This window comes from Bradyrhizobium sp. CIAT3101 (genome assembly GCF_029714945.1).
GTDB lineage: Bacteria > Pseudomonadota > Alphaproteobacteria > Rhizobiales > Xanthobacteraceae > Bradyrhizobium.
In genome coordinates this window covers 7,551,455-7,608,013 of record NZ_CP121634.1, presented here as the reverse complement: position 1 = coordinate 7,608,013, position 56,559 = coordinate 7,551,455, and the positions used below count along the sequence as shown (strand labels likewise).

General features: G+C 64.3%; 53 protein-coding genes, 1 tRNA gene and 1 pseudogene (2 of these 55 only partly in view). 34 read left to right on the top strand and 21 right to left on the bottom strand.

Going from position 1 to position 56,559, the window contains the following annotated elements:
• A protein-coding gene (locus QA645_RS35495; RefSeq protein WP_283045860.1) for a CoA transferase crosses the window boundary here: on the top strand, positions 1-351 show its 3' portion. Its footprint begins 840 nt before the window's first position; the window shows 351 of its 1,191 coding nt (coding positions 841-1,191); the start codon falls outside the window, past its left edge; its stop codon occupies positions 349-351.
• Positions 352-375: 24 nt separating this feature from the next.
• On the opposite strand, the gene pstS is transcribed toward QA645_RS35495, so the two are convergent.
• Both pstS and QA645_RS35485 read right to left on the bottom strand, forming a co-directional pair.
• Positions 376-1,428: a phosphate ABC transporter substrate-binding protein PstS gene (gene pstS / locus QA645_RS35490; RefSeq protein WP_283045859.1), complete on the bottom strand. Its 1,053-nt coding sequence runs from the start codon at positions 1,426-1,428 to the stop codon at positions 376-378.
• Between the two features lie 112 nt (positions 1,429-1,540).
• A complete protein-coding gene (locus QA645_RS35485) occupies positions 1,541-1,720 on the bottom strand; it encodes a hypothetical protein (RefSeq protein ID WP_254192164.1) in 180 nt (59 codons plus the stop codon).
• 322 nt (positions 1,721-2,042) lie between these two features.
• Between QA645_RS35485 and QA645_RS35480 the strand changes: the two genes are divergently transcribed.
• Positions 2,043-3,614: a L,D-transpeptidase gene (locus tag QA645_RS35480; protein WP_283045857.1), complete on the top strand. Its 1,572-nt coding sequence runs from the start codon at positions 2,043-2,045 to the stop codon at positions 3,612-3,614.
• A 31-nt stretch (positions 3,615-3,645) separates the two neighbouring features.
• On the opposite strand, the gene QA645_RS35475 is transcribed toward QA645_RS35480, so the two are convergent.
• The 5 genes from QA645_RS35475 to QA645_RS35455 form a co-directional block, all read right to left on the bottom strand.
• A complete protein-coding gene (locus QA645_RS35475; protein WP_283045855.1) occupies positions 3,646-4,458 on the bottom strand; it encodes a class I SAM-dependent methyltransferase in 813 nt (270 codons plus the stop codon).
• Positions 4,459-4,547: 89 nt separating this feature from the next.
• Positions 4,548-5,087, bottom strand: a complete 540-nt coding sequence (locus tag QA645_RS35470) for a VOC family protein (protein ID WP_283045853.1) — start codon at positions 5,085-5,087, stop codon at positions 4,548-4,550.
• 25 nt (positions 5,088-5,112) lie between these two features.
• Entirely contained in the window at positions 5,113-6,081 is a 969-nt protein-coding gene (locus tag QA645_RS35465; RefSeq protein ID WP_283045851.1) for a tripartite tricarboxylate transporter substrate binding protein, read from the bottom strand.
• 12 nt (positions 6,082-6,093) lie between these two features.
• On the bottom strand, positions 6,094-6,987 hold the full coding sequence (locus QA645_RS35460; protein ID WP_283045850.1) for an MBL fold metallo-hydrolase: 894 nt from the start codon (positions 6,985-6,987) through the stop codon (positions 6,094-6,096).
• Between the two features lie 3 nt (positions 6,988-6,990).
• Positions 6,991-8,196, bottom strand: a complete 1,206-nt coding sequence (locus QA645_RS35455) for an ABC transporter substrate-binding protein (protein WP_283045849.1) — start codon at positions 8,194-8,196, stop codon at positions 6,991-6,993.
• Between the two features lie 167 nt (positions 8,197-8,363).
• Here QA645_RS35455 and QA645_RS35450 point away from each other — a divergent pair, with 167 nt between their 5' ends.
• The 17 genes from QA645_RS35450 (at position 8,364) to QA645_RS35370 (ending at position 25,699) form a co-directional block, all read left to right on the top strand.
• Positions 8,364-9,065, top strand: coding sequence for a TetR/AcrR family transcriptional regulator (locus QA645_RS35450; protein ID WP_283045847.1), 702 nt, complete (start codon positions 8,364-8,366; stop codon positions 9,063-9,065).
• Positions 9,043-9,594 (top strand): carboxymuconolactone decarboxylase family protein, encoded by a 552-nt coding sequence (locus QA645_RS35445; RefSeq protein ID WP_283045846.1) that lies wholly within the window; start codon positions 9,043-9,045, stop codon positions 9,592-9,594. Before QA645_RS35450 ends, QA645_RS35445 begins: the two co-directional genes overlap by 23 nt.
• Positions 9,595-9,603: 9 nt before the next feature.
• Positions 9,604-10,449: an SDR family oxidoreductase gene (locus QA645_RS35440; RefSeq protein ID WP_283045845.1), complete on the top strand. Its 846-nt coding sequence runs from the start codon at positions 9,604-9,606 to the stop codon at positions 10,447-10,449.
• Positions 10,450-10,813: 364 nt separating this feature from the next.
• Entirely contained in the window at positions 10,814-11,764 is a 951-nt protein-coding gene (locus QA645_RS35435) for a PAS domain-containing protein (RefSeq protein WP_283045844.1), read from the top strand.
• Positions 11,765-12,034: 270 nt separating this feature from the next.
• Positions 12,035-13,702 carry a PAS domain-containing methyl-accepting chemotaxis protein gene (locus QA645_RS35430; RefSeq protein ID WP_283045843.1) on the top strand — a complete coding sequence of 556 codons (1,668 nt, stop codon included), beginning with the start codon at positions 12,035-12,037 and terminating at the stop codon, positions 13,700-13,702.
• A gap of 70 nt (positions 13,703-13,772) precedes the next feature.
• Positions 13,773-15,848 carry an EAL domain-containing protein gene (locus tag QA645_RS35425; RefSeq protein ID WP_283045842.1) on the top strand — a complete coding sequence of 692 codons (2,076 nt, stop codon included), beginning with the start codon at positions 13,773-13,775 and terminating at the stop codon, positions 15,846-15,848.
• Between the two features lie 161 nt (positions 15,849-16,009).
• On the top strand, positions 16,010-16,849 hold the full coding sequence (locus tag QA645_RS35420; protein ID WP_283045841.1) for a shikimate dehydrogenase: 840 nt from the start codon (positions 16,010-16,012) through the stop codon (positions 16,847-16,849).
• Between the two features lie 22 nt (positions 16,850-16,871).
• Positions 16,872-17,705: an amidohydrolase family protein gene (locus tag QA645_RS35415; protein WP_283045840.1), complete on the top strand. Its 834-nt coding sequence runs from the start codon at positions 16,872-16,874 to the stop codon at positions 17,703-17,705.
• A gap of 25 nt (positions 17,706-17,730) precedes the next feature.
• Positions 17,731-18,885, top strand: coding sequence for an ABC transporter substrate-binding protein (locus QA645_RS35410; protein ID WP_283045839.1), 1,155 nt, complete (start codon positions 17,731-17,733; stop codon positions 18,883-18,885).
• Positions 18,886-19,219: 334 nt separating this feature from the next.
• The gene (locus tag QA645_RS35405; RefSeq protein WP_283045838.1) at positions 19,220-19,630 is read left to right on the top strand and encodes a hypothetical protein; all 411 of its coding nucleotides are present in this window, start codon (positions 19,220-19,222) and stop codon (positions 19,628-19,630) included.
• A 194-nt stretch (positions 19,631-19,824) separates the two neighbouring features.
• Positions 19,825-20,346 carry a hypothetical protein gene (locus tag QA645_RS35400; protein WP_283045837.1) on the top strand — a complete coding sequence of 174 codons (522 nt, stop codon included), beginning with the start codon at positions 19,825-19,827 and terminating at the stop codon, positions 20,344-20,346.
• 46 nt (positions 20,347-20,392) lie between these two features.
• A complete protein-coding gene (locus QA645_RS35395) occupies positions 20,393-20,977 on the top strand; it encodes a HutD family protein (protein WP_283045835.1) in 585 nt (194 codons plus the stop codon).
• A gap of 116 nt (positions 20,978-21,093) precedes the next feature.
• Positions 21,094-22,284 (top strand): adenylate/guanylate cyclase domain-containing protein, encoded by a 1,191-nt coding sequence (locus QA645_RS35390; RefSeq protein WP_283045834.1) that lies wholly within the window; start codon positions 21,094-21,096, stop codon positions 22,282-22,284.
• A 184-nt stretch (positions 22,285-22,468) separates the two neighbouring features.
• Positions 22,469-23,584: a DUF2336 domain-containing protein gene (locus tag QA645_RS35385; protein ID WP_254129088.1), complete on the top strand. Its 1,116-nt coding sequence runs from the start codon at positions 22,469-22,471 to the stop codon at positions 23,582-23,584.
• 128 nt (positions 23,585-23,712) lie between these two features.
• The gene (locus QA645_RS35380) at positions 23,713-24,510 is read left to right on the top strand and encodes an adenylate/guanylate cyclase domain-containing protein (protein ID WP_283045833.1); all 798 of its coding nucleotides are present in this window, start codon (positions 23,713-23,715) and stop codon (positions 24,508-24,510) included.
• Between the two features lie 95 nt (positions 24,511-24,605).
• The gene (locus tag QA645_RS35375) at positions 24,606-24,923 is read left to right on the top strand and encodes a malonyl-CoA decarboxylase family protein (RefSeq protein ID WP_283045832.1); all 318 of its coding nucleotides are present in this window, start codon (positions 24,606-24,608) and stop codon (positions 24,921-24,923) included.
• Positions 24,920-25,699 carry an alpha/beta hydrolase gene (locus QA645_RS35370; RefSeq protein WP_283045831.1) on the top strand — a complete coding sequence of 260 codons (780 nt, stop codon included), beginning with the start codon at positions 24,920-24,922 and terminating at the stop codon, positions 25,697-25,699. The genes QA645_RS35375 and QA645_RS35370 overlap by 4 nt, the downstream gene beginning before the upstream one ends.
• A 3-nt stretch (positions 25,700-25,702) precedes the next feature.
• On the opposite strand, the gene QA645_RS35365 is transcribed toward QA645_RS35370, so the two are convergent.
• Positions 25,703-28,681, bottom strand: coding sequence for a tetratricopeptide repeat protein (locus QA645_RS35365; protein WP_283045830.1), 2,979 nt, complete (start codon positions 28,679-28,681; stop codon positions 25,703-25,705).
• 320 nt (positions 28,682-29,001) lie between these two features.
• On the opposite strand from QA645_RS35365, the gene QA645_RS35360 reads away from it, so the two are divergent.
• The 5 genes and pseudogenes from QA645_RS35360 (at position 29,002) to QA645_RS35340 (ending at position 34,262) form a co-directional block, all read left to right on the top strand.
• The gene (locus tag QA645_RS35360) at positions 29,002-30,294 is read left to right on the top strand and encodes an ABC transporter substrate-binding protein (RefSeq protein WP_283045829.1); all 1,293 of its coding nucleotides are present in this window, start codon (positions 29,002-29,004) and stop codon (positions 30,292-30,294) included.
• A gap of 95 nt (positions 30,295-30,389) precedes the next feature.
• A pseudogene (locus QA645_RS35355) lies at positions 30,390-31,244 on the top strand (sugar ABC transporter permease); the annotation flags it as partial.
• Between the two features lie 91 nt (positions 31,245-31,335).
• On the top strand, positions 31,336-32,109 hold the full coding sequence (locus QA645_RS35350; protein WP_283053479.1) for a carbohydrate ABC transporter permease: 774 nt from the start codon (positions 31,336-31,338) through the stop codon (positions 32,107-32,109).
• Between the two features lie 49 nt (positions 32,110-32,158).
• Positions 32,159-33,166, top strand: coding sequence for a Gfo/Idh/MocA family oxidoreductase (locus QA645_RS35345; protein WP_283045827.1), 1,008 nt, complete (start codon positions 32,159-32,161; stop codon positions 33,164-33,166).
• Between the two features lie 4 nt (positions 33,167-33,170).
• On the top strand, positions 33,171-34,262 hold the full coding sequence (locus QA645_RS35340) for a Gfo/Idh/MocA family oxidoreductase (RefSeq protein WP_283045826.1): 1,092 nt from the start codon (positions 33,171-33,173) through the stop codon (positions 34,260-34,262).
• 15 nt (positions 34,263-34,277) lie between these two features.
• Here QA645_RS35340 and QA645_RS35335 read toward each other — a convergent pair whose 3' ends face one another.
• Together QA645_RS35335 and QA645_RS35330 are read right to left on the bottom strand one after the other, a co-directional pair.
• Positions 34,278-35,306, bottom strand: a complete 1,029-nt coding sequence (locus tag QA645_RS35335; protein ID WP_283045825.1) for a glycosyltransferase family A protein — start codon at positions 35,304-35,306, stop codon at positions 34,278-34,280.
• A gap of 30 nt (positions 35,307-35,336) precedes the next feature.
• A complete protein-coding gene (locus tag QA645_RS35330; protein WP_283053669.1) occupies positions 35,337-35,552 on the bottom strand; it encodes a hypothetical protein in 216 nt (71 codons plus the stop codon).
• Positions 35,553-35,641: 89 nt separating this feature from the next.
• Between QA645_RS35330 and QA645_RS35325 the strand changes: the two genes are divergently transcribed.
• Complete coding sequence (locus QA645_RS35325) at positions 35,642-36,208, top strand: DUF1697 domain-containing protein (protein ID WP_283053478.1); 567 nt, start codon at positions 35,642-35,644, stop codon at positions 36,206-36,208.
• Between the two features lie 73 nt (positions 36,209-36,281).
• Here the strand turns inward: QA645_RS35325 and QA645_RS35320 are convergent, their stop codons facing one another.
• The 3 genes from QA645_RS35320 to QA645_RS35310 all read right to left on the bottom strand — a co-directional run bounded on the left by QA645_RS35320 (position 36,282) and on the right by QA645_RS35310 (position 39,408).
• Complete coding sequence (locus QA645_RS35320; RefSeq protein ID WP_283045824.1) at positions 36,282-36,476, bottom strand: hypothetical protein; 195 nt, start codon at positions 36,474-36,476, stop codon at positions 36,282-36,284.
• Between the two features lie 158 nt (positions 36,477-36,634).
• Positions 36,635-38,305, bottom strand: coding sequence for a Na/Pi symporter (locus QA645_RS35315; RefSeq protein WP_283045823.1), 1,671 nt, complete (start codon positions 38,303-38,305; stop codon positions 36,635-36,637).
• Positions 38,306-38,520: 215 nt separating this feature from the next.
• Positions 38,521-39,408: a LysR substrate-binding domain-containing protein gene (locus tag QA645_RS35310; protein ID WP_349253150.1), complete on the bottom strand. Its 888-nt coding sequence runs from the start codon at positions 39,406-39,408 to the stop codon at positions 38,521-38,523.
• A gap of 260 nt (positions 39,409-39,668) precedes the next feature.
• Between QA645_RS35310 and QA645_RS35305 the strand changes: the two genes are divergently transcribed.
• Entirely contained in the window at positions 39,669-40,343 is a 675-nt protein-coding gene (locus tag QA645_RS35305; protein ID WP_283045821.1) for an alpha/beta hydrolase, read from the top strand.
• A gap of 538 nt (positions 40,344-40,881) precedes the next feature.
• Here the strand turns inward: QA645_RS35305 and QA645_RS35300 are convergent.
• On the bottom strand, positions 40,882-42,318 hold the full coding sequence (locus QA645_RS35300) for a hypothetical protein (protein WP_283045820.1): 1,437 nt from the start codon (positions 42,316-42,318) through the stop codon (positions 40,882-40,884).
• A 600-nt stretch (positions 42,319-42,918) separates the two neighbouring features.
• Between QA645_RS35300 and QA645_RS35295 the strand changes: the two genes are divergently transcribed.
• Complete coding sequence (locus QA645_RS35295) at positions 42,919-43,731, top strand: hypothetical protein (protein WP_283045818.1); 813 nt, start codon at positions 42,919-42,921, stop codon at positions 43,729-43,731.
• 39 nt (positions 43,732-43,770) lie between these two features.
• On the opposite strand, the gene QA645_RS35290 is transcribed toward QA645_RS35295, so the two are convergent.
• Together QA645_RS35290 and QA645_RS35285 are read right to left on the bottom strand one after the other, a co-directional pair.
• Positions 43,771-43,846, bottom strand: a tRNA-Ile gene (locus QA645_RS35290).
• 330 nt (positions 43,847-44,176) lie between these two features.
• Positions 44,177-45,151, bottom strand: a complete 975-nt coding sequence (locus QA645_RS35285) for a tripartite tricarboxylate transporter substrate binding protein (protein WP_283045816.1) — start codon at positions 45,149-45,151, stop codon at positions 44,177-44,179.
• 107 nt (positions 45,152-45,258) lie between these two features.
• On the opposite strand from QA645_RS35285, the gene QA645_RS35280 reads away from it, so the two are divergent.
• A complete protein-coding gene (locus QA645_RS35280) occupies positions 45,259-46,224 on the top strand; it encodes a TAXI family TRAP transporter solute-binding subunit (protein ID WP_283045815.1) in 966 nt (321 codons plus the stop codon).
• Between the two features lie 26 nt (positions 46,225-46,250).
• On the opposite strand, the gene QA645_RS35275 is transcribed toward QA645_RS35280, so the two are convergent.
• A complete protein-coding gene (locus tag QA645_RS35275) occupies positions 46,251-47,465 on the bottom strand; it encodes an ABC transporter substrate-binding protein (protein ID WP_254129116.1) in 1,215 nt (404 codons plus the stop codon).
• A gap of 103 nt (positions 47,466-47,568) precedes the next feature.
• Positions 47,569-48,462, bottom strand: coding sequence for a helix-turn-helix transcriptional regulator (locus QA645_RS35270; RefSeq protein ID WP_283045813.1), 894 nt, complete (start codon positions 48,460-48,462; stop codon positions 47,569-47,571).
• Positions 48,463-48,863: 401 nt separating this feature from the next.
• Between QA645_RS35270 and QA645_RS35265 the strand changes: the two genes are divergently transcribed.
• Genes QA645_RS35265 through QA645_RS35250 form a run of 4 tightly spaced genes read left to right on the top strand, consistent with a single transcriptional unit; the run spans position 48,864 to position 54,002 of the window.
• Positions 48,864-49,697: a substrate-binding domain-containing protein gene (locus QA645_RS35265; protein ID WP_283045812.1), complete on the top strand. Its 834-nt coding sequence runs from the start codon at positions 48,864-48,866 to the stop codon at positions 49,695-49,697.
• Positions 49,698-49,752: 55 nt separating this feature from the next.
• Positions 49,753-50,859 carry a molybdopterin-binding protein gene (locus QA645_RS35260; RefSeq protein ID WP_283045811.1) on the top strand — a complete coding sequence of 369 codons (1,107 nt, stop codon included), beginning with the start codon at positions 49,753-49,755 and terminating at the stop codon, positions 50,857-50,859.
• Between the two features lie 13 nt (positions 50,860-50,872).
• Positions 50,873-52,822, top strand: coding sequence for a molybdopterin biosynthesis protein (locus tag QA645_RS35255; protein ID WP_283045810.1), 1,950 nt, complete (start codon positions 50,873-50,875; stop codon positions 52,820-52,822).
• A 52-nt stretch (positions 52,823-52,874) separates the two neighbouring features.
• Complete coding sequence (locus QA645_RS35250) at positions 52,875-54,002, top strand: FAD-dependent monooxygenase (RefSeq protein WP_283045809.1); 1,128 nt, start codon at positions 52,875-52,877, stop codon at positions 54,000-54,002.
• Here QA645_RS35250 and QA645_RS35245 read toward each other — a convergent pair.
• A complete protein-coding gene (locus tag QA645_RS35245; RefSeq protein WP_283045808.1) occupies positions 53,969-54,214 on the bottom strand; it encodes a hypothetical protein in 246 nt (81 codons plus the stop codon). The two genes, QA645_RS35250 and QA645_RS35245, sit on opposite strands and share 34 nt — an antisense overlap.
• A 111-nt stretch (positions 54,215-54,325) precedes the next feature.
• Here QA645_RS35245 and QA645_RS35240 point away from each other — a divergent pair, with 111 nt between their 5' ends.
• Entirely contained in the window at positions 54,326-54,625 is a 300-nt protein-coding gene (locus QA645_RS35240; RefSeq protein WP_283045807.1) for a hypothetical protein, read from the top strand.
• 6 nt (positions 54,626-54,631) lie between these two features.
• Here the strand turns inward: QA645_RS35240 and mobA are convergent, their stop codons facing one another.
• The gene (gene mobA, locus QA645_RS35235; protein ID WP_283045806.1) at positions 54,632-55,288 is read right to left on the bottom strand and encodes a molybdenum cofactor guanylyltransferase MobA; all 657 of its coding nucleotides are present in this window, start codon (positions 55,286-55,288) and stop codon (positions 54,632-54,634) included.
• Entirely contained in the window at positions 55,269-56,159 is an 891-nt protein-coding gene (gene fdhD / locus QA645_RS35230; protein ID WP_283045805.1) for a formate dehydrogenase accessory sulfurtransferase FdhD, read from the bottom strand. Before fdhD ends, mobA begins: the two co-directional genes overlap by 20 nt.
• Before the next feature lie 105 nt (positions 56,160-56,264).
• On the opposite strand from fdhD, the gene mobB reads away from it, so the two are divergent.
• Positions 56,265-56,559: the 5' portion of a molybdopterin-guanine dinucleotide biosynthesis protein B gene (mobB, locus tag QA645_RS35225; protein ID WP_283045804.1), read on the top strand. 233 nt of this gene lie beyond the right edge of the window; only the first 295 of its 528 coding nucleotides appear in the window; the start codon lies at positions 56,265-56,267; its stop codon lies off the right edge, out of view.

Here is a 56,559-nt window from a genome sequence, read left to right as displayed (position 1 = left end):
ATCGACAAGATCTACGACCGCATGAGCGAGATCGGGCCGACCCGCACCACGGCGGAGTGGGAGGAGCTATTGCTGCAGCTGGACGTGCCGCACACCGCCTTTGCCAAATTGACCGAGATCGGCGATCAGCAGCATCTCGCGGCCGTCGGACTGTTTGCGGATATCGATCATCCGACCGAGGGGAAGATTCGCCAGGCACGTCCGGCGACAAAATTTTCGGAGAGCCCGGCCGGCATCCACCGCATGGCACCGCGCCTGGGCGAGCATTCGCGCGAGGTGCTGCGCGAGGCCGGCCTGAGCGACGCCGAGATCGAAGCGCTCGTCGCAAACAAGGCCGTTGGCGCGCCATAAAACCGGCGCGCCATTCGGGGAATGTTACCGCTTGCTGCCGGCCGACGCAGTCACAGTCGCCGGTCCAAAGCTCTGCTGCCAGTACATTTCGACCTGCTCGACCAGGGCCTGCGGCAACGAAACGTAGTTGAGCGTTTCGGCCTGCGTCTTCCCGTTCTCCAATGACCAGCGCACGAAGTCGATGGCGGCAGCCGATCGTTCCGGCGACTTCGGCTGCTTCGGCATCACCACGAACGTCGTGGCCGTGATCGGATAGGCATCCTCGCCCGGCGCGTTGGTGAGAACGATATGGAAATCCCTGTCCGCCGTCCAGTCCGCGCTCGACGCCGCCGCCTGGAACGACGCGGCGTCAGGGACGACGAAATTGCCGGCGCTGTTCTGCACCACGCCGAATGAGATCTTGTCGAGCCGTTGCAGCGCGTAGGCATATTCGAGGTAGCCGATCGCGCCGGGTACGAGGCCGACGAGCGAGGCGACACCGTCATTGCCGCGTCCGCCGAGACCGACAGGCCACTCGACCGCAGTGCCTTCGCCGACGGCGGCCTTCCATTGCGGACTGACCTTGGAGAGATAGTTCGACCAGTTGAAGGTCGTGCCGGAGCCGTCGATGCGATGCACGACGGTGATCGGCGCGTTCGGCAACCTCACGTCGGGGTTGATGGTGCGAATGGCCGGATCGTTCCACGTCCTGATCTTGCCGAGATAGATGCTCGCGAGCACCTCGCCCGAAAAATGCATCTGGCCGGGCTTCACGCCGTCGATGTTGACGACCGGAACGACGCCGCCGATCACAATCGGAAACTGGATCATGCCGAGCTTCTCGAGCTCTTTGGGATCAAGCGGCATGTCGGTGGCGCCGAAATCGACGGTGGCTTTCTTGATCAAGCCGATGCCGATGCTCGACCCCACTGCCTGATACGTCACGGTGTTGCCGGTCTTCGCCTTGTAGGCGTCGATCCATTTCGCCATCACGGGCGAAACGAAGGTTGAGCCGGCGCCCGTGGTCTCGGCAGCGAAGCTCTGCGTCGAGATGACCAGCGCGGTGAGGACGATGGGGAGACTGAGATGTTTCATCATGGGCTCGAAGCTAGCAGCGCGCTCCACGAGCCTCTGTGGTTTACGTCACAAAAATGTAATGGAAATCAGAACCATCTGGTTCGGTTGCAATGTGATGTGAAGCCGGTGCGACTCACGATCCGAGATTGCGGGCAACTGTGATCAGGACGGCTGCAAGTACGGCCAGCGACATCGAGACCGCCAGGCTTTTAACCAGGCTCGTGGTCGTGCCTCTGGAAAAGACGATGAAGCCGGTCGCGAGCAGCGCCAGCCCGGCCACGGCCGCGGCAATCTGCGAGAGAGTTGAGGACACCCGTTCATCCTCCGATGCGCTGTTTGGCGAATTTACCGCCGATGTTCCCGCGGCCTGACGCAATTCTCTGTGATTCCAGTCACATCCCGTCCTGCCGCTGCCGAGGGCTGACATTCTGCCGCAGCGCGCCGGCCAGCTCCAGGCCAGCCCCGGCTCCCAACCGCCCTTCCGCCCGCACGGACCGTCGTATATGAGAGTTTCGTCGCCGGAACGGACCGAATATCGCCGGAAACGGAACAGATGGTGGCTGCGATTTCTTAATCCAAAGATCGCAATCTGATCGGTGATCGACGCAAGTGCGGACACGCAACCGGGGAATGGCATGAAAGACCTGATGACGACGGCGCAATCCAGGAAAGCGATGCGGCGTTGGGGGGCTCCCGGAATCGTGATGTTCGCGGCGGCGGTCGCGCTGGCTGCCCCGAGCCAGGCCGTTGCTGCCAAGCAGCCGCGCCAGATCGCCGAGGCGGTGGCGCAGCGCGAGGCCGGCGAGCCGATCATGGCGATCGTGTCGATCAAGAGCCAGCAGGTCACGTTCTACGATGCCGAGGGCTGGATCCTCCGCGCGCCGGTCTCGACCGGCACGACCGGACGCGAAACGCCCGCCGGCGTCTTCGCCGTCGTCGAGAAGGACAAGGACCACCACTCCTCGATGTATGACGACGCCTGGATGCCGAACATGCAGCGCATCACCTGGAACGGCATCGCGCTGCATGGCGGGCCGCTGCCCGGCTATGCCGCCTCGCACGGCTGCGTGCGCATGCCCTTCAACTTCGCCGAGGGCCTGTTCGAGAAGACCAATATCGGCATGCGGGTGATCATCTCGCCGATGGATGCGGCTCCGGTCGATTTCTCGCATCCCTCGCTGTTCGTGCCGAGCAAGGAAGCCATTGCGGCGGCGCCCGCGCGTGCCGACAAGCTCTCCGCGCAGGCGGAGGAAGTCATCCAGGCCGCCGACGAGGCGAAGAAGGCCGCGACGGCAGCAGCGAAGGACGCGCAATCGCTTCCGGCGTCGCTGCGCAAGCTCGAGCAGCAGAAGGCCCGCGCCGATGCCGAGAACGCCTATGCCGACAAGCTCGTCGCGAACGCCAAGACCGACCAGGCCAAGGCGAAGGCCGACGAGCTGAAGCAGAAGGCCGCGGCAAAGGCGACGGATGCCGCGACCCAGCTGGACGCCGCCAAGGCTGCGGCGCAGCCGAAGCGCGATGCGGTTGCCGCGACAAAGGACGCCGCCAAGGCGGCCGCGGCCAAGAAGGCCGAAGCCGTGAAGGCCGCGACCGATGCCAAGCTCGCGATGGAGCCGGTCTCGGTCTACATCAGCCGCTCGACACAGAAGCTCTATGTCCGGCGTAACACCCACAAGCCGGCGCCTGATGGCGGCGGCGAGGTGTTCGACACCAGCATCGAGGTTCCCGTCACCATCCGCAATCCCGACCAGCCGCTCGGCACGCACATCTTCACCGCTATGGCGAAGAACGACGCCGGCCTGCGCTGGAGCGTCGTCACCATCGACGAAGGCGACAGCGCGAAGGACGCGCTCGACCGCATCACGATCCCGCAGGAGGTGTGGGATCGCATCGGGCCGACCGCATTGCCGCGCTCGTCGATCATCATCTCGGACGAGCCGCTGAGCGCCGAGACCAACTACCGCACCGAGTTCGTCGCGGTGTTAAGCAACCATCCACAAGGCGGCTTCATCACCCGCAAGCCGACCGCGCCGCCGGTGGAAATGGCGAGCGACGATGGCTGGGGCAATGGCGGCGCATTTGGCGGCAATGGCTTCTTCTTCTTCGGGCAGCGCGATCCGAATCCGCAGCCCGTCAATCCGCGCCGCCGCGCCGGCCAGTACCAGTACTATCAACCGGCGCAGCCGATGCAGCGGAGCCTTTGGTAGGCGCGGGGCCGGAGCGTAGCGGCTCCTGCCGCTACGGCCTTGCCGTGATCACCAGAGCCTGAATCTTCGCCTCGACCGGCCCGGATCCATGACGCTTCCGGATCGCCTCGGCAACGGCATCGGTCGCGGCCTCGAGCTTGCTCGCATCCCTGGCCTCGATCTCGCCGCGCAGCGGCGTGCCCTGGCAATACGCGATCGCCACGTATTCCGCGGAGGGCGCGCGGCTCATCGCCGTCCGCGTTTCGATCGATATGTCCTTGAAGCCCGCGCGTTCGAGATCGGCCTTGATGACGGCCTTGTCGTGATAGCCGTGCGGCGTCCGCGCCATGAACAGCGGCGGATTGTCAGGAAACATCTTGCCGAGCGTGATCGTCGCGTCGTCGGCGAACACATTGTCTTCGATACGATCCCAGACACTGAACAAATACGTGCCGTTCGGCTTCAACACCCGCTTCGTTTCCGCATATCCCTTGCTGCGATCCGGGAAGAACATGGCGCCGAACTGGCAGCAGACGACGTCGAACGCAGCGTTGTCGAAGGGCAGCGTCAGCGCATCGGCCTGACGCCAGGTCATGCGCGGGTCATCGCCCTGACGCTGCTTCGCGACCGCGAGCATGGGCTCGTTGAGGTCGGTCGCGACATAGCGGACACCGGCGGGCAGCAGCGCCGCCACGGCCCGCGTCACGGCGCCGGTGCCGGCGGCGATCTCGAGCAGGTCCGAGGGCGACAGCGCAGCGACGCGCTTGGCAAGGTCGTCGGCATAGATCGAGAAGATCAGCGGGACCAGATATTCGTCGTAGAGTTTTGGAACCGAGCCGGCGAAAACCTTGTCAGTGCTGGACATGCTTGCCTCGCTGAAGGTTGGCTATCACGGGCAAGATAGCATGGTTCGACCGCCCGGGAACGCGGGCGAGCCTCCGAGGCGAAGAGGTTCTACGACTTCGCCCCGCCAACCTCGCGGATCGGCCGCGTGCCGTCCCAGTTCATCGCGGCTTGCCGAACCTTCTCAAAGAAAGGTCCCTTCGTGCCGCTGATGTCGGAGATCTCGATGATCGTTCCCGGATGGGCTTGCGTATCGAAATAGGCGAAGCGTCCTCTGTCGCCGCCGATCTGGCCTTCATGGCCGATCCTGTAGCCAAGCCCCACCGCCTTGTCGTAGAGCGCCTGGTAGTCGTGGCTCCAGTAGGACATGTGCTGCAGGCCTTCATGGCCGGCATCCAGGAACTCCTTGTAGAGTGAGGGCGCATCGTTGCGTTGCTGGATCAGCTCGATCTGGAGATCGCCGGAGTTCGCCAGCGCGATGCTCATCTCGACGGATGAATCCTGGCCACGATGGCGGAACCAGTCGGTCTTGACGCGGTCCATGTAGTACCAAGGACCGACGCCCATCACCTCGATCCAGTGCGTCATCGCGGCCTGGATGTCCCGCACCACATATCCGTTCTGGCGCACTGCGCCGAAGATGCGGCTCATGCCCGCGCTCCCTCAATCACCCTGCTCACTTGACCTCAATGCCCGCGTCCTTGGCAACCTGCTTCCAGGCCGCGATATCGCGCGCATTGATGTCGCGCTGCTCGTCGCCGGGGACGAATTGCGGCGTGATGCCGAGGCCCAGCAGCTTCTCCTTCACCGCGGCATCGCCGAGCGCGTCCTTCAGCGCCGCCGACAGCTTTTGCGTGATCGGCGGCGCGAGGCCCGCCGGCGCATACATCGCCCAGGACAGGCTGCGGTCGAACGGCACGCCCTGTTCTCCGTAGGTCGCAACGTCAGGCAGGCTCGGTGAGCGCTCGCCGCAGGCGGCCAGTGCCTTGATCGAGCCGTCCTTCACCAGCGGCGTCGCGGTCGCCATGTCGAGCGTCGCGAGCGAGATGTGGCCGCCCAGCAGGTCGCCGGCGAGCTTGGCGATGCCGTTGAACGGCACGTGCTCCATCTTGATGCCGGTCTGCTGCATCAAAATTTCCGCGCAGAATTGCCCGGTCGAGCCGATGCCCCAGCTTCCGTACTGGATCGGCTCGCCCTTCTTGGCGAGCGCAACCAGCTCCTTGATGTTATTGGCGGCAAAATCCCTGGTCGCCACCAGCATGATCGCGGAGACGCCGATACGGCCGATGGTGGTAAAATCCTTGATCGAATCGTAGGGCAGCTTTGGATAGATCGCGGGCGCCAGCACATGCGTGGTCATGCCGCCGACGGTGACGGTGTAGCCGTCATTGGGCGAAGTCGCGACCATCTGCGTGCCGAGCGTACCGGCCGCACCGGTGTGGTTCTCGATATAGATGCTCTGTCCGAGCGTCTTGCCCATCTTGTCGGCGAGCAGCCGGCCGATCACGTCGCCGCCGCCGCCAGCCGCGTAAGGCAGCAGCATGCGGATCTTGTGCGTCGGATAGGCGGCAGGATCCTCGGCCCGCGTCGGCAGCGTAGCCGACAGCAATGCGAGAAACGAGAGCGTGACGGTGCGCAGCATCATGACGGCATTCCCCTATTCCCAAAAACGAAATCTGTAGGCGTCTCCGTGTCGGGTCACGCGTCCCGCAGTCGGCGACGGAAAATGGCCGGTGAGCAGATAGCTCGGCGTATCCGCGAGCTCTTCCAGCAGCGCCATCCGGGTCGCGACGGCGGCCGCCGGATCGACATCGGCGGCATTCGAGAGCCACGGCGCCGCGCACTGGATCGGATGATGGATTACGTCGCCCGACATGACCGCGTGATCGTGGCCGCCGTTGAGATGGATCGGCATGTTGCCGGCGGTGTGGCCCGGCGCCGGCGCGAAGCGCAAGGCAGCGTCGCGATCGCCAAACAGGTGATGATCGGTCTCGACGAATTCGGCAAGGCCGGCCGCAACCACCGGCAGCACGGAGTCCTCGAACGAGCCGTGGTTCACCGGGCTCTTCGGCCCCGCCTTGTGTACGGTCTCAAAATGCCGGTACTCCTCGCGCCCCATCAGATAGCGCGCATTGGGGAAGGTCGGCACCCAGCTTCCGTCGATGAGGCGCGTATTCCAGCCGACGTGATCGACATGCAGGTGCGTGCACATCACGAAGTCGACCTGTTCGGGCGCAACGCCCAACGCCTGCAGGTTTTCCAGATACGGCTGGTTGAGGTCGTTCCACACCGGCACGCGCGGCCGCTTCTTGTGATTGCCGCAGCAGGTGTCGACGATCGCGGTCCAGCGCGGCGTGCGAACCAGGTAGGAGTGATGGCTGAGGATAAAGCGGCCGGTCTCGGGCTCGATATAGCGATGATCGAGCCAGTCGCGGTTCGCCGCAATCACCTCGTCGGTGACATTGGCGAACAGCCACTTTCTGTCGAAGGCAAGCGAAGGGATCTCGCTGACGAGGTCAACCCGCATACTGCCGATCGTCACCTGCCGCATGCTTTAGTTCTTCAGGAGGTCGCCGAACGGCACCCAGCGCGTACCGTCGAAGCGGATGAGCTGGAGGCTCGTCATCGGCGTGTAGTGGTCGGGCGCGTTGTTCACGGCGGTGCCGTTGATCAACATCGGCAGATGCACGTCCTTCAGGCTTGTCGCCTGCTTCATCACATTGGCGCGGGTGGGGTCGTTGCCGGCCGCCTTCAGCACCGTCACCAGCGTCTGTGCGATGGTGTAGCCATAGACGTTGAGCCAGTCGTTCTTGTTGGCGTCAGGCAGATACTTGTCCATGAAGGCGGCCCATTCCTTGTAGCCGGCATCATCCTTGTTGGCCGGATCGGTCGCGTCCTTCAGATACTGACTGGAGATGACGCCGGTGGAATTGTCCTTGCCGGCCGGCTCCAGCACGCCGCTGATCGAGGCCGAGACGTTGGAGACGATGGTCGTGGGCTTCCAGCCGATCTCGCCGATCTTTCGGATTGCCTGCGCCGCGAATTTCGGCGTGGCCGCGACCAGTACGACGTCAGCGCCGGCAGTCTTCAATTGCAGGATCTGGGTATCGACCGTCGGTGCCGAAGTCTCATAGGCCGCGCGCGCGACGATCGCCTCGCCGCCGCCGAGCCCTTCCTCGAGCGCCTTCAGATAGTCCTTGCCGAGATCGTCGTTCTGGTAGAGCACGCCGATCTTCGCATTGGCGTGGCTCGCCTTGATGTATTTGGCGTAGGCGATCGCCTCGTCGCGATAAGTCGGCTGCCAGCCGACGGTCCACGGGAAGTTCTTGGGATCGTCCCACTTCGCCGCGCCCGAGCCGAGGAAGAGCTGCGGCACCTTGCGGTCGTTGAGATATTTGTGCACGGCGCTGTTGGTCGGCGTGCCGACGCCGCCGAAGATCAGCAGCACTTCGTCGCTCTCGACCAGCTTCCGCGTCTGCTCCACCGTCTTCGGCGGGCTGTAGGCATCATCGGCGATGATCATCTGGATGCGCCGTCCGTTGATGCCGCCATCGTCGTTGACCTTGCGGAAATACGCTTCCGCCGACTTCGCGATTTGCGCGAAGGCGGAGACCGGGCCGCTCAGCGGCGCCGTGGTGCCGATCTTGATCGTCTTGTCGTCGGCGCCGGGATCGTATTTTGCGGTTTGGGCAGAGGCGGTGCTGGCTGCGAGCAGCAGAACGCAGGCCGCGGCAAGGCGAAGGCGGGCAAAGCGCGCCATGAGGTCGTCTCCCCAAATTTGCTCTCCGCTTCTCTAGGGAGCGGAGTTGAAACGCGAGAACAGTGGCCACGCGAGGCTTGCGGGCCGCGACCGTCGCCGCCAGACTGGCAAAACGAACGATCGTTCGTACGCTTGACTAGCGAACGATCGTTCGTTAGTCAAGCCGCATGGCTCTCACCACCTCCAGCGCGGCGGAAGCGGCTGCGCCCACGACCCGCGAGCGCATTCTCACCGAGGCGCTCAACCTGTTCGCGCAGAGCGGCTATGGCGGCGCCTCGATGCGCGAGCTGGCACGCCGCGTCGGCATCCGCGAGAGCAGCCTGTACAATCATTTCGCCGGCAAGGCCGCGATCCTGGAAGCGATCGTCAGTGAGCACGGCCCGGCAAGCTCCGCGAGCCGGCTGGAGGAGCCGCGCTACAAGCAGCTCGCGCGCCAGCCCGCCGCGTTCTGCCGGCAGTTCGCACTGGACCTCGTCGAGCAATGGTCCGACCCGCGCGAGCACCAGTTCCAGAAGGTCATCACGGCCGAGCGTAATCGCGTGCCCGGCATCCGCGCCAAGTTCGCCGATCATTTCTATGCGCGCGAGCAGAGCATGATGACGGACTATTTTCGCGGCTTTGCGCTCGCCGGCCTGGTCAAGACGCCGGATCCGCGCGAGACCGCCCGGTTGTTCGCCGCCGGCCTCATCTATATCCGCCTCGAACATTACGTGATGGGCGCGGCGCCGTCGCCGCGGCCGAAGGTGATCGAGGCGATCGAGCGCTATCTCGCCTTCTTCCTGTCGCTGATCGCGGCGGATGGCGGGACCGACGACAACAAGAAACGAAAAACCAAGGGAGAAACGCGTGGCAAGGCTGCCCCTGATTGATCCGGACACGACGAGCGGCGACATCCGCGCTTCGTTCGACCGCATGCCGGTCAAGCTCAACATCTTTCGCATGATGGCCCATGCCGAGGCCAACATGATCCCGGCGATGCGGCTCGGCAATTCGATCCTGCACAAGCAGAAGCTCTCGGCGGTCAACCGCGAGCTCTTGATCCTCCAGGCCGCGCAGCTCGAGGGCGGCGCCTATGAATGGCGCCAGCACGTGCCGATCGCGCTCGGGGTCGGCTGCACGCAAGGCCAGGTCGATGCGGTGGAGCGTTGCGACTATGACTCGGTCGCACTGAGCGAAGCGGAGCGCGCATTGCTGAAGTTCGGCCGCGAGGTGGTCGAGAACGTCCGTGTTCCCGAGGCGATCTTCGCTGCCGCGCGAAAACATTTCAGCGACCAGGAAATCGTCGAGTCCATCGTCGCGCTTGGCTTTTACATGATGATGGCGCGCGTCACCGAAGCCACCGAAACCGATCTCGATCCCGCGGCCGGCATGAAGGTCTATGACGGCGGCAAGAAGTAGGCGGCTGAGATGGCAGAGACCGATAGCAAGCCGGAGCGTTACGTCCGTCCGCCGAGCGCCGAGTCGTTGGGCGAAGCGCCGGGCAGGGGACGCCTGAAGGGCCGTCGCATCCTGATCGTCGGCGGCGGTCAGCGGGTGTTCGATGCGGCGACAGATCCGATCGGTAACGGCCGCGCCATGAGCATCTTGTGCGCCCGTGAAGGGGCGAAAGTCGCAGTCGCCGATCTCAACCACACCTCCGCGCAGCAGACGGTCAAGCACATCACTGATGAAGGCGGCGAGGGCTTTGCCATTGCGGCGGACGTCACGTCAGAGGCGGACGTCCAGCGCATGATCGAGGAAGCGCATCGCGCCATGGGCGGCCTCGACGGCATGGTGCTGAACATCGGCACCTTCGGCAAGACCGGCCTCGACAATGTCAGCCCCGAGGAATGGAACAGGATCTACGACGTCAACGTCCGCGGTCCGATGCTGTGCTGCCGCGCGGCGATGCCGAGCTTCGAGGAGGGCGGCGCCATCGTCTTCATCTCCTCCATCGCGGCGCTGAAAGCGGGATCACAGATGGCGGTGTATGACTCGTCGAAAGCCGCGCTCGGCGGCCTGATGCGCAACATCGCCCATCTCGGCGCGCGCCGCGGCATCCGCGCCAACCTCGTTTATCCCGGCCTCGTCGACACCCCCAATGGCCGCGAAGTCGGCGCCGGCCGCCCCAACCGCGGCAAGGGCCACGTTCCCTTCGGCCGGCAAGCGACCGCCTGGGAGATCGCCTACGCGGTGCTGTTCTTCCTGTCGGACGAGAGCGTGTATGTCACCGCGCAAACGCTGGCGGTGGATAGCGGGCTGAGCGGGATGTGAGCCGAAGGACCATTGCGAGCGGCTCTGCACCCGCCACTGCCGCGGGGGCATGCAATGGTTCGAGCGGCAGCCCGGCGCTGCGCAGCCTCATCCATTGGTCATGTCCTGACCGGCGAGACCGCACGGCTCGCTTGCGCGGATAAATCTGGCCGGAATTAGCAAGATATTGGCGCGAGATCACAAGAAAGAGCGAGCGCCGCGTCAGTAAAGCGGGAGTTGCCTGAGCCGGATCGGCTCGGGCAGCCAGCCGCCGACTTATGCCTGACCGCAAGGCAAGAGCAAGACGTCTATGATCAATGATGAGATGGCCTCCGCGCAGCCAGGCGTGATCCCGTCGAATTACTTCCGCTTCCTGGAGCGACAGTTGAAGATCGGCGTCTGTCGGGTGGACCTGCAATCCGGGCAGATGACCTGGACCGAGGGCATGTACGATCTGTTCGATCAGGACCGTACCGTGTCACCGTCCCGTGCCGCCCTGCTGGAGCGAATGCACCCGACCGATCGCGGCAACCGCGCGCCGGTCAATGCGGCCCTCAAGAATCGAATTTCATTCGAGGATAGTTTTCGGGTCATCCTGAGGGATCGGAGGATCCGATGGGTCCGTGCTTACGGTGAGTTTCTGTTCAGCGAGCGTGGCAGTCCTGACGGCCTCATTGTGCTGATGGCCGACGTGACCGTGCAGCGCGCCCAACAAAATCTTCTGCATATCCGGACACAGCATCTTCACGCCGTGGCGCGGCTCGCGAGGGCCACGGTGACGACCGCGGCGGCGGACGGCAGGGTCACGGACGTCGTGCACCTGCAGCCCTTTGCGGGTGACGCGAAGCCACTCGGCACCAACTGGATGGATTGGATCCATCCGGACGATCGCGCCACCATCATGCAAGCTCATCAGAAAGCCCTCGGCGGTCGCGAGGAGGTCGAGGTCGAGGCGCGCGTCCGCCTCGCCGATGGTTCGAGCGGCTGGCGACGGCTCCGCGCCGCTCCGATTCGCAGCGCGAGCGGCCGCTTCCTGGAATGGCTCGGATTGAGCTTCGATATCGACGGTGAGAGAACCGGCCGGACCCTGCTCGATCCGGGGCGGCCGGTCACCGGTGCCCAGCTTCGGGCCGCGCGCGGCCTTCTCAAGATATCGGTCCAGAAGCTCAGCGAACTCGCGGATATCTCGATCGCGGTCATTCGCAGGCTCGAAGAGCTCGACGGGGTCTCGCGCGACGGCGCCGAGAGTGCGCGGAGGCTCCGTGACGCGCTGGAGCGACGAGGGGCCGTCTTCATCTTTCCGAGCGACATGAAGCCCACGGCAACGCTGCGTTAAGGCCGCGTGCCACGCATGGCCCCCTCGACACGACAAGTGATGACAGCGAATTTCGCGAGAGTCTGCCGTGGCCCGTGTCCTCCATCGCGCAAATTTTGCGGCAACCTCCTGCTTCGGGCCGAAAGCGGCACAATTTCTGTCGTTTTGGGACGATGGGAGACTTCGTGTTTAGCGAAATGGCTTTACGCTTTGAAGATTTGAATCAGTTCTAATTGATTTCCACAACGGCATGCGGGGGCGACAAGCCCTGGCTTATTCGAGGGTGGAAACATGTTCGGACTGCGCAAGTCTAGGCTCGAAAACTCCCTCGCTGAAACGGAGGCGATCGCCCGCTCGCAGGCTGTGATCGAATTCCGGCTCGACGGCACCATCGTCAAGGCCAACCAGAACTTCCTCGATGCCCTCGGCTATGGCGCGCTCTCCGAGATCGAGGGAAAACATCACCGGATCTTCATGCAGCAGTCGGATGCCGAGCGGGCCGACTACAAGGACTTCTGGGCCCGGCTGAATCGCGGCGAGTATCAGACCGGCGAATTCAAGCGGATACGCAAGGATGGTCGGTCGGTCTGGATCCAGGCCTCTTACAATCCTGTTCTGGACGATCGCGGCAAGGCCACCCGGGTCATCAAGTTCGCGACCGACATTACCGCCAGGAAAATGAAGGCGCTGGAGGACGCAGGCAAGCTGGCGGCCATTGATCGCGTCCAGGCCGTCATCGAGTTCGAGCTGGATGGCACCATCATCACCGCTAACGGCACCTTTCTGGACACGATGGGTTACACACTGCCCGAGGTCACGGGCAGGCATCACAGCATGTTCGTCGAGCCTGCGGTGCGGGAGAGTGCCGGCTATGCGGACGCTTGGGCCAAGCTCAGGCGCGGCGAATTCGTCTCCGGCGAATACAAGCGGCTCGGCAAGAACGGTCGCGAGGTCTGGATCCTGGCCTCCTACAATCCCATCCTTGACGAGGCCGGACGTCCCTTCAAGGTCGTCAAATTCGCCTCCGACGTGACCGAGAAGAAGCTGCTGGCGGCGGACAGCCGGGGCCAGATCGACGCGATCATGAAGTCGCAAGCCGTGATCGAATTCGAGATGGACGGCACGATCAGATGGGCGAACGACGCCTTCCTGAAGGCGATGGGCTATTCGCTCGCGGACGTGGTCGGCAAGCATCACCGGATCTTCGTTGAATCGGCAGAGCACGCAGCGCGGGCCTACACCGAGTTCTGGGACAACCTTCGCCGGGGGACCTACCAGGCGGGCGAGTTCAAGCGACTTGCGAAAGGTGGCCGCGAGATCTGGATCGAAGCTTCCTACAACCCCATCCTCGATCTGAATGGAAAGCCCTTCAAGGTGGTGAAGTACGCCACCGACGTCACCGCGAAAGCCGTGGCGCGCATGAAGGCAGAGGAAGCCAGGGAGCTCATTGAATCGGTGGCGGCCGGAAGCGAGGAGATGAGCGCATCCATCCGGGAGATATCCGAGACGATGGTCAAGTCGCGCGAGGTCGTCCTGGCGGCGGTCGGGCACGTCGGGACAGCCGACGCGCAGGCCGATCGGCTCACGACGGCAGCCGATCAGATGGGAGGCATCATCGAGATGATCAACAGCATTACCGGTCAGATCAACCTGCTTGCGCTGAATGCGACGATCGAGTCGGCGAGGGCCGGCGAGGCCGGGCGTGGCTTTGCCGTCGTCGCCTCCGAGGTGAAGAGCCTCGCCAACCAGGCCAAGCACGCGACCGACCGGATTACGGGCGAGATCGATGCGCTGAAGAGCGTATCTCGCGACGTGGTCGGGGCGCTCGACGCGATTCGCGGCGCGATCGGTCACGTCAATGAATACGTGACCAGCACGGCGGCGGCGGTGGACGAACAGAGCACCGTGACGAGCGATATGTCGACCAACATGCAGCGCGCTGCGGCCGCACTGGCGTGATGCGCACCCCTCGCAAATCGTCGTGCCACGGATTGACCGTCCTCGTGCATGGCGCCGTGCGGAGCCACTTATGAGTTCGATGCGATGGCGTATCTACTATCGTCTGTTGAGGCTCGTGTCGCCCTTCGTGGCCGTGGTCGTGCTGCAGGCGTTCGTCGCCGGCGTGAGTCTCGACGTGCTGTCCGCCGTGCGGGCTTACGTTGCGGGCGAGGCGACCTGGTCGCGTGCGCAGAAGAACGCCGTCTATTTCCTGCATCTTTACTTGTATACGGGCCAACAATCGCTTCTTGACCAGTACAGGGCCGCCCTCGCAGTGCCGCTCGGAGACCGGACCGCGCGGCTGGCGATGGAGCAGGATCAACCGGATCTAGAGGTTGCAAATGCGGGTTTCCTGCAGGGAGGAAACCACGTCGACGATATTCCTCAGATGATCTGGTTGTTCCGCCGCTTCAGCGGCGTGAGCTACCTGAAGGCGGCCATCGCCGAATGGGCTGCGACGGATTCCATGCTGCTTGAGCTGGCGATCTTCGGAGATGCGATCAAGTCGGAGGCCGTCGGAACGCATCCGGGCGACACATTGCGGCTGCAATCGCTGTCATCCCGGCTTTATGAATTGAACGATGCCCTGTCGGCGCGGGCAAACGCATTCTCACGGGTTCTCGGCGAGGGAGCCCGGGCCATCAAGACGACGTTGATCTACGTCAATCTCCTCACCGTCACGGTGCTGACCGGGCTCATTGTCTGGCATACGCGCCGGCTTGTCCTGCAACGGGCGACGTTCGAAACAGCGCTGATCGAGGAAAAGAAGCGTCTTGCCTGGCAGGCGTCGCATGACTCGCTGACCGGCCTGGCTAATCGCCGGGAGTTCGAGCGGCGCCTGAGGTCGGCGCTCGATCAATTCAAGGCGGGTGACGTACCTCACGCCGTGATCCTCCTCGACCTCGATCAATTCAAGATCGTCAACGATACGTGTGGGCATCTCGCAGGCGACCAGCTGCTCTGCAGTCTGGCCGGATTGCTGATGCGACATGTGTCCTCGCGCGACGTGATTGCAAGGCTCGGCGGCGACGAGTTCGGTCTTCTTCTTCATCACTGCCAGGCCCAACAGGCCCTCGATATGGCCGAGCGGTTGAGGTCGGCGATCGAGGAGGGCGGCTTTCGCTGGGGCGAAGTTTCGTTTGGCGTCACCGGAAGCATCGGCGTTGCATGGATCGATCACGCCGACGCCTCGATCGAGGACGGATTGCGACGCGCCGATGTCGCCTGCTATGGCGCCAAGGACAAGGGGCGCAACCGGGTCCAGGCCTACAGCAGCGAGGACGCTGGCCTGCAACGGCGGATCGACGAGATGAGGTGGGTGCATCGCATCCAGGAGGCGCTCGATGTGCAGCGCTTCTGTCTTTACGCGCAGGATATCGTGCCGCTGGAGGCGGCTCGCGCCGCCGCCGGGGCGCACTTCGAGGTCCTGTTGCGGCTGTGCGATACCGAAAACCGGGTCGTGCCTCCCTCGGAATTCATACCTTCCGCGGAGCGTTACGGCCTGATGCCACTGGTGGATCGCTGGGTCGTCCGCAATTCGCTCAAGCTGCTCGGCAACCACCTCGCCGGTGGCGGAGCCCGTATCGCAAATTGCAGCATCAATCTCTCCGGTCAGACGCTCGGCGACGAAAGCTTCGTTGATTTCGTGCGCGACCAGATTCGCGCGTGCCGTATTCCGGGCAACATCGTTTGCTTCGAGATCACCGAGACGAACGCCATCGCCAACCTCGATAGTGCGAGACGTTTTATCCTGGCGCTGAAATCCCTCGGTTGTCGTTTTGCGCTGGATGACTTTGGCAGCGGAATGTCCTCGTTCTCTTATCTGAAGTCTCTCCCGGTCGATTACCTCAAGATCGACGGGGGCTTCGTGAAGGACATGCTCGAGAGCGACACGGATCGTGTCATCGTTGAAATGGTCAACCGTCTCGGCAAGACCATGGGCATCCGGACGATCGCCGAGTTCGTCGGCAGCGAGGCGTTGCTGGAGGCCGTGCGTCAGGTCGGCGTGGACTACGCGCAGGGATTTGCGGTGGGAAAGCCACGGCCGCTGTCCGAAACCCTCCGCTCGCGCGGCATGGTGCCTGCTGTGTCCGCCGTCCCGGCATAGGCTTCTAGGCAGGGGCGGGGCGGCCATCCGTCGTGTATCGGGCTCCGCTGTTTCCCAGATTCACATTGCACCCGCTGGCCATTCCCTCTAATTGTCTTGGACAAATGACCAAATAAAATGGTCGCGCGCCGAAGGGCGCTGTTCGGGACGGGAATCGCGGCATGTCGCAGGATGGTTTTGGGCTGGCGGGGGTCATGGGTATGCCGGTCGCGCATTCGCGCTCGCCGGTCATTCACAATTACTGGCTGAAGGCACACGGCATCCGCGGCTCCTACGTCCCGCTCGCGGTGAAGCCGGAGCGGCTCGAGGACGCGCTGGACGGGCTGATCGCGCTCGGGTTCCGCGGTTGCAACGTCACTATGCCGCACAAGCAGACGGCGATGGCGATGCTCGACCGCGTCAACGAGACCGCCAAGCGTATCGGCGCCGTCAATACCATCGTCGTCGAAGCCGACGGCACGCTGTCCGGCTTCAACAATGACGGCAACGGTTTTATCCAGAGCCTGCGCGACGCCAAGGCGGACTGGCGCGGCGATGCCGGGCCGATCCTGCTGCTGGGGGCGGGCGGCGCCTCGCGCGCGGTGGTCGTGGCGCTGCTGGAAAACGGCGCGCGAGAGATTCGCATCGCCAATCGCACGGCGGAGAAGGCGCAGGCGATCGCGACCGAATTCGGCTCCGCCGTCAGCACCGTTCCGTGGGACGATCGTGCCACGGCACTTGGTGATGTTGCGCTGCTCGTCAATTGCACCGATCGCGGCATGGTCGGCAAAAGTGCGCTGGAGATCGACCTGTCGCGCCTGAAGCCCACGACACTCGCTGCCGATCTGATTTACACGCCGCTCGAGACGCCATTCCTGGCTGATGCACGCGCCCGCGGCTGCGTCACCGTGAACGGGCTCGGCCTGTTGCTCAACCAGGCGCGGCTTGCCTTCAAGGCCTGGTTCGGTGTCATGCCCGATGTGACAGCCGAGCTGATCAAGGCCATCGAGGCCACGTTCTGAACCGCGCGGGGAACTTTGCGCCATGACCTTGCCGGCGGGCCCCAAGATCGACTGCCACATTCACGCGCTCGATCCCGCGCGTTTTCCCTACGGCGCCGATACGCCGTACCGGCCGAGCGGGCAGGAAATCGCGCCGGCGGCGCAGCTCATCCGCGTGTTCGACGCCTTTGATGTTCACCACGCGCTCGTCGTCGCCACCAACACCGGCTATGGCAGCGACAGCCGCATCCTGCTCGACACGCTGAGGCAGGGCGGCGGCCGCTTCAGGGGCGTCGCCGTCGTCGAGAACGACGTCGACATCCGCGAGCTCGAGCGATTGAAAGCGGCCGGCGTGATCGGAATCGCCTTCAACGTGCCGTTCCATGGCGCCGACTATTATCGCAGCACCGCGCCGCTGCTGGAGAAGGTCGCAAGCCTCGGCCTGTTCCTCCAGATCCAGGTCGAGAACGATCAGCTGCTCGACCTGTTGCCGCTGATCGACAAATCGAGCGTCAAGCTGGTGTTCGATCATTGCGGCCGGCCATCGGTCGCGCAAGGCGTGAGCGGCAAGGCCTTCCAGGCGCTGCTCGCGATCGGCCGCGAGCGCGACGCGCATGTCAAGCTGTCCGGCTATTACAAATTCTCAGGACTGCCGTACCCGTATGAGGACACCTGGCCCTTCATCGCCGCGCTGGTCGAGGCCTTCACACTCGATCGCTGCGTCTGGGGATCCGACTATCCGTTCCTGCGCGCGCCCGAACGGCTCGACTACGGGCCGCTGCTCGCGGTGCTGACAAAACTGTTTCCGGATCCGGGCGACCGGCATCGTCTGCTGTGGCGAACGCCGGCGAAACTGCTTGGCTTCGACGGATCATAAAAAACAAAGCAAAGGGGAGGACATCATGAGGCATCTTGCAGGAGCGCTCGTCATTGCCTTGGCGGCGTCGCTGTCGACGGGCGGGGCCCGCGCGCAAAACACCGTCTACATCCCCGATGTCATTGAGCTCTCCGGCCCAGGCGCCGTCTCGGGCACCAACTGGCGCGACGGCGTCGCGCTCGCGGTCGACGAGATCAACGCCGCCGGCGGCATTCTGGGCAAGAAAATCCAGACCGAGCATCTCGACACCCAGAGCAATCCCGGCATCTCGCGCGCGCAGGTGCAGAAGGTGTTGGACAAGGATCCCTATGTGGTGCTCGGGCCGATCTATTCCGGCTCGGTCAAGGTCAACATGGCGCTGACCCAACAGGCGGAGATCCCGCAGATCGTCGGCGCCGAGGCCGCCGACATCACGACGCAAGGTAATCCCTGGGTGTTCCGCACCGCTTTCGGCCAGCAATTCTCGATGCCGAAGATCGCCAACTATCTGCACGACAAGCTGAAGGTGAAGAGCGTTGCGGTGGTCTGGGTCAACAATGATTTCGGCAAGGGCGGCCACGACAATTTCATCAAGGAGATGAAGACGCGCAACATCGAGGTTGCCGCCGATATCTCCACCGAGCAGGGTCAGGTCGATTTCGGCTCGGACGTCATCAAGCTCAAGAGCGCCAAGGCCGACGCCGTGTTCGTCTACACCAACGAGGAGGAGAGCGCCCGCTTCCTGATCGAGGCCAAGCGACAGGGGCTGTCGACGCCGCTGTTCGGGGAGACCACGCTGCTCAGCCAGAAGGTGGTCGAGCTCGCCGGCCCCGCAGCCAACGGTGTGCGCGGCCATGTCGGTCTTTCAGCCGATGCACCGGTGCCGGCGATCGAGGCATTCACCAAAAAGTTCAGCGACCGCTTCAAGTACCGGCCGGATCATAACGGCATCAAGGGCTACACCGCGGTCTATCTCGTCAAATACGTCACCGAGAAGATCGGCAGGTTCGACAGCAAGGCGTTAGGCGCGGCGATGAAGGGCCTGACGCTGACGCCCGACAAGGCGCCGGGCATGCTGATGGAGGCAAGCTGGGACCAGAACGGCGACATCGACCGCGCCAGCTTCCTGGCCGAGATCGTCGACGGCAAGCAGAAGATCGTCGAGACGCTGCCGAAGCTGAACGGCGGCAAGAGCGAGTAAGTTACGCGATATCTCTCCACCGTCGTCCTGGCGAAAGCCAGGACCCATAACCACCGCTCGATACTGTCAGAAGAGGGTGTGGCCACAGCTCGCTCCGACAACGGGAGTCGGGATGATGGGTCCTGGCTTTCGCCGGGACGACACCGAGGGCTGAGCACCGCAAGCCCCGCACCATCGTGCAGTGGGATCAAACTGTCGGGCAGTTGTTGCCACGTCGCGCGACGTTGAGCGGACATCGGCGTGCTCCTCGCGAGAAAGCCGATGGACATCAGCGGCGCCTTCGCAGGCACAATGTTTCTGAATGTTTCCACGCAATGATCGAAGGAGTGACGACATGACCGACGTCAGCTACACCGTCTCGCCGTATTCGACCGCAGGCTCCGGCAAATCATGCGGCGGCAAACACAAGCACGCGCACGAGGCGGGCTCGGCGACGACAGGAACCTCTGGCAATCCGTTCGAGCTGTTGCTCGATAGCCAGGCCAATAGCGACGGCACCACTACGGATGCGTTGGCGTCCACGAGCGACAGCAGCCAGACCGGGACGGGCTCCGATCTCGGCAGTGCCTATCAGTCGCTGCTTGCCACGCTCCAGGCCAACGGCGGAATGAACGACACGAGCGCCGCGCAGTTCAACGACGGCGGCCCTGCTTATTTCAACGGCGTCTCCGCCAACCAGAACCAGTTCGCCGATTCGCCGGTCAACGATCTGATCAGCAAGCTCGGCCTCGACGCCAAGGCGTGACAAGCGCGGACGGCACTGCTGGCTTCGTCCTGCCGGTCAGGCCTGCAGGCAACAGGACGAAGCTGCCGGGCAATTTTTGCAGCGTGGCGCAACGCTGAGAGTCTATCGCGCGAGAAAGCCGATGAAAATCAACAGCGCCTCGCTGGCATAAATGTTGCTGAATATTTCCGCGCAATGCAGATGGGAATGAATCCGTGACCAGTGTCAGCTACACCGTCCCGCCGAACTGGACCGCCGGCTCCGACAAGTCGGGCGCGAGCAAGAACAAGAATCCGAATGATCCGAACATGCTGACGACGGGGGCCTATGGCAGCGCGTTCGAGCTGATGCTCGACAGCCACGCCAACACCGACGGCACCACAACGGAAACGCTGACCTACAAGAGCTACAACGGCAAGACCAACGGCTCGTTCTCCGCGACCGCGGAGACAGGGACGGGCGCCGATCTCGGCAGTGCCTATCAGTCGCTGCTCGCCACGCTGCAGGCCAATGGCGAGATGGACGACAAGACCGCCGCGCAGCTCGACGACGCCATGGGCAAGCTCGACACCAAATCATCCGGTGGCAGCACGGACGCAACGGTCTCCGGCGGCGGCCTGCTGGTGCAGGCGGGCGGCCCCGTCGCCTTCAACGGCATCTCGGCCTATCAGAGTCAGTTCGTGGATTCGCTCGTCAACGAGCTCAGCACCAGGCTGAACCTCGACGCCAAGGCGTGAGGCGATTAATGATGTGCGGGTGAGCAACGACCGGACGCCCGCACAGATGAAAACCACGCTGCTGAAATCCGAGGACTACACCCGCTCGCCCTGGAAGAACGGCGGCGGCATCTTTACCGATATCGCGGACGCGCATCGCCCCGATGCGGCGGTGAAGGACTGGGCCAGCCTGCTGTGGCGCTTCGCCTCCACGCCGATCGTGGCGCCCGGGCCGTTCTCCCACATGCCCGGCATCGATCGCTTGCAGATGGTGGTCGGCGGGCGCGGGCTGGTGCTGAAAGCACCCGGGCAGGAGTTCGACGAGCGCGAACCGCTCACGACCGTGCGTTTCACCGGCGAAATGGAGATCGTCACGGAGCTCGAGGCCGGCCCGGTCGAGGTCGTCAATCTGATGGCGCGGCGCGGTGCGGCGGAGATCGCGCTTGTGGCGCTTGATGCGCCCGGCGATCGGTCGTTGCCCCCGGGAACGCATTTGCTCTACGCGGCGCGCGGCGATTGCAGTATCCGCCTCGAGGGCCAGGATTTTGCGATTCCGCACGAAAACACGCTGAAGGTCGAACTGACTGCGGCCGCGACGCTGGCGCTCGTTTCCGGGCTGGTCGTGCTGGGGTCGATCAAAATCGCCGCCTGAACGGGCGTTCCTGCCGGCCGGAACGATGCGCACAATCCGTGCAACTGGCTAGGTTGACGCGGCCGCGCCGGAACACGATATGTGCCCCGATGCAGACCGTCGCCGAAGGGCAGGATATGAACGCGCCAGACATGAATCCCGCCTCTCTCTCCGACGGCGTCGTCGACTGGTTGACCAACGGCACGCGGGACCAGCGCTTCATCGACAACATCTTTGCGGAGATGTGCATCCGCCTGCAGCAAGCGGGCATTCCGCTCAAGCGATCGACGCTCCACGTCCGGATCCAGCATCCGCAATGGCTGGGGGCGCGTTTCATGTGGTCCGACGGCATGCGTGAGGCCGAGATCGGGCGGGTCGATTTCGATGTTATGGGACGCTCCGAGTATATCGGCAGTCCGGCCAACGAAATGTTCGACGGGGCAACCGAAGTGCGTGAGAATCTCGAACGGGATCCCGCGCTCGGCCGCAAGCACGCGCTCTACGACGAGATGCGGGCAAAGGGCCTGACCGACTATGTGGCCTGGCCGCTCTATCATACGCTCGGCAAGCGCCATCTCATCACGTTCTCGACCGACCGTCCCGGTGGCTTCGACGACGCCCATGTCGCCGCGTTGAAGAAGGTATTGCCGGTGCTGGCGCTGGTCAGCGAGATCCGCATCAAGAACCGCCTGGCGCGCACGCTGCTGGAGACCTATGTCGGCGCTCATGCCGGCGAGCTGATCCTGGCCGGCGCCACGCGACGCGGCACCGGCACGACGGTGCGCGCCGCGATCATGATCTGCGATCTCAGAGATTTTACGAAGATCTCCGACAACTGGCCGCGCGACGACGTCATCGATCTCCTCAACGATTATTTCGACGCGATGTCCGAGCCGATCGCGCGGCACGGCGGCGAGATCCTGAAATTCATCGGCGACGGCCTGCTCGCGATCTTCCCGCTGAGCCAGCCCAACGCCTGCGCCAATCTGCTGCGTGCGGTCACCGAGGCGCGCCAGGCGATGGCTGCGCTGAACGAGCGCAACAAGTCGACCAGTCGCGCGCCGTTGAACTACGGCATCGGCGTCCATGTCGGCGACGTCATGTACGGCAATATCGGTTCGACCAGCCGGCTCGACTTCACCGTGATCGGTCCCGCCGTCAACATGGCCTCGCGGCTCGAGACGCTCACCAAGCAGATCGGCAAGCCGGTGCTGCTGTCGCGGGATTTTGCCGAACTGGTGACGCCGGAGTTCGAGCTCGAGCGGGTCGGTCAGCATGCCGTGCGCGGTTTCAGCGAGCCGATCGAGCTGTTTGCGTTTCAAGGCTGAGGCCGAGCCCGACCAGGGGCCGCGAATTGCTTCGAATTTGATCGATCTGATTAGGCGCACTTTAAGCTCAGCTCCACGAGACAGGGACGAGTTTACTTCGTGTTGAAGCGCGGAGTGATCTGATCGCTTTGTTTCGTAACGGTCATTCTTGCGATTTGATCATTTCAGAGCTGCGAGCACGTTCATGGCTGTCACTGCGTCTTTTCTGGCGGAGTTGGACGAGGCGGTTGCCAAGGGAAATCCGGAGAGTTGTCTTCGGGCGCTATGGCATGCCGCCGATGTTCTGATCGCGGGCACCTATTCCGAGGACCAGATCTGGACCTTCGGCGAGGTCATCGGCCGGCTTGCGCAGGAAATCGAGGTCGGCGCGCGGGCGAGGCTGGCGGGTAAGCTCGCCTGCAGCCCAAACGCGCCTTACGCTCTGACGCGGCAGATGGCCAGCGACGACTGCATCGATGTGGCGTGGCCGATTCTCAGCCAGTCGGAGCGGCTTGACACGGAGACGCTGATCGCCTGCGCCAAGAGCAAGAGCCAGCAGCATCTCCTTGCAATCTCCAGGCGACAGGCGGTGCCTGCCGCAGTGACCGATGTCCTGGTGGTGCGGGGGTCTCCCGAGGTCGTTACCTCGGTGGCATCGAACGCCGGCGCGAATTTTTCCAATTCCGGTTTTCTCCATTTGGTGCGGCGGTCGGAGGGCGATTCCATTCTCGCCGAATCGGTGGGGCTCCGAAAGGACATTCCCCGGCACCTGTTCCATCAGCTGATCGCGAAAGCCTCCGAAGAGGTGCGGCGGAAGCTGCAGAACGAACGTCCCGATATCGAGACGCATATCGATCGCGTCGTCACCGACGTCACGGGAGCGATTCACGCCAGGTTCGGTCCGGCCTCCAAGGATTACTTCACTGCCAAGCGCACGGTCGCGAAGCTGCATGAGAGAGGCGAGCTGACGGAAGACAAGGTCTTCGAACTGGCTCACTCCCTCAGGTTCAACGAGACCGCCGTGGCGCTATCGTTGCTCTGTCGTCTGCCGATCGACGTTGCGGAACGAGCACTGATCGAGAAGGATCGCGAACCGGCATTGATCCTGGCCAAGTCTCTCGATTTCTCCTGGCCCACAACGATGGCCTTGCTGTTCCTGGGAGCGGCCAACTACCGCATAACGGCGGGCGAGCTGGAGCGATTGAATCTCAATTTCTTCCGGCTGAACGTCATGGCGTGCCGCGAGGTCGTCACAATCTATCGAACGCGAAAAGAGGAAGCTTTCGGCAGCTCATCTCGACCGTCTCGTCGCGTGATGTAGAGCGTTTTCCCGCGCAGCCGATTCCGGCTTGCATTGGCATGTCGCAGCCGCCCCGTTGCCAATGCGGCAATGTCCAAGTACGCTCGATTCCGGCCAGCTCGAACGGCCCTTCCATTGGCCGCAAACTCATGCCCAAATTTCTACGCATCGGCCTGCATCAGTCGAACGTGTCAGGATACACCTCGAAAGCATGGTGCGTGCGGCGGGTCGGCTCGGCGGTGTTCCTGAAATGGGGCGCCGTGGAGGTGCAGGGCGCCGGCAAGGGACGCAAGGTCTACTGGACGCGTCTGCCGCAGGAGAAGACGATCCGCTGCGGCACCGCCGCGCGCGCCCAGGATTACACCAAGTCCGCAATCGCGCGGCGGCGCAGCCATGATTATGAGCCGCTTACCGGCGCCATCGCGGCCCGGCGCAAATCCGCCAACGGCAGTGCCGATCTCAAGCAGGCGCTCGCCACCATCCTGATCGTCGACATCGTCGGCTCCACGGCGAAGGCCGCAAAGCTCGGCGACGCGCGCTGGACCAAGGTGATGGGCCTGTATTACGCGGCGGTCCGCAAGGAGCTGAAATCTGCGCGTGGCAAGGAGGTCGTGACGACCGGTGACGGCGTGCTCGCGACCTTCAAGGCGCCTGCCGCCGGCATCAATTGCGCGACCGCGATTCAAAAGGCCGTGCGCACGCTCGGTCTCGAGATCAGGGTCGGCCTGCACGCCGGCGAATACACGATCAGCGGCGGCGAGATGGTCGGCCTTGCCTTCCATATCTGCACCCGTATCGCCGCCAAGGCGCGCGCCGGCGAAGTCCTGGTCTCGCGCGCGGTGAAGGATCTGCTCGCGGCGCAGTCCCAGATCGGCCTCAGGGATCACGGCAGCCACCAGCTCAAGGGCGTGCCGGCGCGGTGGCGCCTGTACCGGGTGGAGCATTGAGGCGCACTCGTTCTCGCGGCTGTCAGCGCTGCTGCCAGCGCGGGATTGTGCGGCGGCCGGCAGGGCGGCCGCGCTGACCCGGTCCTGATGCGGTCGTGTGCGGCCTATCTGACGCGACCGGCATCAGGGGAAACCGCACCGACCCGGTGGCAAGGTTTCATCCCGGCAACGGCGCGCCGCGCGAGCGGATCAACGGGCTCGGCAACACAATTATTCGTGGGATCGGGGAATCCTTCGGCATCACGATCGACTATCTCTATGACAATGACGGCATCGAGGCCGACCACGAGGTCGTTGCCCGCGGCGGCACCATTGTCCGGTCGCCTGAGGTCGATGCCTTGCTGCAAGCCCATAGAGCCCCTCGCGCGACCGCATTCAGGTCCATGACGCCCGAACCAGGAGATAGGCCATGACCATGACCAGACGCACATTTGCCACCATCCTTGCCGCCGGTGCGACGGCTTCGCTGCTGTCGACACGCGCGTCCGCGGCCATCGCCGCGCCCCCGAAGGCGCGCAACGTCGTGCTGGTGCACGGCCTGTTTGCCGACGGCTCCTGCTGGTCGGAGGTGATCCCGCGCCTGCAGGCGGCCGGGCTCACCGTCACAGCGGTGCAGAACCCGCTGACGACGCTGCCCGAAGCGGTGGCATCCGCCGAGCGCGTGCTGGCGCGGCAGGACGGCCCGACGGTCCTGGTCGGCCATTCCTTCTCAGGGATGATCGTGACCGAGGCCGGCGTGCATCCGAACGTATCAGCGCTGGTCTATGTTGCGGCACGCGCGCCCGACGCGGGCGAGGATTATACGGCGCTCGCAAAGACCTTTCCGACGCCGCCGGCGAGCGCGGGCATCGTCTTCGACGGCGACGAGGGCCGCCTCTCCGAGGAAGCTTTCCTGCGCGACTTCGCCGGCGACCTGCCGGCTGCGAAAGCCAAGGTGCTCTACGCGGTGCAGGAGCCGTTCCACAAGGAATTGCTGGCGGGCAAGACTACCAATGCTGCCTGGCGGTCGAAGCCGAGCTATTACGCCGTCTCGACCGAAGACCGCACCATCAATCCCGACCTCGAGCGCTTCATGGCCAAGCGGATGGGTGCCAAGACCATCGAGGTGAAGGCGAGTCATCTCGCGCTGATCTCGCATCCCGAAGAGATCGCGGCTCTCATTCTCGAGGCGGCGGGGCAATCAGCGTGACGATCACTCGGCAGGTAGACGCGAAGACGGCTTCTGCCCCGGCTGCCATGCGGAAACCATGGTCACCAGCTCGCTCCGGACCCGCTCGACGACACTGGCCCAGTCGCCGCGCGTCGGCTGCCTGAACAGCCTCATCGACGAATACCACGGGCTGTCGTCGCGATTGAGCAGCCAGCGCCAGTCCGGATTGAAAGGCAACATCGTCCAGACCGGTGCGCCGAGCCCGCCCGTGAGGTGAACCACGCTGGTATCGACCGAGATCACCAGGTCGAGACAGGAGACCAGCGCCGCCGTATCGCTGAAATCCGTAAGCTGCTCTGTCAGGTCGATGATGTCCTTGCGCGCGTCGAGGAAGGCGCGGTCCTCGTCCCGGACGCCTTTTTGCAGGGAGACGAACTGGACGTCGCAATCGAGCAGCGGCGCAAGCGCGTGCAGCGCGATCGACCGGTTATGATCGTTCTTGTGACCGGGATCTCCCGACCAGACCAGGCCGACACGGAAGCGCGTATGGGAGCCAAGCCGCTCCTCCCACGCCGCCACGCGGGCGGCCGGGGGCGCAGGAAGGAAGCCTTGCGCGGACGGGATGGTGTCGAGCCGCGTCCCGAAGGCCAGCGGCAAGCTGCCGAGAGGGCAGTGCAGGTCGAATGCCAGCGATGTCGCGGCTTCCCGGCTGGTGCATTCCGCGACCCCGGCGATACCAGTCAAAAGCTGCTGGATCGCAGGCCGGACCCCCAGGATGATGCGAGCTCCGAGCGCCGCCACCATCGGCACATAACGTGCAAACTGAATGGAGTCGCCCAATCCTTCGTCGCAGTAGAGCAGGATGGTCTTGCCGTCGATCGGCTGTTCGCCATGCCAAAGCGGTTGGGCAAAGCCGAGTTCGGCGAGGCGGAGAGACGACGCCTTCCAGCGCGCTTCGCGCCCTGCCCAGCCGTGCTCGAAATCTCCGGTCAGCAGCTGCAGCAGCGCGAAACTGAAAACCGTCGACGCCCGGTTCGGGTCGACCGCCAGCGATTTGCGAAACGCCGCGGATGCCTGATCCAGCAATTGCAGATCCAGCAACATCCAGGCCTTGTTGGCAAGCGCCGCGGCAAAATCCGGACGAAGCGCGATCGCGCGATCGATGCTGGCAAAGGCCTGATCGGTCCGGCCAAGCTTCCAATGCAGCAGGCCGAAATTGTTGTGCGTTTCCGCCACGCTCGCATCCAGCGCAATGGACCGCGCGAAATCGGCCTCCGCGTCGGCGAGCCGGTTCGTCTCCTGGAGGCAGATGCCGCGGATCCGATACAGGCTCGCGGAATTCGGATTCAACGCCGCGGCTGCGTCCAATTGGTCCAGCGCTTCCGCCGGCCTGCCGAGATCGAGCAGCAGCCGGCCGCAATTCTCCGCGGCCTCGAAATATCGCGGATTCAGTTGCAGCGCCTGCCGGAAGTGCAGCAGAGCCTCGTCCGTACGCTTGAGCTGCCGGAGCTGATCGCCGAGGTAATTTGAGACGAGCGCTTCCTCTTGCGTGGAGGGTAAAGCCTCGAGCCGGGCTGGCCGTGTGTCCGCATGCCATTCGGAAACCTTAGCTTCCAACGCGTGCCGGACGTGATCCACGACGCTGGCCCAGTCGTCTCGTGCCGGTTGCCTGAACAGCCGCATGGACGAATACCATGGGCTGTCGTCGCGATTGAGCAGCCAGCGCCAATCCGGGTTGAACGGCAGCATGGTCCAGACCGGCGCGCCGAGTGCGCCCGTGAGGTGCACGACGCTGGTATCGACCGAGATCACCAGATCGAGACAGGAGACCAGCGCCGCCGTTTCGGTGAAATCGGTGAGCTGCTCCGTCAGGTCGAGGATATCAGGGCGTTCGTGGAGGAAGGCGCGGTCCTGATCCCTGATGCCCTTTTGCAGGGAGACGAACTGGACGTCGCAATCCAGCAGCGGCGCCAGCGCGCGCAGCGACATCGACCGGTTATGGTCGTTCTTGTGACCCGCATCTCCCGACCAGACCAGGCCGACGCGGAAGCGCGTGCGGGGACCCAGCCGCTCTTCCCACGCTGTCACGCGCTCCGCCGCGGGCGCAGGCAGAAAGCCTTGCGCGAACGGGATGGTGTCGAGCCGCGTCCCGAACGCCAGCGGCAGGCTGCCGAGCGGACAGTGCAGGTCGAATGCCAGCGATGGCGTCATCGACCGGTCGATACAATGTGCGACGCCGGGGACGCCCGAGAGCAAGGCCTGGACCGCCGGCTTGACTTCCAGGATGACCTGAGCCCCGAGCGCGGCCACGAAAGGCACGTAGCGCGCAAACTGGATTGAATCGCCCAGGGCCTCGTCGGCGTGAAGCAGGATGGTCTTGCCTTCGAGCGGCTGGTCACGAAGCCAGAAGGCTTGGGCGAATCCGCGATCGGGCAGGCCGAGGGACGACGCTTTCCAGCGTGCTTCGCGCCCCGGCAAGCCTCGCTCGAAATCGCCGGTCAGCATCTGCAGCAGCGCGAGATTCCAGATCGTGTCCGCATTGCCGGGCTCGATAGAATGCGATTTGTGGAAGGCCGCGAAAGCCTCGTCCAGCAATTGCAGGCTCCACAGCGCCCGCGCCTTTTCGTTGAGCGCTGCGGAAAAGTTCGGACGAAGCGCGAGCGCGCGATCGAAGCTCGCGAAAGCCTGCTCCATCCGGCCAAATCGCGAATGAAGCGTACCGAGGTTCTTGTGCGTCTCGGCCTCGATGGGGTTCAGCGCAATCGACGTCTCGAAGTCGGCCTGCGCCTCCTCGAGCCGGCCCAGCCGCTGCAGGCAAAGCCCGCGCGTCTGATACAGCGGCGCGACATTCGGATTGAGCCTCGCGAATATGTTGAAGCATTCGAGGGCCTCGGCATAACGGCCGAGATTGAACAGCGCCTGACCCTGTTTCGCAGCCTCCAGGCTCTTGGCGACCGCGAGATTTTGCGGCGCGGCCTTATGGGACTGCTTGGCCGCGGCCCGGCGTTCTTGGCGGTTCATGAAGGGGACCAGAAATGCTGTGTTTGCGGGATCTGCACGACCCTGGCGTCCCGCAGCGGTAGTTTCTGGCGCAAAGCTGGTGCGAAGCTGGCGCGGGCACCGCGACCAGACCAGGCGCGGATCGAGAGGTTCCGTGACAGTGCATCGCGAGGTGACGTGGCGGCGTCCAGCGCGCGTTTGACAAAGCCAACATGGCGCCGCTACCTTCTCGTTGCTTGCAAAAAAGCACGTCACGCAACTCGTGCGTTGGCAAGCGGTTAACTGGTGTCATCGGCCGGTCACACGCGGCTTGATCGACACGAGGTCAGGGAGGATACGTCATGAGCGGCTTCGCGCTGTCGCGTCGTTCATTGATCGGAGCCGGGATCGGCGGTGCAACGCTGGCGAGCCTCGGCGGCTTGCCCGCTGCGGCGCGGGAGTCGCGGCTGCGCATGTTCTGGTGGGGCGCCAAGGAACGGGCGGAGCGCACCGACAAGGTCAACAAGCTCTATGCGAGTGGCCATCCCGACGTGACGATCGCCGGCGAATCGCTGGGCTGGACCGACTATTGGGCGCGGCTTGCGACGCAAACCGCGGGTCGCAATGCGGCCGACGTGCTGCAGATGGATTACCGCTACATCTTCGAATACGCCCGCCGGGGCGCCCTGCTGCCGCTCGACGCTTACGTGCCGAAAACGCTCAATTTGACGGATTTCAGCCCGGCCGCGGTCGACAGCGGCAAGGTCGACGGCAAGATCTACGGCGTCAGCCTCGGCCTCAACTCGACGGCGATGGTCTACGACAAGGGGCTGATCCAAAGTCTCGGCCTGAAGGAGCCGGTCTGGAACATGACGTGGAGCGAGATCGGCGATCTCGCAGCCGAGGTCACCAAGGCGGCCAAGCGCGATGGCTATACGGGCATGGAAGACGGCGGTGGCAACGAGCCGCTGCTCGAGGTCTGGCTCGCCCAGCGCGGCAAGTCGCTGTACACGAGCGAAGGCAAGGTCGGCTACGACGACAAGGACATGACCGAGTGGCTCGCGTTCTGGAGCGACCAGCGCAAGCGCGGTGCCTGCGCCACACCGGATACCCAGGCGCTGGACCGCGGCGAGATCGATTCGAACCTGCTGTCGCTCGGCAAGATCGCCATGACCTTTGCCCACTCCAACCAGTTGGTCGGCTTCCAGGCGATCAACAAGAGCAAGCTCGGCCTCTCAACGTTCCCCGATGGCGGGCAAGGCGCGAAACCCGGTCAGTATCTGAAGCCGGCCATGATGTGGAGCGTCTCGGCACAATCGAAACAGGCCGAGGCGGCGGTTCAGCTGGTCAGTTACTTCGTCGCCGACACTGAGGCCGCCAAGCTGCTTGGTGTCGAGCGCGGCGTGCCGGCGTCATCGGCGATGCGCAACGTCGTGACGCCGACGCTCGACGACCTCGGCCGCGCCATGGTCGACTACATCAGCCTGATCAGCGACAAGGTCGGGCCGCTGCCGCCGCCGCCACCGCGGGGCGCCGGCGAGATCCAGAGCGTGCTGCGGCGCGTAAACGAGCAGGTTGGCTTCGGTCGTCTGACGCCCGCTGATGGCGCCAAGCAATTTGTCGCCGAGGCCTCCGCCGTGCTGGCCCGCGGATAGACGTGGTGGCCGACACGCTGATCGATGCTGCGACGACGAGGCAGGCCATGCCAGCCGCACCGGCGGCTGAATTGTCCTGGCGCGAGAGTGTGGCAGGCTATCTGTTTCTCGCGCCCTGGCTCATCGGCTTTTTCGGGTTGACGCTGGGGCCGGCGTTGATCTCGCTGTATCTGTCGTTCACGGATTACGACCTGCTCAGCAACCCGCGCTGGGTCGGCGCCGCCAACTACGTGCGCATCGCGACCAGCGATCCCAAGTTCAGCGCGGCGATGCACGTCACCTTTCTCTATGTGGCGCTATCGGTGCCGCTCAAGCTCGCCTTCGCACTCCTGGTCGCCATGATGCTGAACCGCGGCCTCCGCGGCCTGCCGCTGTACCGGGCGATCTTCTATCTGCCATCGCTGATCGGCGCGAGCGTTGCCGTCGCGGTGCTGTGGCGCCAGCTGTTTGCCGGCGACGGCCTGCTCAACCAGGCGCTGAAGCTCGTCGGCATTCATGGACCGAGCTGGATCTCCAATCCCGACACCGCACTCTACACCCTGGTGGCGCTGAGCGTGTGGCAGTTCGGCTCGCCGATGATCATCTTTCTCGCCGGCCTCCGCCAGATTCCGAAGGACGTGTATGAAGCCGCCGAGATCGATGGCGCCAGCCGCAGCCAGCAATTCTGGCGGATCACGTTGCCGCTGCTGACGCCGGTTCTGTTCTTCAACGTCGTGGTGCAAACCATCGACGCCTTCAAGGCGTTCACGCCGGCCTTCATCATCAGCGGCGGCACGGGCGGGCCGATCGACGCGACGCTGTTCTACACGCTCTATCTCTACCAGGAGGCCTTTGCTTATTTCCGCATGGGCTATGCCTCCGCGCTGGCCTGGGTGCTGGTGGTGATCATCGCGGCCTTCACCGCGTTGTCCTTCCTGTCATCGCGCTACTGGGTGCACTACGATGGCTGATCTCGCGACACCGGATCAGGTTTCTCCCCCGCGCAATCCACGCCGCCGCGCGCTGGCCTATCACGTCGTGTTGTGCCTCGCCTCGATCGCCATGCTGTATCCGCTGCTGTGGATGCTGGCGAGCTCGTTCAAGCCGGACAGCGACATCTTCGGCACCACCTCGCTGTGGCCGCGCCATTTCAGCCTCGCTGCCTACTGGCGCGGCTGGTCCGGGCTGCAGGTGACATTCGGACAGTTCTTCCTGAATTCACTCGTGGTGTCGCTGTGCAGCGTGGTCGGCAACGTGATGTCGTGCTCGCTTGCGGCCTACGCGTTCGCCCGGCTGAAATTCCGCGGTCAAAAATTCTGGTTCGCGCTGATGCTCGGCACCTTGATGCTGCCGTATCACGTGACGTTGATCCCGCAATACATCCTGTTCCTCAATCTCGATTGGGTCGACACCTTCCTGCCGCTGATCGTGCCGAAATTCCTCGCGGTGGACGCTTTCTTCATTTTCCTGCTGGTGCAGTTCTTCCGCGCGATCCCGCGCGAGCTCGACGAGGCCGCGATGATCGACGGCTGCGGTCCCTGGCGCGTCTACTGGATCGTGATCCTGCCGCTGTCGGTGCCGGCGCTGGCCACGGCCGCGGTCTTCACCTTCATCTGGACCTGGGACGACTTCTTCGGGCCTCTGATCTACCTGAACGACATGGGCTCCTACACGGTGCAGCTCGGCTTGCGCAGCTTCGTCGATTCCACCGGGAAGTCCGACTGGGGCGCCTTGTTCGCCATGTCGACGCTGACGCTGCTGCCGCTGTTCGCCCTCTTCCTGTTCTTCCAGCGTCTGTTGATCGACGGCATCGCCACCACCGGCCTCAAGGGTTGACGGTATCGGACGCATTCCTGCATGGACTGACAACCAAGGAAAAAAAGTCATGAGAAAACTGCGTTTCGCCGCGATCGGCATCAATCACGCCCACATCTATGGCCAGGTCGATTGCCTGCTGCGCGCCGGCGCGGAGCTGGTCGGCTTTCATGCCGTCGAGGACGATCTCGCCCAGGCTTTCGCAGCGAAATATCCGCAAGCGCCGCGCGTGGCCGAGCGGGCGCGATTGCTCGAGGACAAAACCATCGCGCTGATCCTCTCGTCCGGTATCCCTGCCGACCGCGCTCCGCTCGGCATCGAGGTGATGCGCCACGGCAAGGACTATATGAGCGACAAGCCGGGCATGACCTCGCTGGAGCAACTGGCCGAGGTGCGCCGGGTCCAGGCCGAGACCGGGCGGATCTATTCGGTGTGCTACTCCGAGCATTTCGAGACCCGCTGCACCGTGAAAGCCGGCGAGCTGATCGCGGCCGGCGCTATCGGCAAGGTCATCAACACCGTCGGGCTCGGCCCGCACAAACTGAAGAACCTGCCGCGGCCCGACTGGTTCTATTCGCGCGAACGCACCGGCGGCGTCCTGACCGACATCGCCTCGCATCAGTGCGAGCAGTTCCTGTTCTTCGCCGATGCGCTCGATGCAAAAGTCGTCAGCGCGACCGTCGCCAACCGCGCCAATCCCGACCGGCCAGAATTGCAGGATTTCGGCGAAATGCTGCTGCGGACCGGTGATGTCACCGGCTACGTCCGCGTCGATTGGTTCACCCCCGATGGCCTGCCCAATTGGGGCGACGGCCGGATCACCATTCTCGGCACCGAGGGCTACATGGAGCTGCGCAAATACATCGACGTCGCAGGCCAGGGCGGCATCGACCATCTCATCATGGTCGACCGCAAGGGTGTCCACCGCATCGACTGTTCCAACGTCGAATTGCCCTATGGCCGCCAGCTCATCGCCGACGTACGCGATCGCACCGAGACCGCGATCCCGCAGGCGCGCTGCTTCAAGGCGATGGAGCTGGCGCTCACCGCGCAGGCGATGGCGGAAGGAAGGGTTTGAGAGCATGTCGAAGCGCAGGACAGTTGCCGTTATCGGCCTTGGCATCGGTCGCAGCCACATCGAGGAGGGCTATGCCCGCTTGCGCGACCGGTTCGATCTGCAGGTGATCTGCGATCTCAGCCAAGAGCGCCTCACCACCGTCGGCGATGAATTCTCTGTGCCGCGCCGGACCACCTCGTTCGACGAGGTTCTGGCGATGGACGACATCGATATCGTCGACATCTGCACGCCGCCGACGCTGCACTTTCCGCAAGTCATGGCGGCGCTCGCCGCCGGCAAGCATGTGATCTGCGAAAAGCCGCTGGTCGGTTCGCTGCACGAGGTCGACCAGCTCACCGCCGCCGAGGCCAATTCGCGCGGGCGCATCATGCCGGTGTTCCAGTATCGTTTCGGCAACGGCCTGCAGAAGGCGCGGCGCATCATCGAGCTCGGCCTTGCCGGCAAGCCGTATCTGGCGACCATCGAGACCGCCTGGTTGCGCGGCGCCAAATATTATTCGGTGCCGTGGCGCGGCCGCTTCGAGACCGAGCTCGGCGGCGCGTTGCTCACCCACGCCATCCACGCCCACGACATCCTGACCTGGCTGATGGGCGACATCGCTTCGGTGTTTGCGCGCACCGCCACGCGCGTGAACGACATCGAGGTCGAGGACTGCGCAGTCGCGAGCCTCGTGATGGAAAGCGGCGCGCTGGCCTCGCTGGCCGCAACGCTGGGGTCGGCCAAGGAGATCAGCCGCCTGCGGTTCTGCTTCGAGCACGTCACCTTCGAGAGCTCGCTCGCGCCCTATGCCCCCGGCGACGATCCCTGGCAGATCATCGCCACTTCCCCGGAAGCTGAGGCGCGTATCGCAAAGGCGCTGGATGGCTTCACGTTCGTGCCGTCGCGCTTCGAAGGCTTGATGACGGCCTATCATCAGGCGCTCGAGACCAACGGGCCGTTTCCGGTGACGCTCAGGGACGCGCGGCGTTCGCTGGAGCTGATCACGGCGCTCTATCACGCCGCGGAGACCGGCACGGCGGTGGCGCTGCCGATCGGCAAGGAGCACCCGAAATATCGCGGCTGGCGCCCGGCAGCGGCGACCACGCCACAGCGATGAGGCGAACCGCGCCGCCTAGCTCGACAGCAGCGTGCGTGCGGCGCGGACAAGGCGGCGACCGACGGTCTTCTGTCGAAGTGCCTCGGTCCAGTCGAACATGCTTGAATTGACATCATACTCGCCGCGCTGGGCTTCCGGTATCGCCCCGGCCACGATGCGTGCGATCAAGTGCGGCAATTCCCGATAGAATGTCTCGGTGCGATACGGCGGATGGAGCGAGTAGAGCCCGGCGCCCGAACCGAGAAGGTCGATGCGGGAAAGTCCCTTGCGCATCATGGCCGCGGAGAAGATCTCCTCCGCCGGCATCGTCAGCGGCGACTGGCGAAACAGTTTTGCGCGGATTCGGCGTTTGAGATTCGGACGCACCAGCTCCAGCGCTCCGATCGATGCATCGAACCGGTTTTGATCAAGCACGAAGATGCGCGTGCTCACGGTGCGAAAGCGGTAAGCCGGGTAGTCGGCGGCCAGACGCTCGGGCGGTTGGATGCCGGTCAGCCCCGGAAACGCGCCGTGCAAGTCGGCGAGCGTGCCGTCAGCGCGGGGCGGACCGGGAAGCGGCCCGGCGAACAGGGCATCCGGCGTCGTCTTCAACCAGCCGATCGCCTCCTCCAGCCAGGTCTGGCTGCCGCCGCCGAACAGCATGTCGCTGTCCATGTGCACCACATAGTCCGCGTCAGCCTTCGAGAGGCCGTAGAAATAGGCGTGGAACGGCCCGCCATCGAAGGCCTTCTCCGGGTAGGCGCGGCTTGTCGAGAAATAGCGCTGCCGCACGGCCTCAAGCGCCGCCGGCGAATAGTCGACCTCGGAGATTTCCGCCTTCGGCGACTTCCGCGCGATGGCCTCCAGCAGCGCAAACAGGCGTCCGCGGCTCTCCTCGTAAGCGTTGCCGGTGTAGCGGCCGCTCTTGCTCTGCCTGGTGTCGACCGTGAAGACGATACGATCGACCTGATCGCCCCACACGTCGATCTGATGCGGAAGCGTGTGGACCGCATGGCGCACGTCCAGCGGATGCAAATTGATCTGAAGTGCGGATCGGACCTGCATCTCATCTCTCCTTGCCGGTGAGCTGGTCGATCACGACCAGGAACGGCTCGCGCCTGAATTCACCGTCCAAGGGAAGCGGCCTGTTGGGTGCGTGGTCTGGGCTTGTATCCGCAATTTATCAAAGACGGCCTTCTCCACAGAAGGCAATTCGCTCTGCGTCGTTAATAAACCGCGGCCGGTTCGCGGCACGCCGAGCGCCGGAAGGATCGAAAATTGACGTTTGGTTAACAAGGGTGCGGCAATCATCAATGTCTTTCGGACTTCATGACGCGACGACGGAGACGCTTCTGCTCGAGGCAACTCCTGGCAATCTCGAAAACGAGAGCCATCCAACCATGACGACCTACGTGGCGCTGCTCTACAGCGTGGTTCTCCCGCTTGGCCGGCGGTTGGCGATGGCCGAGCTGCGTGCCATGGCGCAAGGCCTCGGCCTCCATGACCCCCGGACCATCGGCGCGACGGGAAATCTGACGTTTGAGAGCGACCAGGCGTCGGTTTCCGGGTTGGAGCACAATCTCGAAGCGGCCTTCAACGCGCGGTTCGGCAAGCACGTCGCGATCATCGTCCGCAATGCCGATGCGTGGCGGCGCCTGCTGCGCGCAAATCCGTTTCGTGACGAGGCGGCCGCCGATCCGCAAAGCGTCGCCGTTCGCGTGATGCGCAGTCCGATTCCGAAAGGCGGCGAAAACGCCCTGGCACGTTACATCAGCGATGAACGAATGGCCGTCGCCGGTGGCGATCTCTGGATCCATTTCACCGGCGATCCGGCGCGATCGCGTTTGCTTTCGGCGTTGGGCGCGGGACGCCTGAAAGGCGTCGGCACGTTGCGCAACGCCAATACGCTGAAGCGCATCGGTGAGGCCGTGGCTCCGGCCGGCGCCGGCCTTGCTCGTCGAAAATAAGTCACAGCACGCCTGTGCTCCCGGCCGGTGTTCGGTAACGGGGCTGTCGCATGCGCGTGTGACGCGGCTTTGGTTAGCGCCTCTGCAGCGGTTCGCCGGGCGCGCGGTCCAGCGGCTGATGCGGTTTGGCGAGGCCGATTGTACCGGGCGGCGCGTCGTTGCTCGCCGTACGCGTGTTGACCTTGTCCATCGTGACTGCGGCTGCAACCACGATGGCAGTGGCCACGGCGAATGCAAACAGAACCAATGCTGTCCGATGCTGGTCCATCGATAAGCCCTCTGGCCCGGCGAGGCTACGGCGGCGTCTCCGGCAATGCAATAACCCGGATGAGGTAGGAGGGCGTCCCTAAAGGCTTTGAGCACCGGGACACCGCCGTCCGAAGGATTGATTGTCGTCGCCGCGGAAGCCGGCGCATGAACGGCTCGCTATGCGCCGCGACCGACCAGATGCGTCGCGGAACGCCATGCGTGATACGCGAGCGCCTCGAGGCGGCGTACGGCTTCGACCCGGGCGATTGCCTCGTCCGCGCTCAACCCTTTGCTCGCCACCGAGCCAAGCGTCGTACTGCGATGGCTTGTCCGCAATTCGGCAAGGGCCTTCGCGCACGCTTCCAGCAGTGCGAGGGTTTGCGTGGTCGACGCTTCCGTTGCGGGCAGGTCCTGCTCCGGGCCGAACGGCTCCTTCGCGCCGTCTGGCGGCCCGCCGGCAACCTCCGCGGCGAGTGTCGCCGCGCCACGCATGGCTTGCGCGCACAACTCAGTGGCACGGATATCCTCGGGCTCCCCGTCGGGCGTGCCGAGTTCGGCTTCACCGCCCACGGTGTCGGCGAGGCGCGAGGCGTGATCGAGCGCATGCAATGTGCGCGTGAGCCGCTCTTGCTCATCCTCCGATTCGGGCGGGCCACTCACGGCCGACATGAACTCCTGGGCCTGGCGCAGCGCATCGGCGGCCGCTGCAACGGAGACGTCGTTCCTGGCGCGGGCGGGTGCACCCTGATGCCCCGCGGCGAGAGCCCGCGCGAGTGATCCGCACATCGTTCCAAGGGCGCGCGCCACGGTGCGCCGTACGGCTTCCTCGGTCGCAATCGGTGTCGCCAGCGCCACCGGATCGAGGCACCGCGTCAGCGGTGAGCCGCGTTCGGGAAGGAGGCGCTCCACCAGTCGCGTAAACCCATCGATCATTGGCAGCAGCACCATGACGCCGACGACGTTGTAGGCCGTGTGATAGGCGGCAAGCAGCGTCACGCCGTCGATCGTGTCTGAAGCGCGGACCAGAAGGGCAAGCGTGACCGGAAACAGCACCACGGCGATCACGGCTGCGATCAGCTTGAACAGGATGTAGGCGAGGGCCAGTCGCTTGGCGGTGCTGCTCGCGCCGATCGCCGCCATGGCGGAACTGGTCGCTGTTCCGATGTTCTGCCCGATGATCAGCGCGCAGGCCTGATCCAGTCCGACGGCGCCCGCATGGTATGCGGACAGCGTGACCGCGATGGCGGCCGTCGATGATTGCATCACGGCAGTCATCACCAGTCCGGCAACGACGAGCGCCAGCACGCCATACAGGCCCGACCACCAGGTGGTGCCGAGAATGGCCGGCAGATCGGCCGGGTGCAACCGTTCGGCCAGTCCTCCCATGCCCTGCTGCAGGGTCGTCAATCCAAAAAGCACAAGCGCGAATCCGGCCAGCGCCGCGCCTGCTGCGGACACACGTCCGCGGCCCAGCAATTTGACCAGGGCGCCGACGAAGATCATCGGCAATGCAGCGGCCGTGAGCGAGACGCGCACCCCGATGAGCGCCACGAGCCAGCCGGTTCCTGTTGTGCCGACATTGGCGCCGAAGACGAGTGCCAGCCCTTGCGGGAAAGTCAGCACGCCTGCGCTCACCAAACCGATGGTGGTCATTGTGGTGGCGCTGGAGGATTGCACGATCAACGTGACGACGGCGCCCCAGAAGGCACCGGACAGCGAGGTCGCCGCCGCCTTGCTCAGCACCATCCGCAATCCCGATCCGGCCAGTCCCTTGAGGCCGGCGGTCATGACGCTCATGCCCAGCAGGAACAGGCCAACACCGCCAAGGACCGAAATCGCCGTCGACATGTGCTCCCCTCCAGGGGATACAGGCAATGGCGCTGTCTAGCACAACGCAGCCGCAGTCGATATCGGCGACCGCGAATTGTCGGGCGTTCGGGAGCCAAGCTTCGCAGCGCAAGCTCCGCACGCGCTGCCACCGGCTCCTTCTTCTGCTCCGGGCTCACCTTCGCATATGTAAGGTGAAGCTTCTCTGCGGCCTCGCCGGCTCCCCGTCCGATTGCTTACACATCAGCACTTCGCTGCTTCACGCCGAACCTCTGAACCGCATAGTCCAGGAAGCTACGCAGCTTCGGCGTCATTCGTCTATCGGGAGCATACAGCGCGTGCAACGGCCGGGCAGGGGGCTCGTATTTTGGCAAGAGCCTCACGAGGCGCCCCGCCTTGATCTCTTCGGCCACAAGCTCGTGCGGTTGCAGAAGCACACCCATACCTGCCACGGCAGCTGCACGAAGCGCTTCGCCGCTATCCGTGGAGAATCTGCCGGTGATCGGGAAGGTCTCCCGACCGTGAGGTCCCTCGAACGACCACTGCGTTCGAAGCGACGTGTGCGAGAACACGAGGCATTCGTGGTGTTGCAGATCCTCCGGTTTGCGCAATTTTTTCGCTGATCTGAGATAGTCCGGTGCCGCGCAAAGAACCATTCGAAGCGAGGCCAGATGTCGCGCCAGCAACGTGCTGTCTGAAAGTGGTCCGGTCCGGAAAACAACATCGAAACCCTCGTCGACCAGATCGACGGTCCGATTGGTTAGACTGATGTCCACGGATACCTCCGGGTGTTGCTTCAGGTATGCCGGGATTTCAGGTGCGAGCGCGTGACTTCCGAAGGTGATGGGCGCGCTGATTCGAAGTCGTCCGCGTGGCGTCGAGCGGGTTTCCGCGATCAGCGCTTCAGCCGCCTCCATCTCCGCCAGGATGTTCTTCGCCCGCTCGTAGAACACGCGACCGCCATCCGTCAGGCTCTGCCGACGGGTCGTGCGGTTCAGCAGCTTGATTCCCAGGCCGTGCTCCAGCACCCGTATTTGCTTGCCTGCCAGCTGCGAGGACAACTCAAGTTCGGCCGCGGCAGCAGAAATGGAGCCGAGCTCGACCGCGCTTACAAAAGCTCGCATGCATGCCAATCGATCCATTTGAAACAGGCCGTTTGTTGTATCGGTGATTTTTGCTCATTTATCTCTCTTCATTTTATATCCTACAGCGATGGCACTGCAACCGGCACGATGCCCTTCGCTGGCGGCGGCCAGCTCAAAACCTGGAAGAAAGTCCAATGCGATCATTTACACAGAGAGCTGTCTTCGCTGCCGCTTTGGGCGGCGCGGCTCTCGCTTCAACCGGAGCGTCCTCTGAAACCCCCGACACCCGGAAGCCCATTGTGGTGCTTGTCCACGGCGCGTTCGCCGACGGTTCGGCGTGGAACAAGGTCATTCCCTTGCTGCAGGAAAAAGGGCTGACGGTCGTGTCCGTGCAGAACCCGCTGACCTCTCTCGCCGACGATGTCGCGACCACGCGGCGCATGCTCGATAAGCAGACAGGCCCCGTTGTTCTGGTAGGACACTCGTGGGGTGGCGTCGTCATCACGGAGGCTGGTCAGCACGAGCGTGTCAGATCGCTTGTCTACGTTGCTGCGTTCGCTCCGTCCGAAGGGCAGTCGGTCGCGGACTTGTCCAAGGATTATCCGACGCCGTCCGGCTCCGCGCACATCCTCGCGGACAAGGAGGGGTTCCTGACCCTCAGCCTTGAGGGCGTGGCAAAACACCTCGCGCAGGACGTTCCGGCCGATCAAACCCGGCTGATGGCTGCGACACAGGGCCCGGTGCGCGGAAAGAACTTCGAAGAGAGGGTCACCGCCGCTGCCTGGAAGACGAAACCTTCCTGGTATGTGGTGAGCGAGCAGGACCACATGATTCAGCCGGCTCTGCAGACGGCGATGGCCAAAAAGATCTCGGCCCATGTCGTGAGCTTGCCAGCCGGGCACACGCCACAAATTTCACAGCCGGCCGAAGTTGCGAAAGTGATCCTCGCAGCTATGGCAGACGCGCCGAAGTAGTGACGTCGAGGCGCGCTCAGCAATCGAGCGCGCCTCGCCGAGTCGTAGCTCGCGGACAATCCGTCTTCGCTTCCCCAGGCGTCTATTTGCGCGCGCAGAGATGGCTGGGGCGGATCTTGCAATGAGGTGCTAACCACCCCATCCCGCAAACGGATTATGACCTGGTTCCGGTCGCTCATTGTAGTACGGGTCCGGCTGAGCGCGGGTCGGCCGTGCCGGTGAATAGGCCCAGGCCGCAGCGGAGCCCGCCGTCCCCCCACGCGCGGAGTGAACAGTTGCATGGTGCCGATGCACCTGAGCCGCCGTAGCGGCGTTGGCAGCGCACAGGAAAATCAAAAGACTCAGAACCAGACCCGATCGCATGGTCATTTCTCCGAAGGACCTACAAGCACGAGTCAGGTGAGATTTGGCTCACGCCCTCGCAATCCGCGACACCTTCCACGACCGGTCACATCCGCGGCATCGCGTGCGGGCGGCGGACGAATTCGTGCGAATCTGCAAACCGGCTGTCATCCCTCGTCAGACTTCAGAACCTCGGCTAGGTCGCCCGAATCACGCCAGGCGTGCTCATGCCTGAGTGCTGCTGCGGAAATGGTGCGCTTGCGGCCGAGGGCGGAGCTTGCAACTCATGGCCGCGCAGGCCCATGAACGCGATCAACACGACGGCCGTCAGAGCGACACCGCCGACCGCGACTTCGGGCGCAGCGTCCGAGGACGCCGCCAGGATGCTTGCGCGCAGCGAGACCTGGTGCGGGACTTCAAGCGGGACTTGGTGCACGAGGTCTTGCCCGCTCTCGTGGCGTGTGTTGCCCGGACCTTCCGCGAACCGGCGCAGGCAAAGGAAGACGAGGAGCAGCAAAGCCGTGCCGCCCGCGAGCGGCGCGATGGGGGTGGTCAAGGATGTGAAGGAGAGCGTGTGAGCGCCGGTATAGAGAAGGAGCGTGGCCGGCAAAGCCATGCTGCCGACAAGCGGTGCGAGCGCGGGACGATACCGGACGGGCCTGTCGTCCCGATCGGCGAATACCGCGAAAAGTATGGCGATCATCATCAAATGACCGATGCCGTCCACCTTGCCGAAATCCAGCGTTGCGGCGGTCAACACCATCACCAAAGCGAGGGCGGCGAAACGCCGGACCAGCGGTGTCCAGAACAGCGCGAAGGCCAGGCCGAATTCCACGATCCCTGCGGCGGTCACGACAGTCGGGACATCGAAGCCCAGCGTCAGCTCCGGATGAGCGATCGCGATCGGCGCGACCCAGGCCGGGTACACGAATTTCTCCATCGCCGGCCATAACAGGGACAGCGCGACGGTCCAGCGCAGAAAATCAGATCGAAAAGCAAGCAGCTTGGCATTGCGCGACGAGGACAGCGCGAACCAGACCCCGAGCCCCGGAAAGACCGGGTAGTCCAGCATGTGGAACAGTCCATAGCTGGCGGCACCATAGACATAGAGCAGCACGATGCCCGCCCCTGCTGCCGGGAGCGTGGCCCGCGCGCCCAGGAAAAGCGGGATCAGCAACTGAATGGCCGAGAGCCAGAAACTGTTTGCTTCGAGTTCCGGGGTGAGGATGAGACCGCCATGAGCCCACAGCAACGCAAAGAACACCGCAGCCGCCGCACGCAAAAGGTCGTCGGCGCGACGGCGCAGAGGCTCGGTCAATTGATCCAGAAATTTTGAGACCATGGCGCCGAACCTGGTCTGCTCGGCCGCGCAAGCGAGATAGAACAGCGCAAGGAACAGCGCCAGGAACAGAAAGAATGTCGTCGTCAATACCGCCTGGACGGGCAGCGGATCGTCGGAGACGGCGCATGGCACGAACCACTTCACATGAGCCGATGCAGCGCCGGTCATCGCGATGAAGTTGACCACCAGACACAAGGAGAAAATCAATCCTTTCGTGACTCTTGATCGCGCGCGTCCAGCATTGGAGATGGTCGAAAAATCATTGCGGCTGGCTGCACGATCGATGCTCATGGGCTCACCAAAATAGTTTCGTCCAAACATTCGTCACCCCCGAGGAGTGTGGTTCAAAGACACAAGAATACGTTCGCCGATTTAGCCGACGCTCGGGCTTTTTGGATGTGAAGTGGCTTACTGGTGCCGGGTCACACGTTCGTTAGGCGATCGTGACGCCCTGTGAGACAGCGCTGCTTCCGCTTCGCGTTCAGCAACTGAGTGAAATTTGCCTCGCCAGCGGCAAACCGCTCCAACGCGGCACTTAACTGCTTCATGCAGTCGCTGCCGTCCTTGCCTTCGTCCTACGGGCTTCGGCATGACAGCCTTCGTTCGCTTCGACCGGAGTTCGTTGCGCTGGCGCGCCTGGCCGAAGCTCGCGAACAGTCCCCCTTCGCTTTCGCTTCGCTGCAGCTACGCCGGACACGCTTCGCCCTTTGGTCTTGCTGTGGCTGCGCCTTGAGGGGATGACGAAAATGGACAATCGAGCTGACCGCCAGGTCGCCTGCATCTCGCCGGCCGCCAAAATGAATCCACTGCATTGCCGGATTTAAGTCGCATTGCGACCTAGGTCGCGGCCAAAACTGCCGTCCGGCAGGGGGCGCAACACCGGGGTTTTTCATGTCCGGTCATTTGCGATTTTGTTACACGGCTTTTGCGCTTCTTGCGGGTCTGCCGACATCATCCGCGTTTTCGGCCTCCCTTTCCGAACTCTTCAATGCTGGTCCCGCCACAGCCCCTGCGCGCGCTTCCGCGGAATCGGAGTGCTTGACGCGGCCCGGCAAGTCGACCGCCGATGGCCTGCACTGGGTCTATCGGGTGGAAGGCCAGCGCAGATGCTGGTTCCAGGTCGCCGAAGGAACAGAGACGGTGAAGAAGCTGGTTCAGCAACGCGCCACCAAACATCGTGTCGCCACGGCCGAAGAAAACAAGACCGTGGCGCGCGAGCGGAAGGCGGTGGGGGATGCGCGCGCGGAGCTGCCGCGCTCCGCACCTGCGGATACGTCTCGGCCGGGCCCGTCCGTGCCCGCGCAGGTGGTTGATGCCGGTCCCGTCCTCGCCACCGGGATCGCAACAAGCGCGTCGCCGGCGCCCCTTTCCAAACGCGACCGGCTCACGGCTGACGCGATCGCGCTGCGCCAGGTCGACGTTGAGGCACTCTTGGCGGCGACGCCGGTCGCCGGTGAGGTCGTTGCCGCTGCGGCGATGCCGCTCGCACTTGCCACAGCCGAGGCGGTCGATGACGGGTGGGTCTGGACCTGGCTTGGCATGCTGCTGATGGCCTTGGGGCTTGTCTCCATCCTGAGCGCTGGTCAAATCATTCGGTGGGATGTGCTGCTGCACCAGCTGAGGTCATCTTTCGCTGGCCAGAGGCTGCTGCTGGTCCAAACGCGACCTCGCGGAACGGTGCGGCAAAGCAGCAATTCGGCCTGAGCCGCGCGTTTCAGATCGGCCCGGCATCACTGATCTTCGTGGTGGGCCCGGCAGGACTCGAACCTGCAACCAGACCGTTATGAGCGGCCGGCTCTAACCATTGAGCTACAGGCCCCGCCGCGAGACGGCCTGCGGGAAGTGCGCGGCCGGCAACGGTGCGCGGTTCGTTTACAGGGATGGAGGCGGGCGTGCAATGCTGGCGCTCGCTGATCTGCACATCGACGCCGCATTGCGGGTGATTTCCAAATATCCGAATTTTGCGATTGTGGGCTTATGCCACTGTTTTGCCCGACGTGTCAAACGTGTTTTGGGGTGACTCTCGCTTTCGCTTCCGTAACCCGCTGAAATCGCCGGATTTTCCTACTGTGCATGGGGTTGTTTTGAAGTTTTCAGGGGGACCCGAAGGTCCCCCATCTTGCCGGCGCATGACCGGCGCGCCGCCAGCTCAGTCCACCGAGACCCCGGCGAACTCCACGACCTTCTTCCACTTCTCGGTCTCGTCAGCGACGAGCTTGCCGAACTCGGCCGGCGTCATCGGCTTGGGGATGCCGCCGTTCTCGGTCAGCCGCGCGATCACCTTCGGGTCCTTCAGCGCGTCGCCGACGGCCTTGTTGAGGATCTCGACGATCTCGCCCGGCGTGCCCTTTGGCGCGGAGATGCCGTAGAAGCCGACCGACTCGAAGCCCGGCACGGTCTCGGCGATCGCCGGCACGTCGGGCACGGCGGGCCAGCGCTGCGGCGAGGTCACGCCGAGTGCGCGGACATTGCCGCCGCGCGACTGCTCGAGCGCGGACGGCAGATTGTCGAAGATCAGCTGCACCTTGTTGGAGATGATGTCGGGGAAGGCGATCGCCGAGCCGCGATAAGGCACGTGTACCATGTCGCACTTGGTCATCGCCTTGAACAGCTCCGCCGACATGTGCACCGAAGTGCCGTTGCCGGAGGAGGCGAACGAGATCTTGCCGGGGTTGGCCTTGCAATAGTCGATGAACTCCTGGACCGTCTTCACCGGCATCGCGTTGGAGACGACCAGCATGTTGGTAAGCTGCATGATGCTGGCGACCGGGGTGGTGTCGCGCAAAAAGTCGAACGGCAGCTTCTTGTAGAGCGAGGTCGAGATCGCGTTGTTGGGCGCGACGAACAGAAGCGTGTAGCCGTCGGGGGGCGAGTTGATCGCAGCACCGGCCGCGATGTTGCCGCCGGAGCCGGCGCGGTTCTCGACGATGAATTGCTGGCCGAGCCGATCCGACAGCGCCTGCGCCATGATGCGCGCGACGATGTCGACCGGGCCGCCGGCGGCAAAGCCGATCATCCAGTGCACGGGGCGGTCGGGGTAGGCGGCGGAAGCGGGAGGGGAGGCTGCGAAAACACCGGACAGAAAAACCAGCCCGAAAAAACCGTTACGCAAAATTCGCAACATGATGCCTCCCATTGTTCTATTGTCGTTGCGGAGCATGCTTTCACAAAAACCGCCCGCTGCCTACATCGCCTCAAGTCGATGTTGACGCAGGCGCAGCCGGAACGACCATGACATTCGCAATCACGATTCTCGTCAGTGCGGCGCTGCTGTTGAGCCCCGCTGCTGCTCAAACCGGAGGCAACGCCATTTCGACCAGGACAATCAGCTTGGGGACCGCAACGCCCGGCGGCGGCTTCCCGCTCTATGGCAACGCCTTTGCGGAGGTGATGAACGCGGCGGACGCCTCGCTCACGATCGCCCCGCGCAACACCAAGGGCAGCAACGAGAACATTCCGCTGCTGGAGAAGGGCGAGCTCGATCTCGCGCTGGTCGCGGGCGAGCCGGCCTATGAGGCCTTTGCCGGTATCGGGCGGACGCCGGTGCGGTTGAAGATCCTGACCGCGATCTACTCCAACCCCGGCATGTTCGTCGTGCGGGCGGACAGTCCCTACAAGACCATTCACGATCTCGTCGGTCAGCCGGTTGCGTTCGGCGCGAAGGGATCCGGCCTGCCGATCCTGGCGCGCTATGTGCTCGACGGCCTCGGCCTGAAGCAGGACGAGGATTTCAAGGCGATCTATCTCGATCGCGCCGGTGACGGGCCCGCGATGGTCGAGGATGGCCGCGTCGCCGCACTCTGGGGTGCCGGCATCGGCTGGCCGGGCTTTGCGGCGGTCGCATCGAGCGCGCCAGGTGCGCGCTTCATCGCGCCGACTGCCGAGGAGATCGCTCGCATCCGCGCCAAGCATGCGTTCCTCAAACCGCTGACCGTGCCGGCCGGCTCCTATCCAAAACAGTCCGAGCCGATCGCCTCGCTCGGCTCCTGGAGCTTTGTGCTGACGCGCGAAGACCTGCCCGACGACGTCGCCTATCGTCTTGCCAAGACGCTGCACGGCCTTGAGGCGGATTTCTGCAAGAAGCTCGCACAGGCCTGCGAGACCACTGCGGCGAACACGGTCGCCGCGGCCCCGAAGCCGGAGCTGATCCACCCGGGCGTGATGAAATACTTTCGCGAGATTGGCGTGGTGATGTGACGGTCGCCTGAGCGACCGTCACGCTCTCACTTCTTCAGCATCGGACACGCCGGGTCCGGCGGGCCGAACGCCTTGTCGCCGGAAATCGTCGTGAGGATCTTGTAATAGTCCCACGGATATTTGCTTTCCTCCGGCGTCTTCACCTGCACCAGCCAGAGGTCGTGCACCATCAGATTGTCTTCGCGCAAGTGGCCGTTGCGGGCGAAGAAATCCTCGACCGGCGTCTCGCGCATTTTCGCCGCGACCTTGAGCGGATCGTCGGTGCCGGTCGCCTTGATGGCGTTGAGATAGTGGATCACGCTGGAATAGACGCCGGCTTGCCACATCGTCGGCATCTTGTTCATCTTGGCGAAATAGCGCTTCGACCATTCGCGCGTCTTGTCGTCCATGTCCCAATAGAACGAGGTCGTCAGCAACAGGCCCTGGGCCGCTTGCAGGCCGAGGCCGTGGATGTCGGTGATCAGCGCGAGCAGTGCCGCCATTTGCTGGCCGCCCTTGAACACGCCGAACTCTGAGCCGGTCTTGATCTCGTTCATGTTGTTCGGGGGGCCCGCCGCGATGCCGATGATCTTGGCCTTGGAGGCCTGCGCCTGCAGCACGAAGGAGGAGAGGTCAGGCGTCGCCAGGGGCGGCTTCACCGAGCCCAGCACCTTGCCGCCATTGGCGGTGATGACGCTGGAGGCGTCGCGTTCGAGGGAGTGGCCGAAGGCGTAGTCGTCGGTGATGAAGAACCAGCTGTCGCCGCCGCGCTTGACCACGGCATCCGCGGTGCCGACGGCGAGCGCGCGGGTGTCGAACACCCACTGCATGGCATAAGGCGAGCAGAACTTGCCGTGGAAATCGGCGGTGCCGGTGGAGTGGGTGATGAACAGCCGCTTCTTTTCGTTGGCGATGTTCTGCACCGCGAGGCCAACGGCCGAGACCGGTACGTCGACGATCAGATCGACCTGATCGACATCATACCAGCGCCGCGCGATTCCGGCGCCGATGTCGGCCTTGAGCTGGTGGTCGCCGATCACGATGCTGATCGGCTTGCCGAGCACGGTGCCGCCGAAATCGTCGATCGCCATCTGCGCTGCCGTCACCGAGCCCTGGCCGGTCGGCGCGGAGGCGGGACCGTTCATGTCGGTGAGCACGCCGATCTTGACGATGTCGTCGGACACCTGTGCCGTTGCGGCACCCGACAGCAGCGCCGCCGTCAAGGCAGCCGCGACCGGCAGTCCAAATCTCGCTGGATTCACGCTTGTCCTCCCCTGATCCGGCTCGTTGGCCGAAAGTTGCCTGTCCCGGGTATGCCCGGCTGAATTGGTTTCTTTTGCAACTATTTTGGGGTGGGCGTCAATCTCAGGCGGCAAACCGGATCTGCCCGGCGGGCGAGGGATCGTAGCCGGTCAGCTCCTCGGCACGCTGGCGCAGACGCCGTTCGCTGAGGAACCGGATCAGGGCCTGCATGGCGGGGCGGAAATAGCTGCGCTGCCGCATCGCCAGGTCAAAATTCTCCCAGACCAGCGGGACGAAATCGAGACCCGCCGAGCGCGCCGCCGCGCGTGTCGCAACGCCGCAATCGGCCTGTCCGGCGCGGACCAACTCGGCGAGATCCGGCCCGGTGAGCGCCGGTGTCTCCACCCGGCGCAGATCGCGCATCGAGGCGCCCGCGCGCGTCAGCAGCACGTCGAGCAGCATCTGCGCGCCCGTGCCCTGTTGCCGCATCGCCATCCGCGAGCCGAGTGCGAGCACGTCGGAGAGACCGCGCAGCCGCTTCGGATTGCCCGGCGGCAACACGAGACCTTGCTCGCGGCGCACGAAGGCAACCAGCAGCGCATCATGCAGGTCAGGTGCGTCCCGCAGCGCCGTCACGCTGGAATCGGAGGCGAGATTGCCTTCGGTATCGAGGCTGTGGAAGTGCACGGCGACCGCCATGACCTCGTCGCGCTGCAGGCGCTCGAGCCCGCGTGCGCTGCCTTCGGTCATCGATCCCAGGCCCGAGCCGGATTCACGCAGGCTCCAATCCAGCAGCTCGTCCTGGCTGCCGCCCACGACCGGCGGCGGATCCGCCGTCAGCATGCCGGCCGGACGCGCCATGCCCGACAGCACCCAGAGATCGAGCTCGTGACGCGGGAAGAGCCATTTGCCGGTCACCTTGGTGCACGGGATCGCGCCGTTGGTGACGAGTTCGTAGAGCTTGCGTTCGCCGAGACGGAGATAGTCCGCGGCTTCACTGGTCGTCAGGAATTCCATCCTGCATTCCTATGCAAATTCTTGCTTCTTTTTGACGTTCAACGCAGGTGGAATTCTGCACTTCGATTTTTGTCCGCGCGAACCATGCCTGATGATCTCGTTGCTTTGCAACACATCCTGACACGTGTTTTGATTTTGGTTGACGATCTTGCGTGGCTCGAATGGTGCGGACCTTGCGACACGCGTTTTTGCACGTGATTGCAATCAACGTGCCGGTTGATTGATTGCCGGAACTTCCCGAATGACTCGTCTCAGCGTGGCCGCGGAGGCGCCGTGAACTTGCCTTTCGGTAGTGCTAAAAGCCGAACTCTATCTCCTGTTGCTGCCGAAGCGAGGCAAGACCGTCACGAGTGCGGCGCAATCGATCATCATGATCGCGTCGTATCCAATGGGAACCCGTCATGGCCGTTCGCCGATTGACCATCGCATTTGCGCTTCTCTGCAGCCTTGCCGGGTGCATCGCGGCCGCGTCAGCCGAGGAGCGTGCGATTGTCCTGGCCTCGACGACATCGACGCAGGACTCCGGCCTGTTCGACTATCTGCTGCCGATTGTCCGCGACAAGACCGGCATCGAGGTGACGGTGATCGCACGACGCAGCGACGAGGTACTCGACGGCGCGCGGAGAGGCGAGGCCGACGTGGTGCTGATGCATGCGCGGCCGCAGGAGGAGAAATTCGTCGCCGACGGCTTTGGCGCGAAGCGCTACGACGTGATGTACAACGACTACGTCCTGATCGGGCCGAAGAGTGATCCTGCCGGCGTGAAAGGCAAGGACATCGCGACCGCGCTGAAGGCGATCGAGGCCAAGGGTGCGCCGTTCATCACGCGCGGTGATCGGTCCGGCACCCACGCGGCGGAGCTCGCGCTCTGGATCGTCGCCGGCATCGACATCGCCAGCACCAAGGGCGCCTGGTATCGCGAGAGCGGGCAAGGCATGACCGCCGCCCTCGACGCTGCACGCACGGCAAATGCCTATGTTTTCGCGGACCGTGCCAGCTGGATCGCCTTCAGAGAGCGCGGCGATCTCGACATCGTCGTCGAGGGCGACAAGCGGTTGCTCAACCAATACGGCGTGATGCTGGTGAACCCGGAGAAGCATCCGAACGTCAGGAAGGAGCTGGGGCAGGCCTTCATCGACTGGTTGATCTCGCCGGAGGGGCAGGCCGCGATCGCGGGCTACAAGGTCGAAGGGCAACAGGTGTTCTTTCCGAATGCGGACAAGCCGGGCGGCTGATTGGTCGAGGCACGAGCGGTTGCCAAACCGCACGATGCGTGATCCATCATGAAGCATGACCCAGCGCCTGCCGCCCTCGTTGACGCCGCTCGATACCGCGCTCGCTATTTTGCTGCGCGGCGTCGGTCCGGTCGCGCCGGTCGAATTGCCGCTGGCTGAGGCGGTCGGCTGTATCGCCGCGGGGATGCCGCAGCTCGCAGCCTGTCCGCCGCGCGACATCGCCGCTGTAGATGGCTGGGCGTTGCGCGCCAACGATCTCGTCGGTGCATCCTCCTATTCGCCGTTGCCTTTGAGCGAGCTTCCCGTGTGGGTCGATGCCGGCGATGCGATGCCGGCAGGATGCGACTGTGTGCTCGATGCCGGCGCGGTCGAGGTATCGGGCCCGCTCGCCCAGGTGCTGGCGGAAGCCGCGCCGGGGCAAGGCGTCGGGCGTGCCGGTGGCGACATTGCAGAGCGCTCGCCCGTGGCAATGGAAGGACGTCCCATTGATGCAAGGGCGCTGTTGCTCGCGCGTGTCGCCGATGTCGAAAGGCTGAGCGTCAGGCGACCGCGGCTGCGCATCGTCAACGTGCCGGGGGCAACCGCGACGATGCAGACGATCACCGGCCTCGCGCGCGCGGCAGGACTGGATGTGATCGCACATGAAGCCGGCACGCGCGAAGCGGCGTCGATCGCGGAGGCACTCGATGTCTCCGCCTGCGATCTGCTGCTGACGATCGGCGGCAGCGGCGTCGGTCGCGCGGATGCTGCAATGACGGCGCTGGCTCAGCGCGGGGCGGAGTTCGCCCATGGTCTTGCGCTCCAGCCCGGACGCACGGCGGCCGCCGGGCGGGTCGGAAAAGTTCCCATCGTTGCCTTGCCCGGGGCGCCCGGTCCGGCGCTCGCGGTCTGGTTCGCACTGGTGCTTCCGCTCATCGACAAAATGGCGGCACGGCAGCCGCGCCGCCAAGTGTTCCTGCCGCTCGCGCGGAAAGTCGCTTCCAGCGTCGGTATCGCCGAGATCGCCCTGCTGGCCGAGGAACATAAAACATGGATGCCGCTTGCAGTCGGTGAATGGCCGCTCCACGCGATTGCCAGAGCGGATGCCTGGCTGCTCATTCCCGCCAGCCATGAGGGATTTGCGGCAGGCGAGCCGGTCGATGCTTATTTGATGCGGGAATGATATGGGTTCCGGCATGACGATGATCCCCAACGCGCCAGATCGCAGCGCGCTCGAGCAGGAGCAATTCCTCAAGATCCTCTCGCGCGAGGAGGCGCTCGCGCGCTTCGAGGCAAGTCTGTTTCCGCGCGCAATCCCAAGCGAGCAACGCAAGCTTGGCGATGCACTCGGCACAGCGCTCGCCGAGGACATCACCGCGCCGATCGACGTGCCGCCCTTCGACCGCTCCAATGTTGACGGTTTCGCCGTGCGCTCGTCGGATCTTTCCGCCGCCGGTGAAGGCACACCGGTGCGGCTCGCGCTGAACGGCGAGACCATTCACTGCGGTACCGCGCCCAAGCTGCAGGTCGCCGTGGGGACCGCGACGCCCATCGCCACGGGCGGCCCGTTGCCGCGTGGTGCCGACGCGGTCGTCATGGTCGAGCACACCCAGCCGGCCGGCGCCGATGCGATCGAGGTTCGTCGCGCCGTCTCGCCGGGCCAATTCGTGTCCTATGCCGGATCTGACATCGCGCGCGGCGAGGCGCTGCTGCGCGCCGGCACGATCATAGGCTCGCGCGAGATCGGCATGCTGGCGGCCTGTGGCATCGCCGAGGTGAAAGTTGCGCGGAAGCCGCGCGTCGCGGTGATCTCCACCGGCGACGAACTGGTCCAGCCCGGCGAGGCGCTTGCGCCGGCCGCGATCTACGACACCAACGGCGCCATCGTGGCGGCCGCGATCGACGAGAACGGCGGCGACGCCGTCTTCCTCGGCGCCATTCCCGACGACGAGGCCAGGCTCGAAGCCGCCATGCGCCGGGCGCTGGCGGATTGCGACATGCTGGTGCTCTCCGGCGGCACGTCGAAGGGGGCTGGCGATCTGTCTCATCGCATCATCGGCCGGCTCGGCCAACCCGGCATCATCGCGCATGGCGTTGCGCTCAAGCCGGGCAAGCCGCTGTGTCTCGCTGTGTGCGACGGCAAGCCGGTGGTGATCCTGCCGGGCTTTCCGACCTCGGCGATGTTCACCTTCCACGACATGATCGTGCCGGCGCTGCGCAGGATGGCCGGCCTGCCGCCGCGCTCCGACGCCAAGGTGAGTGCGACGGTGCCGGTGCGCATTACGTCCGAGCTCGGCCGCACCGAGTTCGTCATGGTTTCGCTGGTCGACGGCAAGGATGGCCTGATCGCCTATCCTTCCGGCAAGGGCTCTGGCGCGATCACGTCCTTCGCGCAAGCTGACGGCTTTTTGCGCATCGACGCGCTTGCTGATCAGATGCCGGCGGGGGCCGAAGCCGAGGTCACTCTGTTCACGCCGCATGTGCGCGTGCCGGATCTCGTCATCGTCGGCAGCCATTGCACCGGCCTCGATCTCGTGACCGCACCGCTCGCGCATGCGGGCCTCGTTGTGCGCTCGATCGCCGTCGGCAGCCTCGGCGGACTTGCGGCCGCGAAGCGCGGCGAGTGCGATCTCGCGCCGATCCATCTGTTCGATGACAAGAGCGAGACCTACAACGCGCCTTACCTCGCCGAGGGGCTCGAGCTCGTGCCGGGCTGGCGGCGGATGCAGGGCATCGTCTTCCGCAAGGACGACAAGCGTTTCGAGGGGCTCGGCGCAAAGGAAGCGGTTGCCGCCGCGCTCGCCGACCCTGCCTGCATCATGGTCAACCGCAACCAGGGCGCCGGCACGCGCATCCTGATCGACCGGCTGCTCGCCGGAGCCCGTCCGGAAGGCTATTGGAACCAGCCCCGCTCGCACAATGCCGTCGCCGCGGCCATCGCGCAGCACCGCGCCGATTGGGGCATGACCATTGCGCCGGTCGCCCATGCGGTCGGCCTCGGTTTCATTCCGCTCGCGGAAGAGCATTATGACTTTGCCTTGGTGACGGCACGCAAGCAGCGTCCAGCGGTGCAGGCGTTTCTCGATGCGCTCGGCTCGGACGAGGCGCGCACGGCACTTGAGCGCGCGGGTTTCCGGCCCGCATAGACGACAGACGACGCGGTATCCAAGCCGCGCGTAAGACGGGGTGGGGGACGCGATGGCAAGGCCGCTTTCGGTTGCGATCGTCGGTGCCGGCATGGGCGGGCTCGCGACCGCTGCGGCGCTCAGGCGCGTCGGCGTCGACGTGACGGTCTACGAGCAGGCCTCCCAGTTCGCCCGGATCGGCGCCGGCATCCAGATCGGCTGCAATGCGATGAAGGTGCTACGCGCGCTTGGTCTCGAAGCGCGGATGCGCGAGCACGCGTTCTATCCGCGGTCCTGGAATAATCGCGACTGGAAGAGCGGCGACATCAAATTCGACATGATCTTTGGCGAGAGCGCGGAGGAGAAGTTCGGCGCGCCCTATCTGCTGGCGCATCGTGGCGACCTCCACGCCGCGCTGGCGAGCGCGGTGCCGGATGAGTTCGTGAGGCTCAACCACAAGCTCGTCGGCCTCGACGAGACCGGCGAGGGCGTTCGGCTCAGCTTTGCCAACGGCACCAGCGCTGTTGCCGATGCCGTGGTCGGCGCCGACGGCGTGCATTCGGCGGTGCGCGACATTCTGTTCGACACCGCGCCGGTCAAATTCACCGGCCGTATCGCCTACCGCACCACCTATCCGGCCGCGCTGCTCGGCGAGAAGATCGATGACTGCACGAAGTGGTGGGGCGAGGACCGCCACATCGTGATCTACTACGTTAAGCCTGACCGTAGCGAGGTCTATCTCGTCACCAGCCAGCCGGAGCCCGACTTCCGCATCGAGTCCTGGTCGGCGAAGGGCGACGTGCGCGATCTGCGCGCCTCTTTCGAGGGCTTTCATCCGCAAGTCGGCCAGGTGCTGGCGGCGTGCCCCGACGTGCACAAATGGGCGATCATGGATCGCGATGCGCTGGAGCGCTGGGCCGACGGTAGGGTGACGCTGCTCGGCGACGCCTGTCATCCGATGACGCCTTATATGGCGCAGGGTGCGGCGATGGCGATTGAGGACGCCGCGGTGCTCTCGCGCTGCCTCGATGGTGTCGACCGCGACGGCGTCGCGGATGCCTTCCGCCGCTTCGAGGCGACGCGCAAGGTCCGGACCACGCGGGTGCAGGAGACCTCGCGCGCCAACATCTGGCTGAAAGAGCGGACCGATACGAGCTGGGTCTACGGCTACGACGCCTGGTCGGTGCCGCTGGCGGCCTGAGCGGCCCGTTCGCGTACGCGTTCCCGCTCCTCGGCTTCAGCGAGGGCACGCTGCGCGGCGGGCGGCAGCGGCTTCGGGTCCACAGGGACCTCAACAATCTCATCGCTGCCCGTGGCCTGTCGGCTCAGCCGTTTCGTGCGATCGATCGCGACCGAGAGGTCGAATACGAAATCGACGACTGCGAATATGGCATTCAGGAGAGAGTCGGCCATGGCTGATCCAGGGGCATATCCCGACCAGTAGTCGCCGCCGGCCTCGGCCCGGTTCGACGCCCTCGTGAACGCGAACGGCCGCCGCTGCGACCAAGGGGCATGAGCCAGGCCATGACCGCGTTAACCTCTCCCAATTTCCGCAAGATCGCGGCCCTCGTGGCGGCCACCGGCACGCTGTTCTGGCTCTACACGTTCTATGCGATCGCCCATGTCCCGCAGGGCGACGGCACCGGCTTTCAATGGCTCGCGGTGTTTCCGCTCGGCATGGTTTTTGGGCTGTTCTTCCTGCCGGCCTGGCTGCTGGTCGCGATCAACCGGTTGCCGCGGTTCACCACCGTGGTCGGCATTGCCGGCCTGATCGCCTTCGCGATTATCTGGGCGCAGCTTCTCAACGAGTTTCCAAAATCGTAAAGCGGCTCAGGCCGCGTCATCCAGCGCTGCGAGCCGCTCGGCCTCGGCGATGTCCTCGACCGTGTTCGCATTGAAGAACGGATCGAGCGGCTCGGCCGGCCACGTCACCGTTGCGAGCGGGTAGCGCGCGGTCCAGCGGTCGATCTTGCGGAGATCCTCGACGACCAGCGCATGACGCAGCTCGTCGCGCAAGGCGACGCGCCACAGGCCGATCACCGGATGCGACTGGTCGCCGGATGCGGCGACCGCAAGCTGTGCGTTCTCCCGTGCCCGCGCCTCATGCAGCCGTGCGACGAGGTCGCGTGGCAGGAACGGGCAGTCGCCGGCGGCGCTGAGCACCCATTCGACTTCCGGCCGGTTCGCCGCGGTCCAGTCGAGCGCGGCTAAAATGCCGGCGAGCGGGCCGGGAAAGCCGGGCACGTCATCGGCAATAACTTGCAAGCCGAATGCGGCGAAGCGCGCCGGATCGCCATTCGCATTGAGGATCAATCCGTCGCACTGCGGCTTCAGGCGCGCGATCACGCGCTCCAGGATGGTGCGGCCGCCGATGGTCCGCATCGGCTTGTCGCCACCGCCCATGCGGCGTGCGAGGCCGCCGGCGAGCAGCACGCCAAGAGTTGATGGAATACTCGTGGCGGGAATTTCAGTCGTCACCAGCCTCACCCTTGCGCTTGTGCTTCGCCGACTCCTCTTCGACGTAATCAAGGTTCTGGTCGTAGATGATCCGCTCCTCGCCCGCGAGCGCGATGAAGCGCTTTCCGCGAGTACGTCCGACCAGCGTCAGGCCCACTTGCCTGGCGAGATCGACGCCCCAGGCGGTGAAGCCGGAGCGCGACACCAGGATCGGGATGCCCATCCGCACCGTCTTGATCACCATCTCCGAGGTGAGACGTCCTGTCGTATAAAGGATCTTGTCGGCGGCATCGACGCCGTGGCGGTACATCCAGCCGGCGATCTTGTCGACCGCGTTGTGGCGGCCGACGTCTTCGGTGTAGCAGAGCGGCTCGCCCGCCTTGCACAGCACGCAGCCGTGGATCGCGCCGGCCTCCAGATACAGCGAGGGCATGGTGTTGATGGTCTGCGTCATCCGGTAGAGCCAGGAGGTGCGCAGCTCGGCCTTCGGCAGTGCGACGCTTTCGACCGCCTCGAGCAGGTCGCCGAAGGCGGTGCCCTGCGCGCAGCCCGAGGTCTGCGTCCGCTTCTTCAGCTTGGCCTCGAAATTGGTGTGGTGCTCGGTGCGCACCACCACGACCTGGAGGTCGTCGTCGTATTCGACCTCGGTGACCGCGTCATTATATTTCAGCATGTTCTGGTTCAGCAGGTAGCCGAGCGCCAGATATTCCGGATAGTCGCCGATCGTCATCATGGTGACGATCTCCTGCGCATTCAGGTAGAGCGTCAGCGGTCGCTCCATCGGGACCTTGATCTCGACCTTGGCGCCGGTCTGGTCGGTCCCGGTCACGCTCTCGGTCAGGCGCGGATCGTCGGGGTTCGGGGCGATCAGGGGGACCGGGGCTTTGTCGATCTTCATCATGGGGGCGACGTTAGCATGACATTCGGGTCAAGCCGATATAAGCATGCGCACGACGACAGAGAAGCGGTTCCGGCGCGTTATGCGGCCGGCGGAGATCGAGTTGCGATGAAAGTCATCGGCCTTGCAGGCTGGAGCGGTGCGGGCAAGACCACGCTGTTGACGCGGCTGATCCCGCATTTCAATGCGCAGGGCCTGCGCGTCTCCGTGATCAAGCATGCGCATCACCAGTTCGACGTCGATGTGCCCGGCAAGGATTCCTGGCGCCATCGCGAGGCCGGTGCGGCCGAGGTGCTGGTGGCCTCCGCGAACCGCTGGGCCCTGATGCACGAATTGCGCGGCGCGGCCGAGCCGCGGCTGCCGGAACTGTTGGGCAAGCTGTCCGCGGTCGATCTCGTCGTGG

Bases quoted from the DNA above. Each gene is read 5' to 3' on its own strand.
- pstS (WP_283045859.1), bottom strand. From the start codon at position 1,428: ATGATGAAACATCTCAGTCTCCCCATCGTCCTCACCGCGCTGGTCATC.
- QA645_RS35480 (WP_283045857.1), top strand. From the start codon at position 2,043: ATGAAAGACCTGATGACGACGGCGCAATCCAGGAAAGCGATGCGGCGT.
- QA645_RS35475 (WP_283045855.1), bottom strand. From the start codon at position 4,458: ATGTCCAGCACTGACAAGGTTTTCGCCGGCTCGGTTCCAAAACTCTAC.
- QA645_RS35470 (WP_283045853.1), bottom strand. From the start codon at position 5,087: ATGAGCCGCATCTTCGGCGCAGTGCGCCAGAACGGATATGTGGTGCGG.
- QA645_RS35465 (WP_283045851.1), bottom strand. From the start codon at position 6,081: ATGATGCTGCGCACCGTCACGCTCTCGTTTCTCGCATTGCTGTCGGCT.
- QA645_RS35460 (WP_283045850.1), bottom strand. From the start codon at position 6,987: ATGCGGCAGGTGACGATCGGCAGTATGCGGGTTGACCTCGTCAGCGAG.
- QA645_RS35455 (WP_283045849.1), bottom strand. From the start codon at position 8,196: ATGGCGCGCTTTGCCCGCCTTCGCCTTGCCGCGGCCTGCGTTCTGCTG.
- QA645_RS35450 (WP_283045847.1), top strand. From the start codon at position 8,364: ATGGCTCTCACCACCTCCAGCGCGGCGGAAGCGGCTGCGCCCACGACC.
- QA645_RS35440 (WP_283045845.1), top strand. From the start codon at position 9,604: ATGGCAGAGACCGATAGCAAGCCGGAGCGTTACGTCCGTCCGCCGAGC.
- QA645_RS35430 (WP_283045843.1), top strand. From the start codon at position 12,035: ATGTTCGGACTGCGCAAGTCTAGGCTCGAAAACTCCCTCGCTGAAACG.
- QA645_RS35425 (WP_283045842.1), top strand. From the start codon at position 13,773: ATGAGTTCGATGCGATGGCGTATCTACTATCGTCTGTTGAGGCTCGTG.
- QA645_RS35420 (WP_283045841.1), top strand. From the start codon at position 16,010: ATGTCGCAGGATGGTTTTGGGCTGGCGGGGGTCATGGGTATGCCGGTC.
- QA645_RS35415 (WP_283045840.1), top strand. From the start codon at position 16,872: ATGACCTTGCCGGCGGGCCCCAAGATCGACTGCCACATTCACGCGCTC.
- QA645_RS35410 (WP_283045839.1), top strand. From the start codon at position 17,731: ATGAGGCATCTTGCAGGAGCGCTCGTCATTGCCTTGGCGGCGTCGCTG.
- QA645_RS35405 (WP_283045838.1), top strand. From the start codon at position 19,220: ATGACCGACGTCAGCTACACCGTCTCGCCGTATTCGACCGCAGGCTCC.
- QA645_RS35395 (WP_283045835.1), top strand. From the start codon at position 20,393: ATGAAAACCACGCTGCTGAAATCCGAGGACTACACCCGCTCGCCCTGG.
- QA645_RS35390 (WP_283045834.1), top strand. From the start codon at position 21,094: ATGAACGCGCCAGACATGAATCCCGCCTCTCTCTCCGACGGCGTCGTC.
- QA645_RS35385 (WP_254129088.1), top strand. From the start codon at position 22,469: ATGGCTGTCACTGCGTCTTTTCTGGCGGAGTTGGACGAGGCGGTTGCC.
- QA645_RS35380 (WP_283045833.1), top strand. From the start codon at position 23,713: ATGCCCAAATTTCTACGCATCGGCCTGCATCAGTCGAACGTGTCAGGA.
- QA645_RS35370 (WP_283045831.1), top strand. From the start codon at position 24,920: ATGACCATGACCAGACGCACATTTGCCACCATCCTTGCCGCCGGTGCG.
- QA645_RS35365 (WP_283045830.1), bottom strand. From the start codon at position 28,681: ATGAACCGCCAAGAACGCCGGGCCGCGGCCAAGCAGTCCCATAAGGCC.
- QA645_RS35360 (WP_283045829.1), top strand. From the start codon at position 29,002: ATGAGCGGCTTCGCGCTGTCGCGTCGTTCATTGATCGGAGCCGGGATC.
- QA645_RS35350 (WP_283053479.1), top strand. From the start codon at position 31,336: ATGCTGTATCCGCTGCTGTGGATGCTGGCGAGCTCGTTCAAGCCGGAC.
- QA645_RS35345 (WP_283045827.1), top strand. From the start codon at position 32,159: ATGAGAAAACTGCGTTTCGCCGCGATCGGCATCAATCACGCCCACATC.
- QA645_RS35340 (WP_283045826.1), top strand. From the start codon at position 33,171: ATGTCGAAGCGCAGGACAGTTGCCGTTATCGGCCTTGGCATCGGTCGC.
- QA645_RS35335 (WP_283045825.1), bottom strand. From the start codon at position 35,306: ATGCAGGTCCGATCCGCACTTCAGATCAATTTGCATCCGCTGGACGTG.
- QA645_RS35330 (WP_283053669.1), bottom strand. From the start codon at position 35,552: ATGATTGCCGCACCCTTGTTAACCAAACGTCAATTTTCGATCCTTCCG.
- QA645_RS35325 (WP_283053478.1), top strand. From the start codon at position 35,642: ATGACGACCTACGTGGCGCTGCTCTACAGCGTGGTTCTCCCGCTTGGC.
- QA645_RS35320 (WP_283045824.1), bottom strand. From the start codon at position 36,476: ATGGACCAGCATCGGACAGCATTGGTTCTGTTTGCATTCGCCGTGGCC.
- QA645_RS35315 (WP_283045823.1), bottom strand. From the start codon at position 38,305: ATGTCGACGGCGATTTCGGTCCTTGGCGGTGTTGGCCTGTTCCTGCTG.
- QA645_RS35310 (WP_349253150.1), bottom strand. From the start codon at position 39,408: ATGCGAGCTTTTGTAAGCGCGGTCGAGCTCGGCTCCATTTCTGCTGCC.
- QA645_RS35300 (WP_283045820.1), bottom strand. From the start codon at position 42,318: ATGAGCATCGATCGTGCAGCCAGCCGCAATGATTTTTCGACCATCTCC.
- QA645_RS35295 (WP_283045818.1), top strand. From the start codon at position 42,919: ATGTCCGGTCATTTGCGATTTTGTTACACGGCTTTTGCGCTTCTTGCG.
- QA645_RS35285 (WP_283045816.1), bottom strand. From the start codon at position 45,151: ATGTTGCGAATTTTGCGTAACGGTTTTTTCGGGCTGGTTTTTCTGTCC.
- QA645_RS35280 (WP_283045815.1), top strand. From the start codon at position 45,259: ATGACATTCGCAATCACGATTCTCGTCAGTGCGGCGCTGCTGTTGAGC.
- QA645_RS35270 (WP_283045813.1), bottom strand. From the start codon at position 48,462: ATGGAATTCCTGACGACCAGTGAAGCCGCGGACTATCTCCGTCTCGGC.
- QA645_RS35265 (WP_283045812.1), top strand. From the start codon at position 48,864: ATGGCCGTTCGCCGATTGACCATCGCATTTGCGCTTCTCTGCAGCCTT.
- QA645_RS35260 (WP_283045811.1), top strand. From the start codon at position 49,753: ATGACCCAGCGCCTGCCGCCCTCGTTGACGCCGCTCGATACCGCGCTC.
- QA645_RS35255 (WP_283045810.1), top strand. From the start codon at position 50,873: ATGACGATGATCCCCAACGCGCCAGATCGCAGCGCGCTCGAGCAGGAG.
- QA645_RS35250 (WP_283045809.1), top strand. From the start codon at position 52,875: ATGGCAAGGCCGCTTTCGGTTGCGATCGTCGGTGCCGGCATGGGCGGG.
- QA645_RS35245 (WP_283045808.1), bottom strand. From the start codon at position 54,214: ATGGCCGACTCTCTCCTGAATGCCATATTCGCAGTCGTCGATTTCGTA.
- QA645_RS35240 (WP_283045807.1), top strand. From the start codon at position 54,326: ATGACCGCGTTAACCTCTCCCAATTTCCGCAAGATCGCGGCCCTCGTG.
- fdhD (WP_283045805.1), bottom strand. From the start codon at position 56,159: ATGATGAAGATCGACAAAGCCCCGGTCCCCCTGATCGCCCCGAACCCC.